Source organism: Cohnella boryungensis, assembly GCF_042651945.1.
GTDB lineage: Bacteria > Bacillota > Bacilli > Paenibacillales > Paenibacillaceae > Cohnella > Cohnella boryungensis.
The window spans coordinates 1-56,521 of sequence record NZ_JBHSED010000006.1 but is presented as its reverse complement, the minus strand read 5'-3'; the positions used below and the strand labels follow the sequence as shown (position 1 = coordinate 56,521).

At 53.7% G+C, this 56,521-nt stretch carries 58 protein-coding genes and 2 tRNA genes (1 of these 60 cut by a window edge); 9 read left to right on the top strand and 51 right to left on the bottom strand.

Annotated features, from left to right (window positions below):
* The 4 genes from ACFO1S_RS06030 to ACFO1S_RS06015 form a co-directional block, all read right to left on the bottom strand.
* Positions 1–291 carry the 5' portion of a DNA alkylation repair protein gene (locus tag ACFO1S_RS06030; protein ID WP_204606051.1) on the bottom strand. 846 nt of this gene lie to the left of the window's left edge, so only the first 291 of its 1,137 coding nucleotides appear in the window; it begins with the start codon at positions 289–291; the stop codon falls past the left edge of the window.
* 25 nt (positions 292–316) lie between these two features.
* The gene (locus tag ACFO1S_RS06025; protein WP_204606052.1) at positions 317–1,027 is read right to left on the bottom strand and encodes a hypothetical protein; all 711 of its coding nucleotides are present in this window, start codon (positions 1,025–1,027) and stop codon (positions 317–319) included.
* Positions 1,024–2,013 (bottom strand): 2-hydroxyacid dehydrogenase, encoded by a 990-nt coding sequence (locus tag ACFO1S_RS06020; protein ID WP_204606053.1) that lies wholly within the window; start codon positions 2,011–2,013, stop codon positions 1,024–1,026. The genes ACFO1S_RS06025 and ACFO1S_RS06020 overlap by 4 nt, the downstream gene beginning before the upstream one ends.
* A 155-nt stretch (positions 2,014–2,168) precedes the next feature.
* Positions 2,169–3,932, bottom strand: coding sequence for an ATP-binding protein (locus tag ACFO1S_RS06015; protein WP_378126415.1), 1,764 nt, complete (start codon positions 3,930–3,932; stop codon positions 2,169–2,171).
* Between the two features lie 107 nt (positions 3,933–4,039).
* Between ACFO1S_RS06015 and mscL the strand changes: the two genes are divergently transcribed.
* Together mscL and ACFO1S_RS06005 are read left to right on the top strand one after the other, a co-directional pair.
* The gene (mscL, locus tag ACFO1S_RS06010) at positions 4,040–4,549 is read left to right on the top strand and encodes a large conductance mechanosensitive channel protein MscL (protein WP_204606055.1); all 510 of its coding nucleotides are present in this window, start codon (positions 4,040–4,042) and stop codon (positions 4,547–4,549) included.
* Between the two features lie 6 nt (positions 4,550–4,555).
* Positions 4,556–5,200: an NUDIX hydrolase gene (locus tag ACFO1S_RS06005; protein WP_204606056.1), complete on the top strand. Its 645-nt coding sequence runs from the start codon at positions 4,556–4,558 to the stop codon at positions 5,198–5,200.
* Here the strand turns inward: ACFO1S_RS06005 and ACFO1S_RS06000 are convergent.
* The 22 genes from ACFO1S_RS06000 to ACFO1S_RS05895 all read right to left on the bottom strand — a co-directional run bounded on the left by ACFO1S_RS06000 (position 5,190) and on the right by ACFO1S_RS05895 (position 21,522).
* A complete protein-coding gene (locus ACFO1S_RS06000) occupies positions 5,190–6,017 on the bottom strand; it encodes a hypothetical protein (protein WP_204606057.1) in 828 nt (275 codons plus the stop codon). The genes ACFO1S_RS06005 and ACFO1S_RS06000 overlap by 11 nt on opposite strands.
* A gap of 186 nt (positions 6,018–6,203) precedes the next feature.
* On the bottom strand, positions 6,204–6,866 hold the full coding sequence (locus ACFO1S_RS05995) for a hypothetical protein (RefSeq protein WP_204606058.1): 663 nt from the start codon (positions 6,864–6,866) through the stop codon (positions 6,204–6,206).
* 258 nt (positions 6,867–7,124) lie between these two features.
* The gene (locus ACFO1S_RS05990; RefSeq protein ID WP_204606059.1) at positions 7,125–7,913 is read right to left on the bottom strand and encodes a glucosaminidase domain-containing protein; all 789 of its coding nucleotides are present in this window, start codon (positions 7,911–7,913) and stop codon (positions 7,125–7,127) included.
* On the bottom strand, positions 7,852–8,157 hold the full coding sequence (locus ACFO1S_RS05985; protein ID WP_204606060.1) for a hypothetical protein: 306 nt from the start codon (positions 8,155–8,157) through the stop codon (positions 7,852–7,854). Before ACFO1S_RS05985 ends, ACFO1S_RS05990 begins: the two co-directional genes overlap by 62 nt.
* Positions 8,158–8,164: 7 nt before the next feature.
* On the bottom strand, positions 8,165–8,425 hold the full coding sequence (locus ACFO1S_RS05980) for a hemolysin XhlA family protein (protein WP_204606061.1): 261 nt from the start codon (positions 8,423–8,425) through the stop codon (positions 8,165–8,167).
* Positions 8,426–8,590: 165 nt separating this feature from the next.
* Positions 8,591–8,698: a CD1375 family protein gene (locus tag ACFO1S_RS05975; RefSeq protein WP_378126411.1), complete on the bottom strand. Its 108-nt coding sequence runs from the start codon at positions 8,696–8,698 to the stop codon at positions 8,591–8,593.
* Positions 8,674–9,063 (bottom strand): hypothetical protein, encoded by a 390-nt coding sequence (locus tag ACFO1S_RS05970; protein ID WP_204606062.1) that lies wholly within the window; start codon positions 9,061–9,063, stop codon positions 8,674–8,676. The genes ACFO1S_RS05975 and ACFO1S_RS05970 overlap by 25 nt, the downstream gene beginning before the upstream one ends.
* Positions 9,064–9,077: 14 nt before the next feature.
* The gene (locus ACFO1S_RS05965; protein WP_204606063.1) at positions 9,078–11,699 is read right to left on the bottom strand and encodes a hypothetical protein; all 2,622 of its coding nucleotides are present in this window, start codon (positions 11,697–11,699) and stop codon (positions 9,078–9,080) included.
* Entirely contained in the window at positions 11,699–12,268 is a 570-nt protein-coding gene (locus ACFO1S_RS05960) for a YmfQ family protein (protein ID WP_378126410.1), read from the bottom strand. The genes ACFO1S_RS05965 and ACFO1S_RS05960 overlap by 1 nt, the downstream gene beginning before the upstream one ends.
* Entirely contained in the window at positions 12,261–13,373 is a 1,113-nt protein-coding gene (locus tag ACFO1S_RS05955) for a baseplate J/gp47 family protein (protein ID WP_204606064.1), read from the bottom strand. The genes ACFO1S_RS05960 and ACFO1S_RS05955 overlap by 8 nt, the downstream gene beginning before the upstream one ends.
* Positions 13,373–13,822 carry a DUF2634 domain-containing protein gene (locus ACFO1S_RS05950; protein ID WP_204606065.1) on the bottom strand — a complete coding sequence of 150 codons (450 nt, stop codon included), beginning with the start codon at positions 13,820–13,822 and terminating at the stop codon, positions 13,373–13,375. The genes ACFO1S_RS05955 and ACFO1S_RS05950 overlap by 1 nt, the downstream gene beginning before the upstream one ends.
* Positions 13,815–14,234 (bottom strand): hypothetical protein, encoded by a 420-nt coding sequence (locus ACFO1S_RS05945; RefSeq protein WP_204606066.1) that lies wholly within the window; start codon positions 14,232–14,234, stop codon positions 13,815–13,817. The genes ACFO1S_RS05950 and ACFO1S_RS05945 overlap by 8 nt, the downstream gene beginning before the upstream one ends.
* Entirely contained in the window at positions 14,227–15,192 is a 966-nt protein-coding gene (locus tag ACFO1S_RS05940) for an XkdQ/YqbQ family protein (RefSeq protein WP_204606067.1), read from the bottom strand. The genes ACFO1S_RS05945 and ACFO1S_RS05940 overlap by 8 nt, the downstream gene beginning before the upstream one ends.
* Positions 15,189–15,806, bottom strand: a complete 618-nt coding sequence (locus tag ACFO1S_RS05935) for a LysM peptidoglycan-binding domain-containing protein (RefSeq protein ID WP_204606068.1) — start codon at positions 15,804–15,806, stop codon at positions 15,189–15,191. The genes ACFO1S_RS05940 and ACFO1S_RS05935 overlap by 4 nt, the downstream gene beginning before the upstream one ends.
* 33 nt (positions 15,807–15,839) lie before the next feature.
* Positions 15,840–17,327 carry a hypothetical protein gene (locus tag ACFO1S_RS05930; RefSeq protein ID WP_204606069.1) on the bottom strand — a complete coding sequence of 496 codons (1,488 nt, stop codon included), beginning with the start codon at positions 17,325–17,327 and terminating at the stop codon, positions 15,840–15,842.
* 4 nt (positions 17,328–17,331) lie between these two features.
* Positions 17,332–17,475 (bottom strand): hypothetical protein, encoded by a 144-nt coding sequence (locus ACFO1S_RS05925; RefSeq protein WP_181917514.1) that lies wholly within the window; start codon positions 17,473–17,475, stop codon positions 17,332–17,334.
* Positions 17,476–17,498: 23 nt separating this feature from the next.
* Positions 17,499–17,903, bottom strand: a complete 405-nt coding sequence (locus ACFO1S_RS05920) for a phage tail assembly chaperone (protein ID WP_204606070.1) — start codon at positions 17,901–17,903, stop codon at positions 17,499–17,501.
* A 19-nt stretch (positions 17,904–17,922) separates the two neighbouring features.
* On the bottom strand, positions 17,923–18,330 hold the full coding sequence (locus ACFO1S_RS05915) for a phage tail tube protein (RefSeq protein WP_204606071.1): 408 nt from the start codon (positions 18,328–18,330) through the stop codon (positions 17,923–17,925).
* Between the two features lie 15 nt (positions 18,331–18,345).
* Positions 18,346–19,794, bottom strand: coding sequence for a phage tail sheath family protein (locus ACFO1S_RS05910; RefSeq protein ID WP_204606072.1), 1,449 nt, complete (start codon positions 19,792–19,794; stop codon positions 18,346–18,348).
* A 1-nt stretch (position 19,795) separates the two neighbouring features.
* Positions 19,796–19,981 (bottom strand): hypothetical protein, encoded by a 186-nt coding sequence (locus tag ACFO1S_RS05905; protein WP_204606073.1) that lies wholly within the window; start codon positions 19,979–19,981, stop codon positions 19,796–19,798.
* 16 nt (positions 19,982–19,997) lie between these two features.
* Positions 19,998–20,843 carry a hypothetical protein gene (locus tag ACFO1S_RS05900; RefSeq protein ID WP_204606074.1) on the bottom strand — a complete coding sequence of 282 codons (846 nt, stop codon included), beginning with the start codon at positions 20,841–20,843 and terminating at the stop codon, positions 19,998–20,000.
* Between the two features lie 112 nt (positions 20,844–20,955).
* Positions 20,956–21,522 (bottom strand): sigma factor-like helix-turn-helix DNA-binding protein, encoded by a 567-nt coding sequence (locus ACFO1S_RS05895; RefSeq protein WP_204606075.1) that lies wholly within the window; start codon positions 21,520–21,522, stop codon positions 20,956–20,958.
* Between the two features lie 266 nt (positions 21,523–21,788).
* Here ACFO1S_RS05895 and ACFO1S_RS05890 point away from each other — a divergent pair, with 266 nt between their 5' ends.
* Together ACFO1S_RS05890 and ACFO1S_RS05885 are read left to right on the top strand one after the other, a co-directional pair.
* Positions 21,789–22,196 (top strand): helix-turn-helix domain-containing protein, encoded by a 408-nt coding sequence (locus ACFO1S_RS05890; protein ID WP_204606076.1) that lies wholly within the window; start codon positions 21,789–21,791, stop codon positions 22,194–22,196.
* A 76-nt stretch (positions 22,197–22,272) separates the two neighbouring features.
* Positions 22,273–22,833 carry an ImmA/IrrE family metallo-endopeptidase gene (locus ACFO1S_RS05885; RefSeq protein WP_204606077.1) on the top strand — a complete coding sequence of 187 codons (561 nt, stop codon included), beginning with the start codon at positions 22,273–22,275 and terminating at the stop codon, positions 22,831–22,833.
* Between the two features lie 30 nt (positions 22,834–22,863).
* Here the strand turns inward: ACFO1S_RS05885 and ACFO1S_RS05880 are convergent, their stop codons facing one another.
* Together ACFO1S_RS05880 and ACFO1S_RS05875 are read right to left on the bottom strand one after the other, a co-directional pair.
* Positions 22,864–23,559, bottom strand: coding sequence for a PsbP-related protein (locus ACFO1S_RS05880; RefSeq protein WP_204606078.1), 696 nt, complete (start codon positions 23,557–23,559; stop codon positions 22,864–22,866).
* Positions 23,560–23,782: 223 nt separating this feature from the next.
* Positions 23,783–24,460: a hypothetical protein gene (locus ACFO1S_RS05875; protein ID WP_204606079.1), complete on the bottom strand. Its 678-nt coding sequence runs from the start codon at positions 24,458–24,460 to the stop codon at positions 23,783–23,785.
* Between the two features lie 229 nt (positions 24,461–24,689).
* Between ACFO1S_RS05875 and ACFO1S_RS05870 the strand changes: the two genes are divergently transcribed.
* Positions 24,690–24,863 (top strand): hypothetical protein, encoded by a 174-nt coding sequence (locus ACFO1S_RS05870; RefSeq protein WP_465251297.1) that lies wholly within the window; start codon positions 24,690–24,692, stop codon positions 24,861–24,863.
* A gap of 63 nt (positions 24,864–24,926) precedes the next feature.
* Here the strand turns inward: ACFO1S_RS05870 and ACFO1S_RS05865 are convergent.
* The 9 genes from ACFO1S_RS05865 to ACFO1S_RS05825 all read right to left on the bottom strand — a co-directional run bounded on the left by ACFO1S_RS05865 (position 24,927) and on the right by ACFO1S_RS05825 (position 34,855).
* A tRNA-Thr gene (locus ACFO1S_RS05865) sits at positions 24,927–25,002 on the bottom strand.
* A 168-nt stretch (positions 25,003–25,170) separates the two neighbouring features.
* On the bottom strand, positions 25,171–26,715 hold the full coding sequence (locus ACFO1S_RS05860; protein ID WP_204606081.1) for a choice-of-anchor Q domain-containing protein: 1,545 nt from the start codon (positions 26,713–26,715) through the stop codon (positions 25,171–25,173).
* A gap of 147 nt (positions 26,716–26,862) precedes the next feature.
* On the bottom strand, positions 26,863–27,798 hold the full coding sequence (locus tag ACFO1S_RS05855; protein WP_204606082.1) for a carbohydrate kinase family protein: 936 nt from the start codon (positions 27,796–27,798) through the stop codon (positions 26,863–26,865).
* Between the two features lie 15 nt (positions 27,799–27,813).
* Positions 27,814–29,019 carry an MFS transporter gene (locus ACFO1S_RS05850; protein WP_204606083.1) on the bottom strand — a complete coding sequence of 402 codons (1,206 nt, stop codon included), beginning with the start codon at positions 29,017–29,019 and terminating at the stop codon, positions 27,814–27,816.
* 42 nt (positions 29,020–29,061) lie between these two features.
* Positions 29,062–29,889 carry a carbohydrate ABC transporter permease gene (locus tag ACFO1S_RS05845; protein ID WP_204606084.1) on the bottom strand — a complete coding sequence of 276 codons (828 nt, stop codon included), beginning with the start codon at positions 29,887–29,889 and terminating at the stop codon, positions 29,062–29,064.
* Positions 29,890–29,899: 10 nt separating this feature from the next.
* Positions 29,900–30,784, bottom strand: a complete 885-nt coding sequence (locus ACFO1S_RS05840) for a carbohydrate ABC transporter permease (protein ID WP_204606085.1) — start codon at positions 30,782–30,784, stop codon at positions 29,900–29,902.
* Positions 30,785–30,848: 64 nt separating this feature from the next.
* The gene (locus ACFO1S_RS05835; protein ID WP_204606086.1) at positions 30,849–32,147 is read right to left on the bottom strand and encodes an ABC transporter substrate-binding protein; all 1,299 of its coding nucleotides are present in this window, start codon (positions 32,145–32,147) and stop codon (positions 30,849–30,851) included.
* A 59-nt stretch (positions 32,148–32,206) separates the two neighbouring features.
* Positions 32,207–33,511 carry an alpha-galactosidase gene (gene melA, locus ACFO1S_RS05830; RefSeq protein ID WP_204606087.1) on the bottom strand — a complete coding sequence of 435 codons (1,305 nt, stop codon included), beginning with the start codon at positions 33,509–33,511 and terminating at the stop codon, positions 32,207–32,209.
* Positions 33,512–33,814: 303 nt separating this feature from the next.
* Positions 33,815–34,855 (bottom strand): LacI family DNA-binding transcriptional regulator, encoded by a 1,041-nt coding sequence (locus tag ACFO1S_RS05825; RefSeq protein WP_204606088.1) that lies wholly within the window; start codon positions 34,853–34,855, stop codon positions 33,815–33,817.
* A gap of 610 nt (positions 34,856–35,465) precedes the next feature.
* Between ACFO1S_RS05825 and ACFO1S_RS05820 the strand changes: the two genes are divergently transcribed.
* Positions 35,466–35,966 (top strand): hypothetical protein, encoded by a 501-nt coding sequence (locus ACFO1S_RS05820; protein WP_204606089.1) that lies wholly within the window; start codon positions 35,466–35,468, stop codon positions 35,964–35,966.
* A 312-nt stretch (positions 35,967–36,278) separates the two neighbouring features.
* Here ACFO1S_RS05820 and ACFO1S_RS05815 read toward each other — a convergent pair.
* A tRNA-Thr gene (locus tag ACFO1S_RS05815) sits at positions 36,279–36,354 on the bottom strand.
* Between the two features lie 240 nt (positions 36,355–36,594).
* Between ACFO1S_RS05815 and ACFO1S_RS05810 the strand changes: the two genes are divergently transcribed.
* Positions 36,595–37,254, top strand: coding sequence for a response regulator (locus tag ACFO1S_RS05810; RefSeq protein WP_204606090.1), 660 nt, complete (start codon positions 36,595–36,597; stop codon positions 37,252–37,254).
* Positions 37,255–37,291: 37 nt separating this feature from the next.
* Here ACFO1S_RS05810 and ACFO1S_RS05805 read toward each other — a convergent pair whose 3' ends face one another.
* On the bottom strand, positions 37,292–38,695 hold the full coding sequence (locus ACFO1S_RS05805; RefSeq protein WP_204606091.1) for an ATP-binding protein: 1,404 nt from the start codon (positions 38,693–38,695) through the stop codon (positions 37,292–37,294).
* Between the two features lie 191 nt (positions 38,696–38,886).
* Here ACFO1S_RS05805 and ACFO1S_RS05800 point away from each other — a divergent pair, with 191 nt between their 5' ends.
* The gene (locus ACFO1S_RS05800) at positions 38,887–39,495 is read left to right on the top strand and encodes a DUF3298 and DUF4163 domain-containing protein (RefSeq protein ID WP_204606092.1); all 609 of its coding nucleotides are present in this window, start codon (positions 38,887–38,889) and stop codon (positions 39,493–39,495) included.
* A gap of 113 nt (positions 39,496–39,608) precedes the next feature.
* Here the strand turns inward: ACFO1S_RS05800 and ACFO1S_RS05795 are convergent, their stop codons facing one another.
* The 3 genes from ACFO1S_RS05795 to ACFO1S_RS05785 form a co-directional block, all read right to left on the bottom strand.
* Complete coding sequence (locus tag ACFO1S_RS05795) at positions 39,609–40,310, bottom strand: SDR family NAD(P)-dependent oxidoreductase (protein WP_204606093.1); 702 nt, start codon at positions 40,308–40,310, stop codon at positions 39,609–39,611.
* A 13-nt stretch (positions 40,311–40,323) separates the two neighbouring features.
* Positions 40,324–40,779 carry a VOC family protein gene (locus ACFO1S_RS05790; protein ID WP_378126403.1) on the bottom strand — a complete coding sequence of 152 codons (456 nt, stop codon included), beginning with the start codon at positions 40,777–40,779 and terminating at the stop codon, positions 40,324–40,326.
* Between the two features lie 168 nt (positions 40,780–40,947).
* Positions 40,948–42,114: a phosphodiester glycosidase family protein gene (locus ACFO1S_RS05785; protein ID WP_378126402.1), complete on the bottom strand. Its 1,167-nt coding sequence runs from the start codon at positions 42,112–42,114 to the stop codon at positions 40,948–40,950.
* A gap of 225 nt (positions 42,115–42,339) precedes the next feature.
* Here ACFO1S_RS05785 and ACFO1S_RS05780 point away from each other — a divergent pair, with 225 nt between their 5' ends.
* Positions 42,340–43,215, top strand: a complete 876-nt coding sequence (locus ACFO1S_RS05780; RefSeq protein WP_378126400.1) for an aldose epimerase family protein — start codon at positions 42,340–42,342, stop codon at positions 43,213–43,215.
* Positions 43,216–43,438: 223 nt separating this feature from the next.
* On the opposite strand, the gene ACFO1S_RS05775 is transcribed toward ACFO1S_RS05780, so the two are convergent.
* From ACFO1S_RS05775 to ACFO1S_RS05735, 9 genes are all read right to left on the bottom strand, one after another.
* Positions 43,439–43,948, bottom strand: a complete 510-nt coding sequence (locus ACFO1S_RS05775) for a DUF4878 domain-containing protein (protein ID WP_204606096.1) — start codon at positions 43,946–43,948, stop codon at positions 43,439–43,441.
* A 141-nt stretch (positions 43,949–44,089) separates the two neighbouring features.
* Positions 44,090–44,992 carry a TetR/AcrR family transcriptional regulator gene (locus ACFO1S_RS05770; RefSeq protein ID WP_204606097.1) on the bottom strand — a complete coding sequence of 301 codons (903 nt, stop codon included), beginning with the start codon at positions 44,990–44,992 and terminating at the stop codon, positions 44,090–44,092.
* A gap of 33 nt (positions 44,993–45,025) precedes the next feature.
* Positions 45,026–48,214, bottom strand: coding sequence for an efflux RND transporter permease subunit (locus ACFO1S_RS05765; RefSeq protein WP_204606098.1), 3,189 nt, complete (start codon positions 48,212–48,214; stop codon positions 45,026–45,028).
* A gap of 290 nt (positions 48,215–48,504) precedes the next feature.
* Positions 48,505–50,109 (bottom strand): response regulator, encoded by a 1,605-nt coding sequence (locus ACFO1S_RS05760; RefSeq protein ID WP_204606099.1) that lies wholly within the window; start codon positions 50,107–50,109, stop codon positions 48,505–48,507.
* The gene (locus ACFO1S_RS05755) at positions 50,106–51,995 is read right to left on the bottom strand and encodes a sensor histidine kinase (RefSeq protein WP_204606100.1); all 1,890 of its coding nucleotides are present in this window, start codon (positions 51,993–51,995) and stop codon (positions 50,106–50,108) included. The genes ACFO1S_RS05760 and ACFO1S_RS05755 overlap by 4 nt, the downstream gene beginning before the upstream one ends.
* Positions 51,996–52,118: 123 nt before the next feature.
* Positions 52,119–53,819, bottom strand: coding sequence for an extracellular solute-binding protein (locus tag ACFO1S_RS05750; protein ID WP_378126397.1), 1,701 nt, complete (start codon positions 53,817–53,819; stop codon positions 52,119–52,121).
* 67 nt (positions 53,820–53,886) lie between these two features.
* Positions 53,887–54,777 carry a carbohydrate ABC transporter permease gene (locus ACFO1S_RS05745; RefSeq protein ID WP_204606102.1) on the bottom strand — a complete coding sequence of 297 codons (891 nt, stop codon included), beginning with the start codon at positions 54,775–54,777 and terminating at the stop codon, positions 53,887–53,889.
* Between the two features lie 19 nt (positions 54,778–54,796).
* Positions 54,797–55,756 carry an ABC transporter permease gene (locus ACFO1S_RS05740; protein ID WP_204606103.1) on the bottom strand — a complete coding sequence of 320 codons (960 nt, stop codon included), beginning with the start codon at positions 55,754–55,756 and terminating at the stop codon, positions 54,797–54,799.
* 223 nt (positions 55,757–55,979) lie between these two features.
* Complete coding sequence (locus ACFO1S_RS05735; RefSeq protein WP_204606104.1) at positions 55,980–56,414, bottom strand: hypothetical protein; 435 nt, start codon at positions 56,412–56,414, stop codon at positions 55,980–55,982.
* Positions 56,415–56,521 lie beyond the last annotated feature (107 nt).

Genomic DNA, 56,521 nt, shown 5'->3' with positions numbered 1-56,521 from the left:
CAAGCCGTACTTTTCCACGAAGTCGGGAAAAAACAAGTAAGGAAAGCCTCGGCATTGTTCCGCAATGGACTCCAGCACGTCCAGCGCTTGCTCGTAATCCTCCGGAAGCGTAGCGCGCAGGCTTTCCGTAATTCTGCGCATTCTTTGCTTGAGCTCCAGCGTCTCCCAGCCCTCTCCCAAAGCAAGCCGAAGAAACGCCGCTTCGTCGAACGCTTCATATGCCTTCTTGACTTTATGTCCAAATGCTTGCAAAAAAGACTCGTTATACATCGCCTTGAGCGGTTCCGCCATTCTTGATTCCTCCTAAGCTAATCCATTATAGCACGTCAGGGCCCCGAGTGAATTCCGCCTTTCCCAAGCCCTGCGCCTGATGGATCAGCCCGCCGATCTTTCTTGTCCACACGCAGAGGAAAGCGGATAGAAACGAAGCCATGGCGATCGTCTCCAGCACCTCCTCGACCGATTGCAGCAGTCTCTCTGTGTCCTTATCCAGCTCACGAATATTGATAGTATCCATGGCAACTGCGCAGAAGGCCAGAAGCAGTGCAGCGGCAAAAAAGTAGCGCGCAGTACGGTTCCTCCCCAGCAGCCGCCAGATGCTCCAGACTGCGGCCAGTCCGCAGACGGCGTACAAAGGGATGATCCAGTCTCCCGCCTCCATCCACGGGAGCAATCTGAATCCGGTAGGCTTCAGGAACCGATCGCGAAGCCTCTCGTGCAAGGCGAATCTTTCGTCCAGCGACAGCCAGACGAAGGCGGCGGCCATAACCGCCCAGCTTAATCCCGCCTTGCGGGAGCCGCCGCTCGCATTTTCCGTAAAAGCCATCAATCCGGCGACGAAGGCCGTCAGCAGGAGCAACACGCTTTCCAGCCAAGCCAGCGGAGCCGTCTCGGACGCTACGTATCGCCAGTAGTCGGGCCATGAAGCGGCAATCATCAGTCCGATGAAGCCGGTTGTCGCGATCCATAGGACCAGCAGTATGTACCGTTCTCCTCGTCGAAGCCTCTCTCCGCCTTCTTTCCTCATAACTGTCCCTCCTCTTCGCCCATCTGCGCTAGATGAATCGGCTTCCCCTCGGCCATCGCGATCAGATTATCAATCCAGGTCTCGTATCCCCGCCGGATCACCTCCTGCGAATACCAAGCGGTGTGGCCGGTCTGCAGAATGCGGCCTTCCGAGATCTGCCGCTTTGCCCGTTCGTCCGACTCGCCAAGCGGGAAAAAATCATCGACCGCATAGCCGAGCAGCGAACCCGCTTCAATCGCGGCGACCACCGCCGAAGCGTCCACCAATGCGCATCGGGATACATTGATCAGCGTCGCGCCCGGTTTCATCGCCGCAAGCTGCCGCGACCCGAAGGCCGCCTCCCCCTGCCACCTGGCGGGAAAATGCAAGCTTACCACATCGCTGGAGGCCAGCAGCTCATCCATATCGATGTTGGGCACATCGCAGGCCGATTGCTTGGGATCGTGCCCCAGCACGCGCATTCCGAATGCCCGCGCTAAATCGGCCACGCGGCTGCCGATGCGCCCCAGCCCGACGATGCCGATCGTTTTCCCGCGAAGCTCCCAGCCTCTGACGGAGGTTCCTTGAGGCACGCGCCCCCTCACCCGATCCTGGCTGAGGTGAATGCGTCGCGACATCGTCAGCAGCAGGCCCAGCGTATGCTCGGCGACCGATTCCGTCGAATAGTCCGGCAGATGGCTCAACCAAATCCCTCTGCGCTTGAGCTCGTCCATATCGATGTAGTCTACGCCCGTCGCGAATACCGCTATGCCCTTCAATCGAGGAAGCAGCCTCAGCCAGCTTCCGTCTATTGCCGGGACCGAACGGGGAGTCAGGCCTGCATAATCCGCATCGGCAAGCCTGGCCGCCAGCTCCTCCGTCTCAAGCACATCAGGCGCCGAATCGAAGACGACATCCGCCACGGCTTCCAGCCGCGCGGCCTGGCCCTCCTCGAATGAGCTTCTGCCCTGCGCCGTTAGAACAACAATGCGTGGTTTTTTGTTCAACACGCATTCCCCTTTCCCTCTTAGTGTAGCCGTACAGGCAAGGAGAATAGACGGCTCACCCGGACGAATCGAAAGAAGCCCGTCCGCCCTCCCGGACGGCGGGCCTCCTATAGGAGATGAGCCTCTATGCGCCTTCATGCCGTAATCGGCAACGATCAGCTAGACTTCTTAATCTCGGTTTCCGGATAGCGGAACGGAAGCATGATCTCGAAGGAGGTGCCTTTGCCGATCTCGCTCTTCACATCGATTTTCCCTTGATGGTTGTCCACGATTTTGTAGCTGACCATCAGCCCGAGCCCGGTTCCCTTCTCCTTGGTCGTATAGAAGGGCTGCCCCATTTTCGCCAACTGGTCCTCCCCGATGCCCGGCCCCTCGTCGCGAATACGGACGAACACGCCGTCCTGCTCGCGAGTCAGCTTAATTCCGATTGCCCCCCCGTCGCTCATCGCTTCTATGGCGTTTTTGATCACATTAATGAACACCTGCTTAACCTGATTCTCCACGCCATAGATCCACAACGGCTCGCTTCCGTACTCCGCTTCAATCGCGATATTGTGCAGAATCGCCTGAGTCTCCAGCAGCGTCACCGTGTCTCTCATCATTACCCGCAAATCCTGATAAGCAAGCTCGTAGACCTGCGGCTTCGACAGCATGAGCAGCTCGCTGACAATGTCCTCGATTCTGTCCAGCTCGGCATTCATAATATCGTAATAGCTGTTGTTGTTCTTTTTGCCCGACACGATGAGCTGCAGGAAGCCCTTCAGCGACGTTAACGGATTGCGGATCTCGTGGGCGATCCCCGCCGCGAGCTGTCCTGCGACATACAGCTTCTCCGAGTTGATCAGCAATTCCTCGTTCTTCTTCCGCTCCGATATATCGCGGATAATGATCTGGATGGCAGGCTCGTTGTCAAGCGTCGTCATCGTTTCCACGATCTCGGTATGCAGCACCTTGCCGTTCAGCGTGAACCACTCCTGCTCCGTCGGTTTGCCGCTGCCCGCGAACACAAGATTGTGCAGCCGCTCCCGAATGGCGTTATGATCCTTAGCCGGAAGGAAGGAATAGATCGATTTCCCCAGCAGATCGCCCGCCGATTCCGCTTCGAACATGCGCAGGCCGGCGATGTTCACGAAGCCCCATTTGTCCCCTTTAAGAATGGCGATCGTATCGAGCGAGTTTTCCACCAATAGCTTGTAACGCTCATCCATCTGGTTCAACCGCTTGTCGATGTACCAGGTGATCAGAGTAGATACGAGGATAAGCAGCGCTCCTACGCCCAGAATCAGCGCCAGCAGATTGATATCCTGGATCAGCTTGTCCGAGGTCACGTAGATTCCGTCCGAATACTCGATCTGGATCGCTTGCATACCCAGCAGTTGGACCGCGACGACCAGCACGCCCAGCAGCAGGCTGGCCATAAACTTCTTGCGCTTGTATTCCGATTCCGAGAGCAGGAAAGAAAGATGCGTTCCGATGAACAGCATAGCCAAGGACAGGAACAGCTTGCCGGGGTGAACGTCCAGACGGTCGATCTTCGGTCCGAACACGCTGAAGTAGTTCATGATCGCGACGCCGAAGGCCAGAATCGAGCTCCCGAACAGCAGCCGCTGCTTGAAAACGCCCTGGAAAGTCAGCATAATAAACGACATTAGCGAGAAAAAAATGATAAAGATCAAGGCCACCGGCATGACCCACGAGAATAAAATAGGCTCATGGTTGCTCAGCAGCGCGACAAAATGCTTCGCCCACAGTCCGATGCCGAAGACGAAGGCTCCCCCGGCCAGCCAGAACTGGCGGAAGGTGCCGTTCGAACGTTTAAGATTGCTAATAAAGTTGAACATCGTATATGATGCGAGTATGCTAATTAACAGTGCCAGCAGCAGAAAAAAGGGAGGCCATGAGGCTACGGTACCGTTCATCTTTTTATCCCTCGCAGAAACAGACATCACTAGCTTTAGTTTTATAGCATTCGACGAATACCAGCAAATTCCTTTTCTGAAAAACTCTAAAGTTGGAGGTTATTTGAATGTTTAAGTCATTTTTTAACGAATTTAAATCCTTTGCGATGCGCGGCAATGTGGTGGATCTGGCTGTCGGGGTCATTATCGGGGCGGCCTTCGGCAAAATCGTCACCTCTCTCGTCAACGATATCGTCATGCCGCCTATCGGCAAATTGCTAGGGAATGTTAATTTCAAAGATTTATATTGGAATTTGGACCCGGACAAGACGGAGGCTGCCGGCAAGACGATCGAATCTCTGGATCAGGCAAGAGAAGCCGGCGTGGCGGTCATCGCTTACGGTCAGTTCATCAACATCCTTATCGACTTCCTGCTGGTCGCCCTGTGCGTGTTCGTGCTGGTGAAATTCATCAACAAGCTGAGCCGCAAGAAGGTCCAGGAGGAAGCCGCTCCGGCCGCTCCGACTACGCGCGAATGCCCGTACTGCCTGTCCGACATTCCGCTGGCCGCGACGAAATGCTCGCATTGCACGTCCGAAGTGAAGCCTGTGGGACAAGTCTCCCCGGCCAACGGCTAGTCGGCCATGGCCGAAATCTTCGACATATACGATGAACAGGGCAACTGGACGGGAACGGCGGATCGGCGCGAGGTGCATGCGAAAGGGTTGTGGCATCGCACCGTTCACTGCTGGCTGGTGCGCAGGGAGTACGGCAACGGCAGCTGCGCTGCGAAGGTCTTGATCCAACAGCGCTCGGACCGCAAGGATACGAATCCCGGCTGCTTCGACATAACGGCGGCCGGCCACCTGCAAGCCGGAGAATCGCCCGAAGCGGTCGTACGCGAGCTGGAAGAGGAATTGGGCGTTAAAGCTCGCTTCGAGCAATTGCGAGAATACGGAATCATCCGCGAACAGTGCAGCGGGGTCGTCGGCAATATCGCCTACATAGACAACGAGGTCAGTTACGTGTTCGGTCTTGAAACCCGAATGAAGCTGGAGGATTATCGGCTTCAGGAGGAAGAGGTGTCCGGCTTGTACGAAGCGGACGCCGACGAATTGCTGGCGCTCATGGAGAACCGGCTTGAGCGTGCGCTCGTCCGCGGCATAGTCTTAAAGGGCGGCAAGCCGCAAGCCGCAGACGCCCAAATCACCCGCTCCTCATTCGTGGAACGGGATGTCGCTTATTACATTAACGTAATTAAGTTTCTGCAAGAGATGATCAAGAGCTGAACGGCTGACCGCAATGCTGCAGCTGAACCGGCCGCCAGTCAAGCCTTCCTTGCCTCACCTTGCCTTCTATCCAGCCTCCCCGAACCGGGCATTCGAACAGCACTTCCAGCTTGCCGTCGCCGTCCGCGTCCCAGATGCGGAAGCGGCGGCCGTCATTCATCGGCCCGAAGCTCCGGCTGTCTCCGATCGCGGTCCATTCCACCCTCGTCTCCTTCAGCCTGTCTGCTTCTTTCGCACTTGCAATCAGCTTCCCCAGCCACCAATCGCCGAATAAGGAGCTGTACAGCAGAATTTCGTCTCCTCCGCCTTCGAATGCGCCATACCAATGTCCGCCTTCCTCCCGAAAGCGCCCAAGCCCTTCCCAATTGCGGTACCACCGATCGATCATGGAGTGAATATTGTAGAAAACCGTGTTGCGAGGAGCCCAGTCGAAATCGTTGATCTCCGGGTCCCCGAACACTCTCGCCGACTCCTGATGGATACAGGCGTGCAGGTTGGAGGACTCGATGAATCGTCCCAATTCATCCGCGCTCGCGAACGATTCGGGCTGGAAGAGAATACGGGCCTCCGCTGCGCGATTGTAGCAGGGGGCCTGGCGAATGACTTCGGGCACGGTGTTCCACGCTTCCACCAAGCGAGGGTCCAGCCCGTTGCGATGATACCAATCCAGCGCCCGACCGATAAAATCGCGATGAAACCGAAGAAATTCCAGCCCGTATCCGGGCGGCGGGTTGTTCACGTTGACGTTGTGGCGGGCATGGTGCCACTGCTTATGCTCTTCGAGCAGATCTGCGGGAAAATTAGGGATGCGCGACATGGAGACGTCCCCTCCAGATTTAGACTTGTCGCGCAGCGCTAAGTCAGAGCGCGGCGATTGCGCGATTGCCTATAGCCTATGCTGCGGAAGCGATAGATGCAACTTGTATCCGCCCTTCGGTCTTGAACAAAACAAAGGCCCGTTTCTTCCTTAGGAAGAGCGGGCCTTTGCGGCTAAGCGATGATGTTATTGCGCCGGTGCGGCTTCAGGCAGAACGGTCGTATCGAAAATCTCGCCCGTGCTTTCGTCAATCAAATTAAAAGTGACTTTGAGGTCAGTTTCCTCTACTCCCGAGTAGATCTGGTACATCATGCTTTGCATGGCAAGACCGAAGATAACCAGTCCATCCATGCTGTCTGCGGACGTGTAAGCGGCTTTGTCAACCGTGATGTCATACTCTTGGAATGTATCTTCATCGTAAGTCAGATCCTTGATGGAAGAAGCGTTTTCTTCCGAATGAACGCCTTCGATCATGGTCATCAATTCCGAATGGTATTTCTCCAGCAACTTATCGAGATTTTTTTGCGAGATAGTTGCGGTTACGCTGCCGTCGCCATTCGTAACAATGTTGGTAGCGCCAGCTTCCTTCACTTCTGCTGTCATGCCTTCAACTTCCCCATTTTGGTTCAAGGAAGCCGGAAAGACAATGTTTACTTCTTCCTCGCCTGGAGCAGCGCTTGCTTCAGGGCTTTTACTTGCCTCGGGGGAGCTGCTTGCTTCAGGACTTTGACTTGGCGTGCTGCTTGCCTCCACGCTGCTGCTTGCCTTGTTGTCCTTGTCCCCGCTGTTGCTTGAACATCCTGCTGTCAGTAAAGCGATTGCAATAGCTACGACCCAGACCTTTTTCATTTTTTCTCTCTCCTATTTCAATATGAGTACCACGAATCCTAGTTCATACTACCGAATAGCTGGGGGGATTTCAATAATTTGTCGAGTAAGATGTCGAATTTTGTATGCTTATTAGAAATGATCGAGAGAGAAGGGTAACTGAAAAAGGGGATCGTTCCGGTTTCTGGCTCTATTGCAGCGAACCGGAACGCGGGCACTCTTCATTAGCCGGAAAATGTCTAGCTGTAAGGGGGAGCATTTCTAGCTGGAGATTCGAGGTTACGCGGTCGTGAGGTCAACGGAATTGGCATCTTTGTTCCATGTAACTTTGGCTTTGGGCTGTATGGCGGCCAGCTCTCTTATCGGGACGTAGCCTTTGCCGTCGAACACCTGGGTTGGCAATGGCTTGTTGTTCGCAAGCACCGTCTTATCCTTCCAGCCGATCTTGAGCCCTAGCGCCTCTCCTACGACTCTTGCGGGAACCCAAGTCTGGCTATCGATCAGACGGCCTTCCGCAAGCGAGACGCCGTTCAAGCGAACCGGGATCGGAATCGGCGCATCCTTGGCCGGAGCGGCAGGCCCGGGATCAGGCGCGGCGGCTTGCGCGTCGTATTGGGTCAAGCGATAGGTCTGGATAAGAGCGGAAATTTTCGAGCCGTATTGAGGGTCCGTCGCGTATCCGCACAGACGCAAGGCCTCCGCTTGAGCGTAAGGCGTAGAGGCCTTTCTGACGCGATCATAACGGGGAAGCTGAAGCAGCAAATCCTGATCCTTGTAGAAATCGTAGACGCTGCCATAAGCGCGGAACAGTGCGGACGTGTCGGTTCTTACGCCGTTTTCGACCTCCCAGGTGCCCTTCCGCACCCACTGTCCGCGCCAATACGCATTCGGCTTGCCGCTCCCGACTTTAATGCCGCCGAGGTTGTTCCACGCATGAATCACTCCGCCGGTCTCCAGCAGATTTTGCGCCAGCCGAACCGACGGCAGCAGCGGAGAGCCTTCCTTCCTAGCGCGAATTGCCATCGGCGCCAACATTGCGATAAACTCCGGCTTGCTGAGCTTGGCCATCAGGCAGCTCCTCCCTCTTTTTGGTAAAATGATAGACCCCCGATGCCGTAAGTCCGACAATCGAGATCGTCGTCAGCGTCTGCTGGATAACATGCGGCACCAGCACGAACACGGCTGCAATCAGCAGACTGACGAGATGATAATAGCGGCTGGGAACGCGAAATTCCTTCGCAATGCCCACGTATGCAGCCACGATCGGCGCCAACAGCGCAACCTGATCGGTCATGGAAATCAGTTTGTCCATATTGTATTCATCCTCCTTGCAGATTGGTCACGGCCGCAATCACGGCCGCGATAATTGCCCCAACCAGCGTTCGCCAGAGCCAACGCTGGTTGTCGGCAATCTCGTCGATGCGCAGATGCGACGACCGCACGGACTGCAGCGCCTCAAGCGCCGCCGTCCTCGCAGCCTCCGCCGTCTCGCGAACATCCGAAATCGCATCGATCTTCGTCTCCAATCGAACTACGCGCTCCCGGATTTCCGAGAGCACGCGCGCTTCTTCGCTGGACATAGGGCACCTCCTAGGTATTAGATATTTCATGACTATACGGAATTTCAGAAAAAGAAAAAAAGACACCGGTCGGGTGCCACTGTTTGCCCACAAACCCATCATTACATGAGCTGAAAGGAAATTCCTTCAAGGGGATAGCCATGTACTCCCTGCCGTGTATTCGGTTTATTCGGATGTTGCCAGGATTGCTTCTACTTCCGCCCGCTTCCCTGCGGGTACGTCTTCGATTGATTTGAGTCCCTTGCGGATCAAGTTGGAGTAGACTTGTGCCATTTAGTTTTCACCTTCTTCGAAAGGAGGTTCCAGAGCGGAGACGCGAGCCGAAAGACTGTCGATTGTCGCTTGATGCGTGTGACACGCTGTTCCGTCGCGACAGGCTGCTGGAAAGCCCGGATCTCGTCAACTTCTTTCTCCGTCAAACCCTCGCCCCATTCGGAGTTCGTAAAATCCCATCGGGGCGTATACAGCCCTTCCGGGACTTTCTCGGCGATAATATATCCAGTTACGATATTTACCGGTTCCTCGCCAACTTCAGCCGGTGACATCTCCAGAATCTCTGATACGCCCGTTTGCGAGAATGGAACGATGACAGGCTCGATGTAAAAGCCGTCGAGGTCTACTTGTATGGCTTCTTTCATTTGCTTTTCCCTCCTTATTGTTCGGCTCTGAATGAAATTCCGTCCAATGGCACGAAACTTTTTGCAACAAAAGTTAAAGTCACGGAGCCGTTTAGATCAACACTTACTGCAAATGGGCTAGCATCTGAATTTGTCGAGTAAGTTATCGTACTTATCGGTGTAAGCTGGGACGGCCTATATCCTTTAGGCAAATAAAATAACACAGTCCCTTGCGCCACTGCTCCGTTCTGCAAAAATCCCTTTAGATGAACGATGCCAGAGTCATCTTTATAGTATCCGGCAGCTCCGTATCGGTTGGTCCACCCATTTAGCAAAGTCGCGCTAATCCATTGCGGCGGCTGCTTCTGTGCCTTCGTATTCCGTAATACGGACGTTTCCGTCCGCGCCTCTACCGCTTCGCGTACAAGCGATTCGACGGACTCCCGGATGTTCGGTGCGTATTCGGCGCTGATTGTCTGCGGGACGATGCCGAGTGTGTAGGTGTCGAGTGCTAGATATGTCGAACTATATGCACCAGTTTTGTCAAAATGAGCTTCTGGAATCTCTCCATAACCAAGACCTAGTATTGTGGAGTAAGGTTGATTGGCAAATTTCCAATCGTCTTTTTCTTGAAACTTATAGATTCGAACCATTTTGTTGACTCTATATTTCATTGGTGCAGCACTACTGCCATTAATAAAGTATTTCCCATTGACCGTTGTAGGATTTGCGACTTCCCTAACCACAACCCCCGTTCCGACCTCAACCTGGTTGTCACCTTCATGAAGCATTAAAGCACCCTCATAGGTGACGGGCTCATCTACGCTTTGGGCGAGTTGGTACATGAGGCGATAAGGGGTGAAGTTGAGCGACATTTCCGCAGGTACGCTGGTACGTACATCTGTAAGGGTGAGTCCTACTTCCGATCTACGGCACCACAGTTTAGTACCCGATGAGAATTTATCGGTACTAAGCCCCCCTTGCGGATACATCTTCCAGCCCCAAAAATAAGCCTTAATCTCATCTGCCGTAGGCGTATAGGAATCTCCCCACCCACTGTCGCTTTCTGCAATGGAGATACCGAATGTAACTCTATTAGATGAGTTAACGGCAACTTGGTCTGCACCTGTCGTGATACCTGAAGTAAAAAGTACTTTTCCGTCGTATTTTACACATCTAAGATTATTTGAGTTATTCAAACCAGTAGAAGCAACCGGCAGAGTATATTCAGCATATTTATAACCTGAATAATTTCCCGCCATTACCCACCCAAGCGTCCCATCCAATACCATCTCCCGAAATCTTCTCGTTGCTCTTGGTCTACCCTGTCCATCCGTATACAGTCGATCCGCTACACTGCCATCTAGATCGGAGCGTAGGTTGCAGTCGGGCAGATAGAGATAGGACGGTTTCTGAGGCTCGAACGGGAGGGCCTCTGAACCGATATTGAGCATGGGACTAGCAAATTTAAAAAATCCATTCCCTATTTTCCAAGTCGCAATTCTCAGTCTTCTTGTATTGGCTGAGGTGGTGAAGGTTGTAACATTCAAACCGTTTGTAGGCATTAAATTGCTAATTCCGCCAGTAGCGTTTCCATTCTTGTCAAATTCATCAATGTAGTAATACGGTTTGTTCGTTGTATTTATATATCCTTCAACAACAAGCGAAAAAGTATATGTTGTTCCCAAAGGAATATCTATCTCCCAAGTTGCTCCACCATAATCACTAGTATTAGAAACGTCGATTTTATACGAATCAGTTATTACACAGCCACTACTGATCGCTGCTTCCGAAAAAGGCGGAAGCAGATTCTTCCCCTTATTCTCGATATAGACCGCATTGACATGCTTCATATCGTCTACGTAGGGATATTTTGTGGCGACCTCGTCGCGAGTCATCGATGGAATTGCATCGTATTCGGCCTGAGAAACTTCATATAGACGAATACCATCAAAAAAGGCGAATTGTCCTGGACCTGAGACGTTTATGACGAGGAATAAATCCATAGACGTCATGCCTGCCAATTCATTAGGTCCAACTCTAGCATAGCTAAGGCTAAACATAGACGAGTCGGTGATATTCTGCGTATCGTAGTAAGTTAGGTTTCCGTTTTTAAGAAATCCAATTTTCGCCCATGTGGTGTTTCCGTTTTTCACGTCGCCCAGTACGAGGTAATATTTCGACGGATTGATTAGCGACGTAATGTTACGGGATAACGCTGTCCATGTTTGGGTAGATTTATTCCATGTCAATTTCAGGCTGTTATTTCCGTAAGCTTTATTGTTGGAGTCTAGAGCGGATACAGCATCGGGCGCGGCGATAACATTCCACTTACTTGCATCCTCGCAATTCCCATCTCGCCCCAGCAGATTGACGAGCGTCCGGCCCTTCATCGTTGGGTGAAGGATCGCCGGCAAGTCTCCTCCTTGAACCATCTGAACGCCGTTTTTCAACGTAACCTGCTGCGAAGGTTTGTTCTTCACATGTTCGTTCAATTCCGCAATTGCTCCGGCCGCGCTTTTTGCAGCCGTAGGAAGTTGGCTCATTGCTCCCATAGCCTGGTCGATTGCATCCATATTGCCATTCAGTTCACCAATATCTACAAACTCGCTCTCCAGCGGTTTCTTCAATCCAATATTCGGCGTTGTCTCAGACATTAGCTCCAACTCCTAGTCATCACTTCACCCCAGGTGAAGTTGTTGAGATTGTCCCACGTCGTTTGCTTTAATTCCCCCCACTGGGTGTAGGTGAAGGCATATTCGACGGCCAAATGGGCTGGCTTGATTTCTTCGATGACCGCTTTAAGGTCGTCCAGATTCGGAGGAATGCCCCGCGTATCGACGAATTTTATCGTAAAAGTGTAAGCTTCCGGCTGAAGCGTCACCTCGACCGCCCCGCCGTCGTAAGCCTCTGCAACCGATTTGATGAGGCTGACTGTTACCGTCCCGATCCCGCGCAGCTTGGACAGAATAACGCTTCGTCTCTGCGCGTCAGGCTTGGAAGCATCGATGGAGATGCCCAGCTCGCGTTCCCAATGCTCCAGCCCCCAAGTCGCCGTCGAGACAAAATATTGCTCCAGCGTCCCATCGAGCGCCTGCCATAGCGCATCCAGCTCCTGACCTTGAGCCTCCATACTGGCGCTCATAATTCGCGAAGTCGCATAATAATCCGGGAGGAAGGACATCATCTCCTTCCCCCGGGCGCTTGTCATCGCATAATTACTCACTTAAGCTCACCGTCCCGATTACTGCGACCTCGCCAAGCGATAAATCGATATTATCGACGCCGCCGCTCACCAGCATACCTTCATAATCGACGATTCGCGGAATGTCCAGCAAAATCGCCGAAATCCGATTATAACGAATGAGCGGATCGACAAAAGCAAGCTGCTCCAAATAATCGGCCAGCCCCGCTTCAAAATCTTCCCTAGCTTGCTCCAAAGTCGATCCGCTTGCCAGTGTCAGTTTAGCTTCTATATTAAGCGGCACTTCAACCGCTGCTTCTACCTTTACCGCAGCGCCGATCGGAGCTTTGCCTTCCCCTTGACCGGCAACTGGTGAAATATGCTGCTGCACAGCATCAACGATCGTCTGACTAGGGGCGCGCTTATCTTCACCCAGCACATAGAGTCTGACCGTTCCCGGACCGTCCCATAACGGTTCCACTTGAACCCGGCTGACTCCCGGCGTTTCCAAAGCCCATTGTTGATAGTCCGACCGATTGCCGCTTGTGCCAGGCTGACGCACCTTCAACAGATAGCGAGCGAGCAGAGCTTCATCGGACTCCTCGTCCGTTCCCCCAGTTATCGCTACTTGATTTGTAATTCCCGTTATGCCCGTAATCGGCTGAACGAGCAAGCTGACTGCGCCGATTGGCACGTTGCCGCGACTGCCCGGCTCGACCGCACGAATTGGAACGACCGCCTCACCCTGGCTGTCCAGAACGGCAGCCTCCGTCGTTTCATACTCAATAGACGAAGTTTCCGTCATCTCATCGGCCGGAGTCGCCACTCTGGATCCAAGAGGGACAACGGCGCCCGCGCTCCCCGTCAACACAACTAATCCAGTCGCTGCAACAGCCGACCGCAGAAGCACGCCGTGCTCCTCACTGCGCATTCTCAAATACGGGCCAAATGTCGTCATAGCAAAGCCCCGATCCAGCACCTCTCGCGCCCACTCGGACGCTCGGTACAACTGATAAGCCGTGGGAGCCAGCGAATCCCAAATGTATGAGCCCTCCGACTTATCGAGATCTGCGGGCACGCGTTCCAGCATTCTCGACAGCATCGCTTCTTCCGTCTGTTCCTGCAAAAATTCCGGCATCGTCGCCATTACACACTCACCGCCATTCCTTGAATTTCTGCCGTTTCGTCATGGACGTTGGAGACAACGCAGCTGAAATGACAGCTGTCTCCCGACCATTCATACACAAAATCGTCAACGCCCGCGGTCCGGGGATCGCTCATCAGCGTCTCGGTCGCAATTCTTTGAATCTCCATTTCGATCGCGGAACGAGGCAGTCCGGAACGAAGCAGCTCTTCGAACTCTTGACCGTAATCCCGTGAATACACAAGATGCCGGTAACGCTCGGTCAGCAATGCCTTCTTGCACCATTCAACCCAAGCATCCTTGCCCTCACTGATAGCAACCTTCCCGCTCGGCGTCGTGACGAACTCACCCGCTTCGAAATCAAAACGCCAGCTCCGCCCGAAAAACACCCCGGGCTCCACCACTTCCTCCGGCTCCTCCACCGGTAATTCCTTGGGAAATAAATTAGCCACCTGAGTTCACCACCTTGCAAACGATTACGGCATCCTTACCGCCGTTCACCGGAACGGCCAGCACGCGATCACCAGGTTTGATCCCGGCAGACCAATTCAGCCGCACTTCGCCTATTTTTGTCTCGTCAAAATCAAATCGCGTCCGTTGTGAGGGCGCGCCGCCCCCTGTAGGGTTGCCTGCCGCGTCCACCGGAGCGATCATTGTGCCAATCAGGGAAAAAGCGGGCAGTTCCAGCTCCGCCATCCACTCGGCAACGTAATAATCCGGAATTTCATATTTAAAGGAATCCAGCTTAACTCCTGATCCCGTAATCGTTCCAAGCTCCGAAGGCACACCAGATAACGACTTGGCCGCAATGCCGGAAAACCGGCTTTCAAGCGTGGAAACCAAGCTCTTGAACGGATCAGACACCGAAATCCCTCCTGACTTTGCCTTCCGCGGCAAGCTCAAGCTCCATGCGTCCCGGATCGCCGAGCTGATGACGCACCTTCGTGACGATCAGTACCCATTCGTCTAAGCGTACGCGATCTCCCGCGCGAATCGTATTGATATCCAGCGCCGTGAGCGATACGGTTTCCTGAAGGCCCAGCAACGTCTTCGCAGCAACCTTTTTCGCTTGCTCCACCGTCTCGACTTTGTTGTCCATGATCAGCTTTTGCAGTGTTCCGTACTTCTCAGTATCCTTTTTCTCTATAACAAGCGTCTTGGCCACCCAATTCTCGCTTTCCTGCGGGCCAATGACTTTAACCTGTGTAATTGCGCCTTCAAGCGTCCGGTTCTGGGTCATCTCTTCGATCGCGGTCAGCTCCCAAATGATCGGATTGCTGCCGATTTCGCCCAATTCCAGCCCCCGCTCGGTCATCCTCAGCCGATACAACGCGCCGCCCTTGTCCGCCGTTTCCTTCAAATCCTCCGTAATCATCGAAAAAATCGTCTGTGTACGCTTGATGTTTTTGGCGAGTTTAATGCGGGTATCGGCAATGTTGCCTACAGGGATTCCCCAATCCTTGGCATACTGCTTAATTCGCTGGGTTGCGGTCTGCCCCGCCGGCATAAGGCGTTCATCGTCAGACTTGGCGAGATAGATTGTTTTCTCGTATGCCGTAACGCTGAGATGCTTTCGGCCCAAGTTCGAGCTGTGACACTCCCATATGACGCCCGGGTTTAGCAAAACTTCCTTCTTCGTGCTTCCAAACGGAATACCGGAAACGCGAATTTCCTGACCCGGAGAAATGACCGGCATGTCGGGAGTGACCACCAGCTTCATATTGGCGCAATAGGCGATCTCCTCAAGCGATTCCTCTAAGGAAAGCTCCTCAATCAACTGAGTCAAATCATACTGATTGGCGTATACAACCTCGAAGCTCATGGCATCACCAGCTTTTGCCCGGGTCTGATCAGGTTGGGATCGCGTCCGATTACTTTCGTATTGGCGTTATAAAGTTCGCGCCACTTCGAACTGTTTCCCAACTCCAGCTTGGCGATCGCCTTCAGCGTGTCGCCCGGCTTGACCGTGTACACTTTGGGAATCGGTTTTGTATCCGGCCTATCAACCGCCTTATGCGCTTTCCCAACCTTAATTCCCCGATAAGTACGAAAGGTGATATCAAAATAAATGTCGTCTCTTTCTCCGCCTTTGATTGTCGAATCGTGAGCAGAAACGTAAGCAAGGGTATTAATGATGGTCCCCGTAATCATCAGCCGAATCGGCTGTCTCTTCATTAGAAAGGCGGTCAATTGATTCATCGCCTTTTGGGGTTCGGGAATATTCGCCAAACGGCAATACCTCGGATCGTACACTTTAGGAAAAAAAGAGGAGAAGGCGATCTCCTTGACCCTCTCCCCTTGAATGAGATCGATCTCGCCAAGCGACAAAATCGTTGCAGTCTCATACTGCTTCTCCCGCCGGATCAACACTTCTTCGGGATTAACCGGGAAGTGAAAAATTTTCTTCGTGGCGGGGTCCCTAATGATAAAGTCCAACCGGGATCACCTTCTCTCGTTTCATTATGCTTATCAGTCTCTGTTCTCCATCGCGCGCCTTATGGCGTCCGCAACTTTGCTGCCGATGATCGCAGACAGCTCTTCATAGTTCAAATCCATGCCTTGAACCGTAAGCTGAACGGCTCCAACCGGCAAGTTCACGTTAAGAGGACCGGATGGAGCGGAAAACGGCGCGGAAAACGGCGCGGCCGGGGAAGGCATCAGTTGCGGTCCGCTTGGCGTTTCCGGCTCCGGCAATGCCACCGGTTCCTCTTCTTTCTTCTTCTTTTTGCCCCATGAAAATAAGCCGCCGATTTTTTTGCCGAAGTCTCCTATCGACTTGCCAATATTTCCGATGTTCTCGGCGATTTTGCTGCCGCCAAGTCCTCCGATTGCTCCGCCGACAAAGCCTCCGATTGCAGTGCCGATCCCGGGGATAATGGAGCCGATGGCCGCGCCCGTTGCAGCTCCGGCCGCAGCGCCCGCCCAGCCTCCTGCTGCGCTTCGGATCGCTTTATTTCGCTCTTCTCCCGGCTTGGCTCCTATGATGTCAACCGCATCGGTAAGGAATCCAAGCGGCTTAATCGCTTTGCCTGCAAATTTAGCTGCCTTGCCTAGGCCAGATGCCGCTTTTCCTCCAAAAAAGCCTTTCGCTCCATCGGCCAGTTTGCCGAATATCCCTTTTGGCTTCGGCGGACTGACCGCTGCGGCAGGAGGCTTGATTCCGCCGGGTTTGCTTGTCTTCGCACCACCTTTAGGCTGTTCACGATCCGGAAGCGGCATTTTTTTACGTGTATCTTTGGCTGGACGCTGACGACGTCCCCCTTTTTCAGGGGGGCAAGGAAAGCTGAACTTTCCTCCTTTTGCCCCTTTTCCTCCGCGACCGCCTCCTGATGAACGCGATTTGTCCTTCCCCGGTGAACACTTACCCTTCCCGAGTCCTCCTGCAGGCCCTTTGCCTTTCCCAGGAGGACAGCTGCTTTTCCCCAGGTTCGGCGGACACGGTTTTCCCTTTCCGGGAGGACTGCCGCCTTTCCCTTTTCCCGAACCTTTGCACGGAGGGCACTTTCCTTTGAGAATGCCTTTAATGAACACCGTAAGCGAGGCCTTCACCCGTAAAACGGCCGTGAGCTTTAGCTTCAGTGCAGCAGTAAGCTTGGCCTTCAGCGTTGCAGCAGCTTTTAGCGCCGCATTGATATCCGCATTGATCTTGACCTTCAAAACCGGCTTGAAGGTAGCCTCCAACTTGGCGGATAGCTTTGCCGCCGCCTCCAGTTTAAGCACGGGCACGATCGTAACCCTTCGAATTTGTCCGGTCAACCGGTTAAGCAGCCGATTGATTTTCTCAATCTGGGGAGTGACTCTGTCATTCAAACGGGCCATCGGATGTACCCGCATACGGCCAAGTTTGTCCACCCGCCTGTGAATTCTCTCCAAATACTTATCTACGGACTTGAATACTTGCTCCGTTCTGGCGACACCGTTGGCATTGATAATAATTTCAATTTGCTCGCCTGCCATTCCATCATCCTCCTTCCTTTGCCGACATCGCTCTTTCCGCTTCCCACTCCAGCTCCATGCTGGCCATCAGGAACAGCTGCTCGCCGCGAGGCAGGTTCCAGAACTGTCCGGGGCGCAGGTGGTGGCGAACCCACAACGCATGAATCATGCCGGCGAGCGCCCCGGATCGGATCAGTTTTTTACATCTTCCAGCTCCGTATTGAAGCCGGACAGATCAAGCACGACATCGCCAAGCGCGGACATTTCGCCCGCAAGCAAAATGCGTTTGATTACTTCCTCAGCACTACTGGCCGAGAACTTGGTCAGCAGCTGAGGATTACCCCAGTTCGGGGAAATGGTCGAAGCGGCGATCAACGATACGTTGAACAACTCCTCGTCCAAACGCTCGATCGTCTGGCCCCGCTTCTCCTTGCGCTCCGTGCAGCGCTCGCGAATGCTGAACACTTGTTTGCCGGTCAGGCCGCGCAGCTTAACCGGAATGTCCAGTCGCTCCAAGCGAACCGCACGTTCAGGAAGCGTATCTGCACCCAGAAGGCGCTGTAAAATCTGTTCTTCCGTCAATTGTTCAAAAGACATGTTTTCGTTCCTCCCCTTCTTAATTAGCAACGATCGGATCAAGCAGACGATACCCTTCGAAGGTGAACGCCGTCTCTTCCGTCACTTCCTCGCCTGCCGTCCAGTTGGCCAATTGAATTTTGTCGGGAACACAGTTGATCAGCTCGATGCGCTCGAAGCCGTAGGACTCCGGATCGGACAGTTTGTTAATAATGTTAAACTTCGCGAAGCCGCGGCTGATCATATCGCTGGTCAGCTTATAGCCGCTCATCGTGCCCGTGCCTTTCTTCGTGCCGAGCTTGTGGACGGTCCATTCCATGCCCGCCAGCTTCAGCTCGCGCTTCTCCACCTCGACAGAGGCTTCCAGCTTATTGATGTTCGTCTGCCACACCCCGTCGATAAACACTTGCCCGTACGTTCCCAAAATCGCTCTTGTCGGATCCATCATGTTTCTCGTTCCCCCTTATCGCACGATAAACGTGCTGAAAATTTGTTCCATAACGTCCGTCAGACGAGCTTCCCACTTCAGGAAAACTTGATCCGGCTCCGGAGTAAACTCTGGATCGACGTATACGTCGTAGCCTTCGGCTTCAATGACGCCCGCTTGAGCAAGCGACTGCATGTACTGCTTGCAAGCGCTGATCAACGCCAGCCGGCCTTCTTCGGTGTTGTTCACCTTGCCGATATAGGAATCCTCGGCCGTCCGCTGCAAATCGGAGTTGATGCTGTCCATGACGCGGATCGTGCGGATCTTTTTCCACGGATGGTTCTGGCCTTCGCGCAGCGTAACGAGACTGTTGATTCCCCGAAGCGCTTTAACAAGACGACCGTCATGAACAAGCAGGAAAACGCCGCCGCGAACCGCTTGCTCCTGTTCCGCCCGCGTCCAGCGACGCGTGACGTCCTCGAACGGAGACGGCGCGTAAGTGGTAGATTGGCTCAAGCCCTGGCCTGCAATCAAGCCCGCAACGTATGCGGCAACTTGTGCGGAGCTGTAAACCGCATCGCCCAGCTTGGCTCCCGTTCCGACATTCACGATGCCTTCGTGGTTCAGCGAAGCGCTGCGGGCGATCGCCTTCGCAACTGCATCCGCGGCCGTATCGTCCGCCGCAGTGCCGCCGAGAACCGCAACGATGCCTTTGCCTTCATTGCGCAACCGGCTTACCCAAGCCGCAACGCTGGCGTGAATAGATGCATCGGATACGCCATCCAGCGCGATCACGTTAAACTCCCGAGTCTCGAAAGCAGCCAGCGCGTCCAGATAGTCCGCGTTCGCTAGACCGGAGATGCCGGAAGCGCCGCCGCTCAGAGAAGTGCCGGATACGTTGGCGAGCGTACCGCTGCCTTCGGCCAGTTTCTCGGCTACGACCCACAGGTTGCCGGAATCGCCATTGATGGCGTCCGCCGCCGCTTGGATCGAATCGCCGGCAAATGTAAAGGTACGCAGAAGCGTCGTTCCCTCAAACAGCTTCAGATCCTTTTTCGCGGCGTCGACCGCATTCGCTTGAACGGTTACCTTGAAGTCGTTGCCCCGAGCGCCCGAATACTTCGCCGTCAGCTTCAGCACATTCGCAGGCGTACCGGCCGTATCGGCCAAAGTCAGTGCGGACGCAGCCGCACTGCTTGCCGCCAGACGATAGGCGATGACCTTCTTCGCTCCGCCGAGCAGAGCCAATCGAATGGTACGATACGCGGTTGCGCCGTCCGCCTCCGATCGCGTGAATGCCTTCGCGGCATCGGCTTCGCTGGAAATCTCCACAAATTCATTCGCCGGGCCCCAATGCGCCCTCACCGGAACGATGGCCGTTCCCCTTGCTCCCGGTTGAATCGCAGCTGCCGCAGCAGCTTGAAAAGTCATATAAAATCCCGGCAATACCGGTTTGTCTGTCGCGCTCCAAGTTCCTCCCGCCATGTTACAGCACCTTCCCTTTCAGAAATTGTCCGACCAAGCGTCTCGCTTCGTCGACGGTAAATTCGTTTTTGCCTGTGGAGTGCAGCGCCCCGATTACGGCCTCAGGCTTGGCCTGAAACAGCTCGATCGCATGATGAATCAGTTCGTCCCGGGGATAGACCGCCTCGGGATTTTTCTTGTTAGCCATCTGTGTGCCACCTCGTTTATGAATTTGGATTCGGTTGAATCTTGACTTCCCGCATCAGCGGGCCTTGTTCGGCATAGCGTTCGACTTTGCGCGAGAAGGTGGCGTAAATCTGTCCTTCCGTCACCGCATCCCTTGTCAGATCGACGTTCGGGGCGCTCACGGTCAAGTACCGACGCTCAAGCGGGTTAAGCGGAATTTTCACGGCTTCGCTCAAGCTTTGCGTCAGTGCGGTGACCGTCATCGTCTGCTCGTTCACCGATCGGCCAAGCACGTGCCCGATCGCTCTCTTGCGCACTTCAATCGTAGAAACTCTTGAACCGGCAATCGTCTCGATGCTGTCCCATCTCCAGAGGACGGAAGGGCGAGTATAGTTCGCCGGCCACTTGCCGCCGTACGCCTGCCAGTCAGGATCTCCTAACGTACTTTGCGTCCAGTCGCACAGAGCGTCCAACCAATCGTCCTGCACGGTCTCCTCGACGGCTCGAGCTCCGATTACCAAGAAACGAAGCCCCCGGGTGATCACATCCCGATCGGCATCGGCCTTGTCTGCCCCCACAGTGCCTTCATACCGGCATGTGAATTCGACCTGCGATACAGGATCGACGAGAGCCTGTCCATCCAATGCTTCTACAATTAGCTCCGCCAACTCGTCTACTTCAGCAAAATCAGACTGCTGCGATACGCTGGGCCAGCATTCGAACAAAGCGCTGTACCCCATCCAATCGGTATCTGCCGTATCGGCTCCTTGGATGAGCAGGACGTAAGGTTTGTCCAAGGTCGCAGCCGATTCGTGAGCTTCGAACACGCGGCCGGAGATGGCCGGAATTTGTTGAATCAGCCGCTCGCGAATACCTGCCCTCATCGGAGGACCCCACGGTTAATCAGAAATAAGTGCTTTACCATGCTTCAACCTCCTGGATTCAAAATGTCCTCTCATAACTAAGTGGCAATCGTACGACAAGCGATGCGACCCATCAGCCGACGAGGATATGGATGCAGATATTGTCCTCGACTTTGCGCTGGGCACGAACCATGTAGGTGCCGACGCTGGACTTGCTGATGTTCAGCATGGCGGCGATCTCGGCGAAGGAGAAGCTTTCTCCGTGAGCGAGCGTATAACAGCTCCTTTCCCGTTCCGTCAGTCCGCGCAGGGCCCCTTCGAGGCGAAATCGCGCCGCCTCGTTCATCCCTCCCGCAGACGACGGCTCTGCTCCCCTGTCGGAGACGGCCGGCAACCGGCTCGGGTCCATCGGAATTTCCCGTTGATAGCCGGCCCGCCGTTCAATGCCTCTGCGATTGCCCGGCCTTCTCCCGGTCTCCAGCCATTCGATCACATAAGAGCAGCTTGCGATCATATCCATGACTAGCTTGCGGTCGTGATCCAGAGCGAGCAATTGCTCCATCTCCTCCATCGTGCGAACCGGCTCCATCTTGGCGATACGAACGCACAAGACGTCCGCCTGACGAAGCAGCATTCTTCTTGTTTCCAGGTAGCTTTGCAGAGAGGCGTCTCCCAACTCCGTTATGTGTAAGCTTTTCATAGGCCCACTCCTTCTTTTATTTTTGCCATTTTGGCAAACTATCAAAACATGTAATCTTTTAAATGCGTTTTTCCGATGTCGAATCAACTCATCGTTTCTCGGCAAATCACTTTATATTTTTGCCATTTCGGTAACATAAACTCATTTTATATTGCCATACAGGCAAAGTCAATCCCATTTTTTCCATTTCGGCAAAGGTTTTTGTTTTACCAATACGGAAAATGTGGTATACTATAGTTATCCTTATATAGTGAAGGAAGATTAAAATGTCTTTAGGGAATCGCCTCCGGGAAAGACGTGAGAAATTCGCCAAAACCCAGCTGGAAGCGGCCAGAGGACTGGGCATCAGCAACGTTCAGCTCTCCCGCTACGAATCGGATGACCGCAAGCCCGATCCCGAGATGCTGGGCCGATTCGCGGAATACTACCGCACGACAACCGATTACCTGCTCGGACGGACGGACAATGCCTCCGCCGACCTGGGCGCGCCTTCGGGCAACCGCGAGGAACGGGAGCATCCCGCCTTCGAGGAATTCATTAACAATCCGGAGCATGGCGTGTTTTTCAAGGATTACTTGAACGCTCCCGAGGAGCGCAAAGAGGAAATGCGAAGGTTCTGGGAATTCATTATGGAGAAGGAAAAGGGTCGCAAACCCGGAGAACGGCAAAAGTAAATGAAGCGCAGGGCCCTCGCGGGCTTTTCTTTTCACCCAAAAAGCGAACATACATTCTTATTCCGAGGACGAAACTATGTACAGCTACTATCGAACGACCCCGCTGGAACAGTGGATCGAACATCTGTGGATGAAATCGGGCATTCTCACGCCTGCGCAACTGAATGTTGAAGAGGTCGCCGCCAAGCTGGACGTATGGGTTCACTTCATGCGGGACACAAGCCGTGCACTGGAGTATATGGGGCTAAGATCCATCTTGGTCGACCAGCGGCTGGGGCGCGAGGCGCAATGGGAGGATTTCCTGCACGAGCTGTGCCACGTGCTCCGGCATGCAGGCAACCAGACGATTATGCCGAAGCTCTTCTGCGAGAGCCAGGAGGCGGAGGCTAACCGCTTCGTGCTGTACGCTGCCATGCCTTTCTATATGATGCGCCACCTGAAGCTTCCGCAGCGAATCGACGAGGCTGTAGAAGTCATCGCCGTCCATTTCGGCGTCACCTTCGAGCTCGCCCGCAAGAGGCTGGAGCAGATTCAACGTCGAACGCTGGCTGCGATCTTGTGGGAGGAAGCGCTCAAGCACGAGGCCATGGCCTTCCCGCAGAAATTCGAGCGCAAGATCAAAAACGCGGCCCTTTGAGGGCCGCGTCGTTGTTCCGTATAGCCGGTGCTAGAGGACAGTCCAGGAATCGATAATTTGTCCGGCAATGTCGTAGAACTTGTCGAATTTGTCTTCTTCCGCCGTGTAGGTAGCAACAATCGCTTTTCCGTCGATGATCGTCAGCACCTGCTGCCATTTAAATTTGAAATCCCCTTGAGAGCCCGTATAGGCAAGCAGATATGCCTTTTCGCCGCTGTCCAGCGTCTGGGATTCCTCTTCGACTACTTTGAAGTCGCTAATGACGCCTTGCAGTTGTTGCTTAGTGGCCTCTAAAAATTGATCGACAGTGGCCTCTTCGCCGCCCATATCCTGCATCGCCACCGAGACGTTATCCTGGAACTTGTCCGAATCGTCCTCCGGCGGGGATTTGAACATCGCAATCGAACCAAAGGCGTTAGGCTCAACCGTCCAATCCTCTGGATACAAGATGGATGTACCCGATGTCGGGTCTTCATATCGTTTAAACCCGGCCGGCACTTCCGATTCATTAGCAGCAGACGCCGAAGGCGCAGCGGATGCGGATGGAGAAGCCGACGGCGTTTCCGATGCGGGTGCAGATGGTGAAGCGGATGCCGTAGCCGAAGGAGTCGCTGACGGCGAAGCGCTGCTTTTCTCCTCTTTATTCCCTCCGCATGCGCTTAGCGCCAAAGCCAACAATCCCAGTGCGATAGACATTTGTAACAGCTTCATAGATGATTTCTTCATTCCTACATCTCCCTAGTGAACGCATAAATTTGTTATAAAATCCCATGGGCTGAGCGTCCTTTGGCAAGAATACAGGATTTCCCTAATTTAGTAAAGCCATTTCTACTAAAAATAAGACTTTTTCCTTATCTTCGGAAACGGACTCGGACGCAGTAGCAATCGTCCTTTCCCTATGCAAAAAGCGCGTCCCCGAGGGACGCGCTTCTCGCATGTACACCGCTTCTTATTTTAGATAAACGGTCCAAGAGCCGATGATTTCTTGAGCTGTCTCTTGGAACTTATCGAAGCTGCCCACTTCCGCCACATAGGTTGCAACGATTGCATTGCCGTTGACGATCGAAATGATTTGCTGCCACTTCAATTCGAACTCGCCTTGCTTGCCTGTGTAGATCAGGTTATGAGCTTCCACGCCCGAATCCAGCGTTACGGCTTCGTCCGTATCGACCTTCATATCGGTGATCACGGCTTGAAGCTGCTGTCTGGAAAGGTCCATATATTGTTCAAGAGTAACTTCTTGGCCGCCAAGATCCTGCATGATGAAAGTCACGTTATCCTGGAACTTGTCGCTGTCGCTTTCCTTCGGAGAAACGATAGCCGCAAGCGCTCCGCCCACATTGGCTTGCGCAGTCCAATCTTCCGGATAAATAATCGTCGTTCCGTTTGCGGCATCCTCAAACAGCTTGTAGCCGGCTGGAACCCCTGCAGCCGACGAAGCCGATGGCGGTGCAGATGCGGACGGCGACTCCGAAGCCGGAGCGGATGCGGACGGCGATGCAGACGGCGACGCCGATGGCGATGCGCTGCTCTTCTCGTCTTTGTTTCCTCCGCAAGCGCTCAATACCATAGCAAGCAGGCCAAGAGCAATTGACATTTTCAACAAGTTTTTAGATGGTTTCTTCATTCTCCATATCCCCCTGTGAGCACATTATTTGTTATTATATTCCATTCGAAGCGTGCCCTTCGATAAGAATACAAGATTTCCCTGCTGGAGTAAAGCTGCTCTTTAGAATTGAGACTTTGTTCTTACGCAAATCCCGAATTAGCGAAATTAGTCCTATTGGTTTATTTTTCCGCCCCTAGGGTAATACGGCTTAACGGCATTTTACTACTCCATACGGGCGGTGATTCAATTGAGGGATATGAGGGACAGCATTCATGCAATGGATGATGAATTCCTGATTAACCGGTTCCATGTCGCTTCCGAGCAGTCGGCAGATGACGAGTGGATTCAGCTGCTTCTAGGAGAAATCCTGGAGCGCGAGCTGACGATTGAAGAGGTATGGCTTGGACTCCGATTGCACTAGCTTGCTGCACGCGCAAAAATCCCCTTCCCGTCAGGACGGAAAGGGGATTCATTATTTGGGAAATGGTGCCGACTAGAGGACTTGAACCCCCAACCTACTGATTACAAGTCAGTTGCTCTACCAATTGAGCTAAGTCGGCATTTTGTTGCTCACAAGAAAATATTCTACCATCCTTCTTCTTCGTTTGCAAGATATAATTTACGAGGCTTAACTTGCCATCTTCATCACATTTTTCAACTTCAATAAGGATTGTCCCTGAGCTCAGTTAGCTCCAGGGACAATCCTATATCGCAAACGATTAGGCGATTTACGAACGCTCGTCCGCGCCGATATCTACGCCAGTCCCCTGCACTCTCGCATCTCCGTCAATATCATAGGTTCCGATAATGGACAGATCGGTAATTCCCGCGTTGATGGCTAGGGAGGACGCCGTCAGATGCAAATCTCCCGCTGCGGCATTCACCAAGAGCGGGTCCGTAAACAAGGAGTTGGCGTCGTTGCCGCTCGCCGTCTTGTAGGCGGAGAACCCGGTGTAGGTCACGCCCTTCCAGCGCCACTTGGCCCCAGTGGAGCCGCCCGGAGCATCATACAGATTGTAGTCGATGACGTTTCCGCTGTTGAGCGTATAGTCGTTATAGAACAGAATATTGCTGGAGCTGGCCACCATAATATTGTTTTTCACAATATTGTTTTTCGTATCGTATTGAATAAGCAGCTGACCGCCATTCAAGCCCTTCGTATCGTTCTTGTACAGCGTATTGCCTACGATCACGCAATTGGCGGTCGAGCCGCGGGCGGTGTCATAGCCGCCCATCGCGATCCCCGTATAGTTGTTATTGTAGACGAAATTGTTGCGAATCGTAATTCCACTGGTTGATTTGCCGGCATGCTCGCTGGCGATTTCGATGCCGATATCGTTGTTGTAGCTATAGTTCATTTCAATGATACTATCCTTGCCCCCATCCACGTAAATACCGTCCGCGCCATACGACCCGTTGGGAAGCGTGCGGCCATAAGAAGGATTGTTGACAGAGGTGATGTTGTAGACGGTGTTCCCTTTGACAACGCCGTTGCGGGCCTGATCGTAAGCCGTAGAAGGCGCCGTGCCCTCGAAGCCGATCAGATCGATGCCAATGTTGTCGTTGTCGTGGACCAGATTGTTCGTAATATAGAAAGTATCGACGTTGCCGTTGACGACCAGCGATTCGCTGGAGCCGAGCACGAGGTTGTAAAGCTCGTTGCCGTCTATGGTCAGATTGTTCAGGGAAGCAGGAGCCTTCGTGCCGTATACGGCAATTCCGTGCGCATCCCGGCCTGCCAGATTAGAGCTCAGCGTTGCCGTATTTTTAATATCGTGAATTTTATTATTTCGAATTTCGATGTTGCTCCCCGCTCCATGGATAAAGATACCCATCGGCACTCTGTTTTTCGTGCTCGTCTGAAGATTGCGGATTTCAAAGCCTTTGACGACGATATAGCTGGCATCCTCGATCTCGATCAGGCTGTCTTCCGAAGCCACGCTCAGCCCCGTCCCGTCCAGAACTGCCGTCTGCGAAGCGTAATTCTGGAAGGTAATCGGACCTGCCGCAGCCGAACCGGATCGCGTAATTTTCAGCTTCTGATTATATACGCCGCCCATGACGTGCACCGTGCTGCCTGCGGGAACCGTGTTGGCGGCATACTGCAGCGTTTTCCAGGCGGTTGTCGTACTCGTCCCGGCATTGCTGTCGCTTCCGGTCGTCGATACGTAATAATCCGTGCCGGCCGCATAGGTGCGACCTTCCGACGTTACAGCCGAAGAGATTCCCAATACCACCATCATTGCCGCAAGCAGGACCATCCACTTCTTCATCCTCATTCATCTCCCGTTCGCTGATTTTTAAAGCTGGCTTACCGTTTGCATGAAGTCACTCAAGCTGCGATCGAACCAACCTTCCCAGGTCGGCCTCACCTCCTTTCCATGTCGGCGCAAAGCGCCCCGCTTTCGCAGAGGCGTCGATCAGCGCTGCCCCGCTATAAACTGCCGCACTTCGTCCGCCGTAGGCGCTCCCTTGACGCCTCCGATCCGAAGGGTCGCCATTGCGCCGCAGGCCGACGCGAAGCGGAGACGTTCCTCGGCCGACGCTCCGTGCAGGGTTGCATACAGAAATCCGGCGTTGAAGGAATCTCCCGCTCCTGTCGTATCGATCGGCGATACGCGGAACGGTTCGGCATGAATCCATGTCCCCGAAGGCTCCAGCAAAGACGCCCCTTCGCTCCCGCGCTTCAAAGCCACGAGCCCCCGCTTCTCGGGAAGGGCGTTCATCAGCCCGGCAGAGTCCGAGGACCCGAAAATATGCTCGGCCTCTGTCTCGCTCGGCACGAAATAATCCGTATGAGCCAGCAGCGAAGCAATGGTCTCGCGATCCCAGCGCTCATGCGGATCATATCCGGTATCGAAGCTGGTCGTCACGCCCTTCTCCCGAACTTGACGGAACAGCTCCTGCCAGTGCGGCTTCATCCCCTCCTGCAGGAAAAACGAGCCGAAATGAAGATGGTCCGCCTCGCGCGCAATCTCGCCTAGAGGAATAAGGCTCGGCTCCACTAACGGAATCGTGCCCATGTAGGTCAACAACGAACGGTCCGTCGGATTGGACAGCGAGAAGGTAACGCCCGTCTTCTCCCGTTCCGTAATCGCCACGTTATCCGTGTTGACGCCATATTGGTTAAGCTGCTCGATGCAGAAGCGACCGTACTCGTCATTGCCTGCGATGGAGACAAACCTTACCTCCACGCCCAACCGGGCAAGCACACACGCGGTAATGGCCGATGAGGAGCCGAGCGTCAGCTCGAAATGCTCGATCAGCTTTTCCTTGTTCGGCTCCGGCTTCACGTCCGGCCCGGACAGTATCGCATCGGGATTCAGTTCCCCGACAATGTAGACGATTTTGCTCATGTTAGTTCCCTCTCTCTAATTCGTGAAATGCTTCGTCCTTCGAAAAGTCAGCCACACCGCGGCGCCTTGCAGAGTTCCCGCGCAAGCGAACGCGATCCAGAGCGCCTCCGCCCGCAGCGAATCGGCGAATGGAAGCAGAACGACCAAGGGGACGACCCGGCCGAAGTTCAGCAGCGATTCGTACAGGACGACGGATTCGATCCGAAAGGCCCCCTTCAGCGGAAGCTTGTCCGTCTCGGCAAAAAAACGGGAAATAAACGTATTGTGATAGACCGGATTCAGACAGGCGACAACGACCAGAAACACAAGCGCCTGCACCGTTCCCGTCCCTCCGGACAGGAGCAGCGCGCCCAGCGCGATGCCGAAGGAGCACACCCCCATATAGACGGGAGCGCGTTCCATCGTCCCCCTGCGGGACATGTAAAAGCTCGACGCCACCGAGACGAGCGATGTCGCCGCCAGCGCAACGCTGACGACATTCTCGCGTTCGAACACCTCATAGAGCAGCAGCGCCGGAATGAAGAGCGTTAGTCCTTCCAGAAATCCGGTGCAGAACCACAGGCCCAGCAGCTTCGTCCATTGCGGATTCCGCCGGGCCATCGCCCCTGTCAAGCCAAGCAGATAACGCCTCCGTCTTGGGGGCTGCTTGCCGATAAGGAGGGAGATCGCGAACACTGCCGCGAACACCGCCAAGGTCAAGCCAAAGGCATACAGATAGCCGGTCAGGCTCACGCTTCCGCCGATCAGCCATCCGCCCGCGAGGGGACCGATCAAGCCAGCCCCCGTAAGCGTCACCGTGCTGATCCCCACATATCGGACCCGATTCATCTTGGCCGACACATCATATAGCAGCACCAGAATGCCGGCCCAGTAGAATCCGACGGCAAGCCCTTGGCAAAGCGCGATCGCACCGTAAACCTCGATGATTCCGTCACCCAGCATCAGGATGAGCGCGAAAAACATCATGTGCAGAATCAGGCTGATTCTAAGGGTATGCAGCCGGTCATACCGTTTCGCGAACCAGCCCCCGATCCAGAATCCGAGCGGCGTCAATACATAGAAGAGCGCGTTGTAAATGAGATTAAGCGCAAACGATTCGCTCAGCCGCAGAAAATAAATGTTGAAGAACGTCAGAGATACCGAGCTTCCGAAAATAAACAGCCCGTGCATCGCCAAGGTCAAGGTCGCTTCCCGTGTCATGCGATCCTTCCGAATAACCATGCGTCAAGCTCCCCTGGAACAGGGACGAACGATCAACCGAATTCACTTGAATCCGGTCATCGTCAGTCCTTTGATGAATTGCTTCTGGAAGATCAGGAAGATGATGACCACAGGAATCATGATCAGCACCGCCGCCGACATGACCACGTTATAGTTCACGACATTTTGCCCGTTGAAGAATACGAGCGCCAGCGGAACGGTCATTTTCGACTCTTCGTTCAAAATAATCAGCGGCCACAAATAGTTGTTCCACGCGGCCATGAACGAGAAGATCGCGAGCGCCGACAACGCCGGCTTGATCTGCGGAAGAACAAGCGACCAGAACGTGCGGAATTCGGACGCTCCGTCCATGCGCGCGGCTTCGATCAATTCGTTCGGAATCGCCTCGATGAACTGCTTTGCCAGGAAAACGCCAAATGCGCTCACAAGATAAGGAATGACGATCGCCGACAGATCGTTAACCAGGTTAAGCTTGGAGATGATGATATAGGTCGGCACCATCACGATTTGAAAAGGAACCATCATCGTGGCCAGAATAACGACGAAGAGCAAGCGCTTGCCCCGGAAACGGAATTTGGCGAAGATGTAGCCGGCCAACGCGCTGGTGAACATCGCGCCGATCGTAACGATAGCCGAGGTCGACAAGCTGTTCAGGAACCAGCGAAAAAAAGGCACCTCTCCAAGCACCTTCCTGTAGCCCGACAGCGTCGGCTCCTGAGGCAGCAGATGATTGGAGGCGGTCAATATTTCCGAATTGCTCTTGAAAGAGGTCAATACCATCCACAGATAGGGCACGAACATAAGCAAAGACCCGATTAACAAAGCCGTAAATAGCAGCATATACGACCATTTCCATTTTTTCGTCCGCATGTCGTCCTCCTTAATGCTCCCATTGGGATCGGCCGATCCGCATCTGGATCAGGGTTAGTATGAGGATAATAATCAGCATGACGAAGGCCATGGCAGACGCATAGCTCATGTTCATGAACGAGAAGGCCTGGTCATAGATGTTCAACGCCAGCACATAGGTTTCATACAATGGGCCGCCCTTGGTCATAATCTGGAACTGCGGGAACATCTGGAAGTAGGAGATGCTGGTCATGATGAAGACAAAGAGCATCGTGCGGCTGAGCATAGGCAGCGTAATACTCCAGAACACATGCCAAGGGGAGGCGCCGTCCAGCTCAGCCGCTTCATAAAGCGAATCCGGAATGGAATCGAGCCCTGCCATGAACAGCACGATATTGTAGCCGACATCCGCCCATAGCGTCATGATGATGACGGACAGAAGCGCCGTGGAAGGATCGGTCAGCCAATCGACCGAAGGCAAGCCCAGCATCTTGAACGCCATGTTCACAACCCCGCTGTCCGCATTAAACATCGTCGTCCAGATGACCGCCGAGCCGGCCAACGGCGCGATCGCGGGAAGGAAGAACATCGTGCGGAAGCTGTTTTTCCAGAAGCGGCCGCGAATCTTGTTAATGCCCATTGCAATCAACAGCGTTACGGCGATATTCGCCGGAATGGCTATCCCCACGAAGGTGAACGTAACTCGCAGCGATTTGTAGAACATATCGTCGGCGAACAGTTCCCGGATATGCTTCAAGCCCGCGAACGGAGTCGAAGAGGATAAGGGAGAATAATCAAAAAACATCAGCACGGTGCCGATTCCGATGGGAATGACCGAGAACACCAAAAATAGAAGAACAATTGGCGTCAGCGATAAGGCGATGAACCTCCGCTCGGATACTTGCTGTTTCGACATCTGTGGACCGCCTCCAAATCTAAGCATCGGGAGGCCTCGAACGCCTCCCGAGCTTCATCATCGATTACTGCTTAGCCTTCAGCATCTTGTTGATGTCGTCCTCCGCCTTCTTCAAACCGTCCTTCACGCTCGTTTTGTCATAGACGATCTGGGCGTACGTATCGTTGATCGCCTTGAAGAAATAATCCCGGTCGGCCAAAGGTCCAATCCAGCGTCCGTTTGGCAGTGCCTCCACAGCCGCCTTCACGGTAGGCGCGCTCTCCAGATACTTCGGATCCTCGGCAACATGCTTATTGGCCGGAATCGAAGAGGTACGGAGATTCCATGCCGACGCATTTTCGTTCTTCATCATGAATTGTACGAATTCCCATGCCGCTTGGGTGTTCGCGCTTTGCTTCGACACAACCTCTCCCCAGCCCGATTCCGCGCTGAACACCGCAGGCTTGTCGCTGTAGGAAGGAATCGGCATATAATCGAAGTCCTGAATATTGAACGTATTGTGTCCTTCCGCGATCGTCCAAGGTCCCGCAGTCGTCATCGCCGATTGGCCTTTGAAGAACACCATATAAGGCTCCTCCGGCGTTCCCAGCTTGGACAGGTCGGTTACCTTGTGCACCTTGACCAAGTCCACCAGCTCTTGCATCGCTTTCTCGGCCTCCGGGCTGGAGAAGTTGACCTGAGTCTGGTCCTGGTTCCAGAAATCGACGCCCTGCTGCTGAATGAGCGCGAGGAAGTAGAACACGACGCTATCGTTGGAGGTAATATCCAGACCCCGAACGGTAATCTTGTCGCCATTGCGCTTGGTCAGCTTTTTCGCGGTATCGATCAGCTCCGCCCATGTTGCCGGATCCTTGTCGATGCCCGCTTCCTTGAACATTTTGGGATAGCGCAGCGCCGCTGCGTTCTCGATATTGAATTCGTGGGGAACGCCATAGACTTTGCCTTCGTACTGGAAGCCGCCGATAGCTGCGGGATAGACCTCGGCTTCGAGCGCCGCTCCGTCCGCCGCTGGCTCCAGCAAGCCGTTCTTCGCATATTCCCGCACCCAAGTTCCGAACATTTGCACAATATCCGGGGCTGTTTTCGTATTCATCGATACTCTGATCTTCTGAATAAACGCATCGTACGGGAAGACTTGAAGATCGATCGTCACATTGGGCTTCACTTTCTTGTAGTCTTCAATCAGCTTTTTGTTGGCTTCGACGAACGAAGGATTCTCATGCACCCACCAGACGAGCTTGATCGGCTTATCCCCGCCCGCTCCGCTCGAATCGCCGGCATTATTGCCGTTGCTGGAACAACCTGCAAGTACAATGCTTACCATCAACATAAGAGCCACGATCATTGCCAACGTTTTTTTCATGAAACGTTCCCCCTGATTGAATAGATTATGGACCCTTGCCAAGCCTTGCTGCTTGCCGATCAGCGCAGATCCGCAATATACGGCTTCTCCGCCTCGTACAATTCATTGAACATCGATTGGATTTCATCGAGAGAGCAGACTGCGGACGTAAGCGGATCGATCATCAGCGCATGCATCGCGGCTTCCTTGTCGTTGTTCAGAACCGCGGATACCGCAAGCTCGAAGAAGGCCATATTGCTGCGGCACAAGGCTGCCAGATGCTCGGGTAGCTTTCCGAAGTGAGTCGGATGGATGCCGTTGCGATCGATCAGGCATGCGACCTCGACGACTCCGTCATTCGAAAGATTGTCAATCAACCCGGTGTTGGCGACGTTTCCGTAGATGACCTTAGGCGTATGATTAATCATCGCATCCATGATCACCGCCGCATATTCATTGGAGGATTCGAAGCCGATCTCTTCCTGGCCGGAGATGCGGCGCAAGATCTGCTCGTCGTTCTCTTGTCTCCAGATCGGCCAATTGTTGGCGTAGAATCCGGTACCGCCGTTATAGCCCACTCCGCAATGCCGCTCAAGCAAGTCCTCGCGCTTCCGGTAGTAGGGAATATATTCTGAGAAATGACCGCTCGATTCGGATACGAACGCGCCCAGGTACTTCATGGCGTCCAATCTTACCGGATCCTTCCTCAGCAGCTCGGGATTTTTCATCCTCTCTTTAAGCTCGGGATACAAATCCCGTCCGTTCCGCGACAACTCCGTGAACCAGGACATGTGGTTAATGCCGCCCGCTTTCCACTTTAGCTCCTCGTAAGGAACGTCCAAATACTTCGCGAGCTGCGAGGACGTATTCTGAATCGAGTGGCATAAGCCGACGACGGGAATTTGCGTTGTTTTGACCGTGGCCAGCGTCACCGCCGACATCGGATTCGTGTAGTTCAGGATGACGCACTCCGGACAGTAAGCTTCGATATCGCGAATGATTTCCAGCCAGGCCGGAAGCGTTCTCAAAGTTTTGAACAGCCCCCCGGGACCGAGCGTATCGCCGATGCATTGCTTCACTCCGTACTTCAAAGGAATCTCATACTCGTACTTGACGGTTTGAAGCCCGTGAACCTCGATTTGATTAATGACGAAGTTCGAGCCGGGAAGCACTTCCTTGCGATCTGTGGAAGCCGTTACGCTCCATTTCCTGCCTGCAAGGGAAACAACTTTCTCCACCAGCTGTCTGGCCAGATCCAGCCGACCCGGATCAAGATCGATCAGACCAATGGTCAAGTCGTCGCCCAAATTTGGAATATTCGTCATATCCACGACGATGTCTTTGGTGAAACTGCTGCCTGCGCCTATAATCGTCACTTTGTTCATCGATATTCCCCTTTGCAAATCTGATTTTTTGGGCCCAACATTTTAGGTCAATTCCGCAAATTTTGGCCCAAAGTTTTCTAAGACGATCTTATATCTTTTGGGGCAAAAATGTCAATGAAAAAGTTGGCGCTCCTTGCCGGTTTTATAGCTTTTCACAAATTCACCCTCATGGAACAACGGAAAAATAGGCAAAAGTAAATGCATTTCCGCCACGCTCCCCGCATAGCAAAGAGGCTGTCCCCCCTCATCGGGAGGACAGCCTCTTGATCGTCGCCCTGCTCGGACAAGCCGCCGCCGTCTATTCTAGGCCTTGGTCGAAGAGCGCCTGATTTTCAGGTCATAAGGAAGCAGCGCTTTGATCGGAAAGTTCAGCCTTCCCTCCAGGCAATCGGACAACAGATAAGCCGCCGTTTGGCCGATCTCGTATTTAGGAACATGTATCGTCGACAACGGCGGGGAAGTGTATTGGGAAATATCGATATTGTCGACTCCGAAGAAGGCGATGTCATCCGGGACGCGCAGGCCGACTTCCGTAACCGCGCGCATAGCCGCAATCGCCATAACATCGCTTGCCACGAAGAAGGCGGTCGGCAGCTCCGCTCGAGGCTCCTCCTTCACCAACCGGCTCATCAATTCAAAGCTGGTCTCAATCTGCCACTCGGCGTTCAGAATCCACTTGCGCTCCGGTTCGATGCCGGCTTCGAGCAGCGCGTAGCGATAGCCCCGAAATCGCTTCTCGCGAAAGATGTCTCCCGACAACCCCAGGCCGCCGATAAAGCCGATTTTCCGATGTCCTTGCTCGATCAAATGCCGAACCGCCGCTTGAGATGCGGACACCCTGTCGTAAGAAACCGTAGGAATCGTCGGATCGTTCACATCGACGCCGACAATGGTCGGTATGTGCTTCTTGAGCGCCTCGTAGATCGGCGAGTCGATTCCTTCGATAATAATTGCGCCGTCTACGTGGCTGTCCTGAATGATCTGCTGCTGTACCGAAGGATCGCGAAGCTCGTCCCTCGTATGAATGAAAGCCAGACCGTAGCCTCTGTCGGCCAAGCCTTTCTCTATTCCCTTCAACACAAGCGAGAAGTAAGGATACGAATAATTTTCCTGGGGAAGCGAAATAATGCACCCGGCCCGCTTCGTGACCGCAGGCTTTGCGCCCCCGTCCCCCGTCGACCGCCTTGACCACCCGCTGGTTCGGTAACCGAGCTCCTTGGCGGTGATCAAAATCTTTTCCTTCGTAACGGCGTTGACGATTTTGCTGTCATCGTTGTTCAACACCCGAGATACGGTCGATATCGAGACGCCCACCTTCTCGGCAATATCTTTTAAAGTAGCCACTGTTTCACCACCTTGAATTTTTGGGCCCAAATCGAACCTCTTCATCATAGCGAATACAGGACACACCTGTCAAACTGTAATTCCGCACGTCTTAAGCCTCTCTTGTTGCCCACAGCAAAAGGCGTCCCCCGGTATTTCCCGGAAGACGCCCTCCCGCCAGCGATCTTTACTTCCCGCTCGCCCGGCGCGGCATTAAGATTTTCCGTAATCCATCAGCCTGAGCGACACAGCAAGCGATCTCCAGAAATCCGCCGTGCCGGTCGGGTCGCTCATTCGCGCGGTCACCTCTCCGCCGAATTCGGTTAAGAACCATTTCGGAGCGGGAATCTTCTCGCTCGCCCGCTTCGCTTGAGCCGCAAGTATGTTCTGCGACCAAGTTAATAAGACATTATCGCAACATGATCATGAGGTTGTTAGTCTGTAAGTCAATCCCCCGATAATTCAGGATTTTCTTTTTGTATAATTGATCAGCCCAGAGCCGAAGCCCTCGGGCGTGATGGTTTTGGTCATTGCTTCCACATATCGCCATCTTGCGACTTTTATAGTAGAATGATGGCGATCATGCGAGAGTAAAAATACCCCAGAAGATGGGAATAGCGAAGGTGAAACCGTGGAAGAATTGACCACAAATGCACACAATAAACAGATATCTCTAGTTCAAAAAAAATCAAAACTCCCTATTATTCTTTCGTCTATCGCTTTAGTATTATCATTGCTGTCATTTTTCATTACTAAAGCTACGTGGGAAACACTGGCAAAAAGAGTTACGATAATAGATATTGCGCAAAAACTCGAAAACGGTACTGTAACAGATGATTTTTTTCTTAATAGGGCTTCATTCAATGTTACAGGTGATAACAAGGAAGCAAAATTTGATCTCTTAATGCAACCTTCAATGGCTAAAAAATATATGAATCGTGGTCAATTTGATTTACCAGATCAAGAAGTAAAAAATAAAATGATATCATTAATTGACATAGTTAAAGACTATTATGTTGCCTCTAACGGAAATAAAATTGTTCAATGGGATACAATCTCTATTATTGTAACAGTACATAATCATGAAATTGGTACATATAAAAATGGATCCGTAACGCTAAAAGGAGAATAAGTCCCCAAAGGCTTTTTCATGATCAATATCTGAGAGTAGCAGCCCCGGGCGTGATGGTTATTCTCAGTCTAAACTATCTGGATTCAAAGGGAGAATTGAGCGCCGTAACCTTTGAAGACGTATTTACGATCGTGATTAAAAACTTTGGAGACGGAATAACAAAAAAATCCCTATCCCAAGTCTCCCATGAAGATGTTCAACTTTAAAAGACCCCGCCGGCCAAACTTAGAAATTTGTTAGAACAACGCTCGTTAGAACAAAAAAGGCGCGCTCCCGATAACCTCGGAAGGCGCGCCATTACGGTATTCTTTATGGTGCTGATGAAGGGATTCGAACCCCCGACCTACGCATTACGAATGCGTTGCTCTACCAGCTGAGCTACATCAGCAAATCCTTTATTATATTAGTCATTTCCAGAGCAAATGTCAAGTCTTTTGCTTGCCGCATTTTTTATCACACCGATCTGCCTCGGAACCCACGACTCGGAAGCCGCTCATCCTGCGTGGAATGGCGCTTTTCGCCGATTCTCTTGCAATTCGGAACAAGTGATTAAGTCGCAAGCCGCGCTAAGCTCAGGCTGTTCAAATGCGCAGGTTGATCTATAATGGAAAAGAAAGGGGGAAATGGAATGCTGAGAATATTGATTGCAGACGATCAAGCTCTGATGAGGGATGGCTTGCAAACCATTCTCCAATTGGAGGAGGACATCGAGGTGATCGCTGTCGCCGAGAACGGAGAGGAAGCCTGCAGACTGGTCGCTCTCCATAACCCGGATCTGGTGCTGATGGACATCCGCATGCCTGTCATGAACGGAATCGAGGCGGTCAAGAAGCTGCGCATCGAGTCTCCCGACACCCGAGTGCTCGTATTGACGACCTTCGATGAGGATGAATATATTATCGATGCGTTGGCAAGCGGAGCGGTCGGCTTTCTGCTGAAGGACATTCCGACCGAGAAGCTGCTGCAGGCGATTCGAGACGCCGCGCGCGGCGAATTGATGCTGCCCTCCTCGGTTGCCGTCAAGCTCGCCTCGCGGCTCAGCGCTCCGGCTCCGGGACGCGCAGTCGCTGCACGCACCCGCCCCCGCACCGCCGAGTTGAAGTTCACCAACCGGGAACTGAGTATTATCGCGCATATGGTGGAAGGACGCAACAATCGGGAGATCGCTCAGCTTCTCTTCATGAGCGAAGGCACCGTCAAAAATTACATCAGCGGCATCTATGACAAAATCGGAACGAACGATAGAACCCAGGCCGTGATCTGGTTGAAAGACATGGCCATTCTATAACCCGCGCCCGTATATGGCAGGCATTGCATGAGACGGTCTAGCTTCCGGCGACGCGCGGGACCACCGGAAGCCGAAGCTCGAAGCAGCTTCCCCAGCCCTTCTCGCTTTCCAGCTCCAACCGGCCCCCCAGCATTTCGGTCAGCTGTTTACTGATCGCAAGCCCCAGCCCCGAACCTCCGTACCGGCGACTGATCGATCCGTCCGCCTGTTTGAACACCTCAAAGATCGCCTCCTGCTTATCTGCTTCGATCCCGGCTCCCGTGTCCCACACCTGAAAGACGACCTCCTCCTCATCGTGATTTGTTCGGGTCGTCACCCGCAACCCAACCTCTCCCTTTGCCGTGAACTTGAAGGCATTGCCCAGCAGATTGCGCAATATCTGATTCAAGCGCATTGGGTCCGTCGTAATCCAATCGACTGACGCTGCGTGGATTTCCGTCGTGTAGGCAAGGCCTTTGCTTTCCGCAACAGGCCGGAACTGCTCATCCATGAGCTGCAGGATATCCTTAAGAGCAATCGGCTGCAGGACTACATCCAACTTGCCCGCTTCCACCTTCGACAGATCGAGAATGTCGTTTACCAGGCTCAGAAGCTCCCCGCCCGATTGATGAATCAGCCGGGCATAGCGGATGCGGTCCTCCTCCTGCAATTGTTGTTCGATTTGCATTTCCGACAACAGCATGATGCTGTTCAGCGGCGTCTTAAGCTCGTGGGACATATTGGCCAGAAACTCCGATTTGTAGCGGGAAGCCGCCTCCAGCTGAACGGCTTTGTTTTCCAGCTCCACCTTCGCCGCATTCAAATCCTGGGTTCGGGTCCGCAACAGCCGATTCGCTCGGCTTAACTCGTCCATTCGGGATTGATTGTGCTGGAAGTCGCGAATCATCACCAGGAAAAAGAGGCTTAATACGATACTGGTCGGAAGTGTAATAGGCATGATTTTTGTCGCATATTCGCCTAGCGGGATCACGCCGAAGAAGGCGATATTAATCGTATTTGCCGCGTTGATCGCCAGCACGGAGAGGAAAGCCCGCGTCCAATAGGACCATTCCTTGCGTCTATTAAACCAGATGCACAGCAGCGCGGCCAGCACCCCCTGCATCGCCAGGTTGTAACATCCGACCCACGCCGCCGTGTCCAGCCCGAACGTCAATCTCAGTGCGCCTATACTGAGGCCGATAATCATAAGCGTCGCCGGATGGGAGAATACCATCAGACCGAAAATAAGCGGAACGCTTCGCAGATCAAACTTCGCATCGTTACCCACGTCGAAGCTGAAGAACATAGCCAGCCATCCCGCCAATATAAAGATCAGCACCGAAAGTCCGTACTTCGTTGTTTTCGACAGCCTGTCGAGCATAAACTTTCCAAACAGATTAATGAGATAGGCGAATGTAGTCAAGATGCTGATATTGAGCAAGTAGACCTTGAAAATTTGCATCTCGCTTCCCCCTTCATCGTCGCGGCTTGGCGCTGGACGATCTGTTCAATTGTAGCATAATCGGCAGCATAGGGATCGGGTCTGCGGTCGGGAAGCGGGAGAGGCCCGATACGCGGGTCTCTGGCACGAACGGAATAGGTCTTTAGTGCATAGACTGGGAGGACACTAGCCCATCGGCAGGGGGAATAACAATGAACGGGCAGACCTTAATGCTCCCGATTCGGGTTCGAACGTTTACGGCCAAAAATGTTAAGGTGAACGTACCCTACGTGAGCGGTGGAACGACGGTCGCGGCTCGGGAGAAGATGAATGAAGCGATCGCGGCGGAGACGCACGCGCTAATGAAGGAACAAGGCTTCCCAAGCGAGGATATTCAGGAGATGGACGGAACGTTCGAGGTCAAGACCAATGAACGCGGCGTGCTTAGCCTCTCCCTGCTCAATTACGTATTTACGGGAGGAGCGCACGGGAACACGCTGCAGCGCTCGCTTACCTTCGACGCCGACACCGGACGCAGCTACCAGCTGAGCGAGCTGTTCAAGCCCGGCAGCAATTATGAGGAGCGTCTGAACGCGATCATCGAGGCCCAGATCAAGGCGAGGAAGCTCCCTCTGCTCGTCAAGTATCCGGGAATATCTGCGGATCAAGACTTTTATCTAGCGGATAAATCGTTGGTGATTTATTTTCAGCTGTACGATATTGTGCCCTATGCCTGGGGTTTTCCTTACTTCCCAATCTCGGTATTCGAGATCGAGGATATCATAGACGAAGAAGGACCGCTTGGTGTTCTCATCTACTAAGAACTGAACGTACGACGCCTGTTCGCGTTTCTATTAAAAACAGAGGCGCAGGGAATCTCCCGCACCTCTGTTTTTTGATCTGCTCAGCGTAGCCCTTAGGCTTGCATGGCAGATCAGATGGCCAATTCACGCCCCGTGTAGTCCACAAAGAACACATTCTCCCCGACAGCCGTCCGCCCTTCCAGCAAATCCAGCATCCCGCCCGCGCTTTCCGATGCGTTCAGCGGCGCTTGCTCGCCGCCCATGTCGGTGCGCATCCATCCCGGATGCACCGCCAATACGCGGATGCCTCGACCGCGCAGCTCGCTCCCCAATTGCTTGGAGAAATAATTAAGCGCCGCCTTAGAGATGGCGTAAGGATAATCTCCGCCGTAGGCCCTGGAGAAGCTCCCGGACTCGGAGGAAACATTCATGACGACGGCTCCGGATTGCTCCGAGATTAGCGGAACCATATGCTTAGCGACGTTAATCGCGCCAACCACGTTCACATCGAACGATTCCTTCATCATCTGCAAAGCCAGCGATTCGATCTTCAGCTCCCGCCCCTGCAAGATCGCAGCATTGTTCACGATGCCGTCCAGCTTCAAGGACTCCGAGCGCAGCTTGTCCGCTAACGCCGCAGCATCCGCTTCGCTCGTAACCTCCAAGCGCTCGATGCGAATCAGCCCCGGGAATTGCGAGCTTGCAGCGGCCAGGCTCTCCGAAATCTCCGTCGTTTCCCGCACGCATGCGATAACGCTATGTCCACGCTCCGCCGCTAGCTTAACCAGCTCGACGCCGAGCCCTCTTCCTGCCCCGGTTATCAGTATATTCATCCGCTCGTCTCCCTTATCTGTCCTTCTCCAGAAGCTCAATCAACAATTTAAGGTCCTTGAACGTATCCATATAAGCATAACGCCCGCCTGTATACTCGCCTTTCTGCAGCAGCGGCATTCCGCCTGCTTCCAGCAAGGAAATCTTCTCCTTCATTCCCTCGATGACAAATGCGATATGATGGAAGCCCTCTCCGTTGCTGTCGAGAGATTCCCGCCATGTGCTGGGATTGCGGTCGGGTTCAATCAGTTCAAGCTGCAAGGAGCCCATATTGAAGAAGGCCAGCTTCGCCCGCGCCTCCGTCGGCTTCCCGCGATGCTCCGTCTTCGCCTTCTCCGCCTCGTCCGTCCAGAACCACTGCGGCTTGTCGACGCCGAAGAAATCGGCGTAAGCCCGCGAAGTTTTCTCGATGTCGTGAACCAACAGTCCAATTTGCGTAATGACGTTGTTGCCGAGCGCATAATTGACCAAAATGGATCGTCCCCTCTTCGATTGGAATGAGCGACAGTCTTCGACAGACCTGATGATGCTCGCTGTCCACTTCATTATAGCCGGGGATTCCGGGATATGGCTTTCTTTTGCCCAATATTCTTCAAAATCGTCCCTATTCCCCCCCGCGCGAAGCCGCCTTGAGATCGCTCACCATTTTCCCGCATCGATCTCCGACGGCTTTAATCCCGCCCAGATATTAGGGACCTCGATGGCTTCCGGGTTCTCAAATACGAGAAATCCCGTCGGCAAATAACGCTCGCCGGAGGAAGAGGAGGGCTTATTGACGATCTCGCCCTTGTCATTCACCAGCACCGTGGAAGAACCGCCGTCCAGATTCGCCGCAATGACTGCGCCGTGGGACAGCAACACCTCTTGGGCGTCATATAGAGTCGCTCCAATGCTGTATCCCGGCTGACGACCGTCGATCATCAGGAACAGAATCGCGCCGTCCTCCCGTTGGCCCATAACCGTGCGTGGAGCGACGCCCCAGCCTTGGGAGCGGTTGGCAATCAAACCCTTGCCGTTAACGATAATTCTCGGAGAGAAGCTGACCGCTTCCGAAATTCCCAGTTCTATCAGCTCATTCAGCGAATACTTGCCGGCCAGCATCTTGCCCTGCTTGTCGATTCCGACGATCTGAACGCTTTTCTTGCTGCCCAGCCCGTTGTAGTATACTTTGCCCCCGCTGATCACCAGCCCGATCGGTTTAAATCCGTTGCCTCTCCAATTGGGGTCGGAGAAGCCTCCCGCATTCACGCCGGCAATCGCTCCCGTCCTCTTCACCATGCTGGATACCTTTTCCCCGCGGCCTTTCTTGGCCGGCACGACAAGCCGAATCTTCTTCGGATCGCGCACCGTCAACAAGAAGCCGTGGAAGCCCTCCCCGTCGATTTCCTCGACAGAGGTAAGCGCTTCGGACTGCTCTTGCGTTCCCTCATCCGGCTCTGCCTCGGCCGGTATCGTATGCGTGTCGCGCTCCTCGCCCATTTCCTCGAACTGCTGCACATATTGCGCAACCCGCTCTCGAAGAGCCTTCTCTCCGATAATATACTTTGCCCATTCGCGATGCTGGGTCGTGATGAGCGTATCCGCCAACATATAGCGATAGGTATTTCCCGAGGGAGTCAAATAAAACCAGATCGCGAACAGGGCGACCAGGGTGCAGCCCGCTATGAAAAACAGCTTATATAATCGCCACAGTAGCGATCTCTTCCTGCGTGCAGGCGGCTTCCTTCGGTTGGGCGAGGCTACCGCCGCACTCCCGGTTAAAGAAGCAGACGCCGCTTTCGTTGATCTTGGCGGTAAGGGTGCCATAGCGTTCATGCTCCTTTGCATGTTTGTCGGTACCTCCTATATACGACTCATCCGGCCAAGTTGTTGCGCAGGTGTATGAGCAGGAGTCACTCGACAGCATTTCCCAGGAAATGACGGAATCCGTCTGCGCCAAGGCGATCTTGATGTTTGATGCGGCAGCGTACAGATTATATTGATATAATAAGACAAGCAATTCATTCGAACTACGATAGAGGAGGCAGCCCCTTGAGCACCAACGAAATCTACCACATCCGCAGCTTTACCGACGGTTACCTTATGTACGAATTGACGGAGTCGAGCACGAACTCCTCATTTACGATATGCCCGGAGCGGGGCGGCATCGTCACGAGCTGCCGACTGCGGGGCCAAGAAATCTTCTATCTGGATCGGGATACGTTCCTGAACCCGAAGACGAATATACGCGGCGGGAACCCTGTGTTATTCCCGATTGCCGGACAGCTGGTGAACGGCGAATACGAATGGCAGGGCCGCTCCTATGCGATGAAAAATCACGGCGTAGCCCGCACCTCTGTCTGGGAAGTATTGGCTACAGGCACAGAGGATTCCGTCTTCATCACGCTGGCCTTGCGCAGCAACGAAGAGACCTTAGCCGAGTATCCCTTCGAGTTCGAGCTGCGGTTCACCTATCGGTTGAAGGACGGAACCCTGACGATCGAGCAGCAATACCTGAATCTGTCGGGTCAGGAGATGCCTATGGTAGCCGGCTTCCACCCTTATTTCGCCACGGAAAGCAAAAATCTGAGCTACGAGACGGACGCTACCCGGATACTCGACTATAACGACAATACCGAGAAGGCTTTTGACGGGTATTTGCAGCTGGAAGGCATGGTGGAGTCGGCCGCTCTGCTTGATGCGGGCAAGCGAGAAATCGCCTTCCCGCTCGCCCAAGGCCGCAGAGTAAGACTCGCTTACAGCGAGCAGTTCCGCTATGTCGTTCTGTGGTCCGTAGCAGGAAAGTCCTTCGTATGCGTGGAGCCGTGGACGGCTTTGAACGAAGCGCTCAACGACCGCAAGGGCTTGCTCATGATCGCGCCTGAGCAAACCCTGCATTTGACTCTTAGCTTCGCGCTTGAAGGGTAACCGACGGGAGCGAATAAGCTTCCTCTTGTTCGCCTGATCGCACAACGGCGCCGGCAATCCTGCGCAGCGCCAACTTATTCACGCAAGCAAAAACGCCTTCGGCGTCCTCCGACAGCCGGAGAAGCTTTGCGGAGACGATTCAGAGAAGGATAAGCGTGAAACTTATAAAACCTGTATCGTCGAAGAAGCCTTCGAATCTTGTCGATTCGAAGGCTTCTTAAGGCTATCCCAACACGATAAACCACTTGTCCCCGATCTTCTTGAGCTTATGATTGGACTCCTGCTCATACTTCTCTTCCATGTAAGCAAAGTGTTGACGATATCTCACGTTCGCGGAATTCGTCTGCTCCTCCACTTCCAGAATTTCGTACTCCCCAAGGACAAGTTCCTCTTCCATGAACGCCTTTTTCCATTCTGCTGCAATATCCTTCAAGCTCTGGTCTTCACGCAAGTCGGCAGGGTTAACAGACACATAAGTCAGCATCTTTTCCGGGTCCTTCGCCTGCGCCGCTTGCAAAAATCCCTCCACGGCTTTTTGCGGCGTCGACTGCGCGCCTTCCTGTTGGCCAACATACCTCAGCGCCAAAAAGATGATTGCTCCTATTGCAAGCAGCAACAATATGATCGCCTTCGCGCGCTGCGACAGTACAAATGTCCTGACCGGGGGAAAAGCAGCAAACGGGTCCTCCTCCTGATGATTGCCTTGCCGAGACAAAGGCGACCGCTCGTCCATCTCCCAATGGCCCCCTTCAAGCTTAATACTCTCACTATAGCATACGACAGCGGACCCTAGACAGAATTCGTTCCCCCGATAAAGAGAAGTCCGCGATCGTCAAAGAGCGACAGGATGCGCAAAAGGCCCTGCTTTCTCCCGTTATTTCTGCCTGTCGACAAGCCGTTGCTCCAGTGCCTCCAGGGTCGTCTGCAAGTCATCGGGAATATGCCGCCTAAGCAAGGCCAGCATGGCTCTCACCAGCATTCGATGCTTTAAGGCAGGCTTCTCGATCTCTTCCTTCAGCATGGTCAGCGCGGCCAGCAGATCGCTCTGCACCTGCTCTTCGCGAGCGAAAGCGGACGATACGATCTCATCGGCGACTAGGCGCAGAAGCTGGAGCTCTGCGGCCGTATCATCCGGCATCAGACCCGCGCGACTGCGCAGCTCGGCCAGCTGAAGAGGCGGCAGCATAGGGTCCTCCTCGGCGTTCATCATTCCTGTCATCAGATTATCGAACCGCCTGATCAGAAACCGACTGAGTCGCCGCTCGTCCAGCTGCTTTTCTTCGAAGAGGAGCGCTTCGAAATAAGGAAGGGCGATGCCCGAGAACAACGCCGCCGCGTCTCCGGAATAAGCGATAGCTTCCTCTCCGTAAATATCCAGCACATGGGAGAGCGAGTACAGCTGGGATCTCGCGCGGAATCTCTCCATCATCTCTTGGACTTGCGGCTTTAAGCCCGTCAAGGGCTCCTTCAGCAGCATTCTCATGAAATCCAAATGCTCGCGAATGAATTTGAATTGCCGTTCGATCTGCAGAGCGGCCTTCTCGCGGGGAGGAAGCCCAGCCTCATCAGGCTGGCCCCCCATCGAATCGAACAGGATCTCTCCATAATAGTCCATGATCGAGATAAGAAGATCATCCTTGGATTTGAAATAAAAATAGATGGAGCCCTTGGCCATGCCCAGCTCGTCGACGATCTCCTGAATGGAAGTCGCATTAAAGCCTTTGCGGGCAAAGCAATGAATCGCCGCGTCAATGATTTGCTTCTTTTTATCTTGCACGACTACCTATCCTTCCCCAGTCTATTACTCCAGCTACGCAGCGGTCTTGCCTGGCTTGCGTCTCAATTTCATCAGAAGCTCATATACGATCGGAACGATGATCAGCGTCAGCAGCGTAGAACTGATCAGCCCTCCGATGACCGTCACGCCGAGGCCCTTGGCGATAATGCCGGAGCTCTCGAAGCCGAAGGCCAGCGGCAGAAGTGCGCCGATCGTTGCCAGAGCGGTCATCAGGATCGGACGCAGACGCGTAGCTCCCGCTTCGAGCAACGCCTCGCGGGTAGACATCCCAGCTTGCTCATTATGAAGCACCCGATCGATTAATACAATCGCGTTCGTAACGACAATGCCGATGAGCATCAGCGCCCCCATCAAAGCGGATACGCTAAGCGTCTCTCCGGCGATGAGCAGCGCCACCAGACCGCCGATAATGGCGAACGGCAGGGAGAACATGATCGCGAACGGAGCGAGGCCGCCTCCGAATGTCAGCACCAGAACCAGATAAACGATGGCGATTGCCGCCACCATAGCCAGTCCAAGCTGTGTGAATGTTTCCTGGATCTGCTCCGTTACGCCGCCGAAGGTCACCTCTACGGCAGGCGGCTTCTCCAACTGATCAACCTTCTTCTGCAGATCGGAAGAAGCCTTCGCCACGTCCGACTTCGTAATTTCCGCCGTCACGTTCACGACCATTTTACCGTTCAATCTGGTAATCGTGTTCGGAGAGGTGCCTTCCTCGACCTTCGCCACCTCGCGAATCGGCACCTCCACGCCCATAGGAGATTGCAGCTTCGTATCGAGAATGTCTTCCACGTTGCGGTACGTCACAGTTTCCGCGGCAACATAGACGTTATAAGCTGTTCCCTGCTCCTGAATCTGGGTAAGCACCGGGCGATCGCGCTGCGGGCTAAGCGCCATGGCAATCTGGCCTGCCGTCAATCCGTACTGGCTCAGCTTCTGCTGATCGGCCACGAAGGTATATTGCTCATAGGTCTTGGACAGGCTGGTCTCCACCTTCTCGAAGGCGTCGTCCGCTTTCATGAGATCGGCGATCTGATTCACGACCGGAGCAATCTCGTCCAACGTTTCGCCGAAGACGCTGAGGCTGAATTGGCCGCCTCCCATTCCTCCGCTCATATCCATCTCGGCCCACTGCCCTGTCGGAACCGCCTTGCGCAAGCCTTCGAGATGGGCTTTCTTCTTGTCGGCGAAATCCTTGGTCTCGCTGTCGTACAGCATGAAGAACAAGCCCGATTTCGACGGCCCCGGCTGAAGCGGGTTTTTGCCGCCGATCGAATACTGCAAGCTGGTAATATCCGCTTGCTCCAGAAGATATTTCTCCGCGACCAACGCGCGAGCTTCAACATCCTCTATGCGCTCTCCCGGATCGGGGGTGTAAGTTACCATCGCGTATTTGTCTTCCTGATCCGGCAGGAAGCTCGCACCGATCAGAGGCACCAGAAATAGACTGCCGACGAGCAGAGCCACCGCGACAACAAGCGTCACGATTTTATGGTTCAGCGTGGAGGAGAGCACACGACGATAGCTTTGTGCTAATTTCCCCGGCTTTTCTTCATGGCCCTTGCTCTCTTTAACGCCTTTCTTGAACATTTGATGAGCAAGCATCGGCACGACTGTAATGGCCACGATCAGCGAAGCCAGCAGCGAGAAGACGATAGTCAGCGCAAACGGAAGGAAAATCTGGCCGACGACTCCGCTCACGAGACCGAGCGGGAGGAAGACCGCAATGGTCACGATTGTGGACGACATGATCGGCAGGAACATTTCCCTCGTGGCTTCTAGCATAAGCTCTTTGCCCTTAAGCTTCTCGCCTTTCAACGCCATGCGTCGGTAAATATTCTCAATGACGACAATCGAGTCGTCTACTACCCGCCCGATAGCGACCGTCATTGCTCCTAAGGTCATAATGTTCAGCGTAATATCGAATTGCTTCAGAAGCAGCACCGCAATGATGAGCGATAATGGAATCGAGACGACGGAGATAAGCGTCGTACGAATGTTTCTCAGGAAGAGCAAAATGACGACAACCGCGAACAGGGCGCCGAACAGCGCCTTGCTGAACATCGTTTCGACCGATTTCTCGATCGGCTTGCCTTGGTCAAGCAGTACGTCCAGCTTCAGCTCGCCATACTTTTCCTTCAGCTTGTCCGCTTCCGCTTTTACACCGTTTACAACGTCAACCGTGTTGGCGTCGTTCGCCTTAACGACCTGGATGCCGATGGATTCCTCGCCGTTCGTACGGGAGATGGATTCCGCCTGGCCGGTAAATGCGATATCCGCAATCTCGCCAAGCGTTACCGTCGGCAAGCCTGCGCCTTGTGCCGGCGCTTGCGCGTTCGGAAGCTCTTCTGCCGTCGCCGGCTGTTGCCCCCCGCTCGGCGCGGCTTCCCCCTCGTTAGGCGCGGCCCCCGGGTTGCCCTGAGCAGCGCCCGGACCGCCTTGTGCCGGCGCTCCGGCCGAAGGAATGACCGGAATGGCGATGTTCTTCAGATCGTCAATGGTCGTAATCCTGCCGTCGACCACAAGCGTTTTCTGAGCCTGATCCAGCTGGTACAAGCCGAGCGGCACCTTCAAGGCCGACCCCTGCACGATCCCTTTGACCATTTGCTCCGTCAACCCAAGCTCGGCCAATTTGTCCGCCTTGAAGCTCAACGTTACTTCCTTTACATATTGACCTGCGACCTGTACCGAAGCGACGCCCGGCACGCCTTCCATCGCTGGCTGAATCTCGGTCTCCACGATTCTCGTCAGCTCTTCCAGATTGCCGTATCCGGATGCGCTAATCGAGATAACCGGAAAGGAGTTAATCGAGAATTTGGATATTTCGGGTGCATGCACCCCTTGAGGAAGCATCACGTCCGCCGCGGATTCGCGCAGCTGCGCGATCGCTTGGTCCATATCCTGACCGAACTTGTATTCCACGAATATCGAGGATACGTTCTCCATGGAGGTAGACGTCAGGTTTGTAACGCCCTCCGCATTTTTCAGCCTTTTCTCCAACGGCTCCGTAATTTCCTTGACAATGGCGTCAGGCGCCATGCCCGGAGACACCGTCGTTACGCTCAGGAATGGAAGGCTCAAATCCGGCATGCTTTCCTTCTTCATGTTCATCCCGGAATACAAGCCGGCCGCAATCACAATAATCGTAATCATCCACAACGCGAATTTGTTTTTTAACGAAAACCCGATGACGCTTCTCATCTCTCCTACTCCTCCTCTTATCTGTATGCACATGAGCTTATCGAACGAACGTTCAAAAGTCAAATGAAAGGATATCTAAAATCAACAAATATCAAAAGAACTCAGTCGACCGACCGTTCGAATCAATCTCGATCCTACCCGCGGACAGGTTTGCACTCACCGTGCTTCAGCCACCTTCCCTTGTCGTCGAAGCCTCCTGGACGATACTTGATTTAAGTGAAGTTTGCGCTGAGGCAGACAAAAAAAACCGGACACCCTTAACGGATTGTCCGGTACGGCAAACCTTCTTCTCATTCTTCCTTGCTTCCCCCCGTTTGGACCGTCTGCCGCTTCGCGCCCCCCCGGCGGGCGGCCGCGTTCTGCCGATACTCCAGCGGGGCTACGCCGACGCTCTCGCGGAAAACGCGGTTGAAATGCTTCGTGTTCTCGAAGCCCGCCCTCTCCCCGATATCCATTACCTTTAGCTCTGTCGTTTCCAGCAATTCCTTGGCCTTCTCGATACGCAGCTTTTTCAAATACTGGACGAAGCTCATCCCTGCATATTCCTTAAACGCCTGACTGAAGTAAGAGTAGTTCAAAGACACATAATTGGACACCATCGTCATGCTTAGCTCATTCGCATAGTTCGCCTTGATGTACTCCAGCGCCCGCACCATATCTTTCTGATCCACATGCACCGAACGAAGATGCCGAATATAGTCGTTTAATCCAAACAATAAACCTTCCACGCAATGAATATAGTCTTGAATGTGCGTAAAATGGTACAGACTGCCGGCCATCTTGTACATCCTGATAATGTCGACCGAGGCTTCCCCATATGTTCGGAACACTTGATCGAAGATTTGCTCGTTCAAAAGTCGGCCGACCTCCTCGAAATACCCGATATCCGCTTCCGCGAGCGCCTCCTCCCCGAAGAGCTCAAGCAGCAGCGCCTTCATTTCCTTCACGCGATCGGTGCCCATCATACGGGCAAGACGGGCAATTGCCTCTCCGGGAACGGGATAATAGCGGTTTCTTCGCTTAAGCTCGTCATAACGGATCAAGGTTGTGTCCGCCCTCCCGAGCAGCAGCCGATATTTCAGAGCATGTCCCGCCTCCTCATACTTGGCCTTCAGTTGTCCTAGCCCCTCTCCCCTGCCGCTGATCGCCGCAGAGAACGTTCCCGTACCGCCGTCGGAAGCTTCGGCAAGAGCCTGCGCCATCCCCGTAAGCAGCTCCTCGCGCGAAGCCAGAACGACAAGTCGGCCCTCCTTATCCTCCAGTGCGACGTAAATTCCCTTTCCGGCGTAGGCCGACAAATATTCGTTGCCCTTAATGATGTTCCGCTGATGCTCGGAGAAGTCCAACACCCCTACGTAGAAGGAGGGCTCGAAATCCTGCAGTCCCGCTTCATCGGCCAGCGAAGAGATCGTATCCGCATCGATGTGAGGACTGAACCAGATATGCCTGAGCGCATTAGCCCGCATCCCATCCCGGTATTTATCCGTCTCTTCCAGCCGACCGAGCAGCGAATCGCGTTCCGCAAGCTCCGCTTCGGCCTTGCTCAACGCGGCGAACAAATCCTCCCGCACAATCGGCTTCAGCAAATATTCCTTTACCCTATGCCTAATCGCTTCCTTCGCATATTGAAAATCGTCATACCCGCTCAGAATGAGCAGGGCCGGACAATTCGGGAGCGCCGCCAGACGCTTGATCAGCTCAATCCCGTCCATGTTCGGCATCCGAATGTCCGTCAGCACGATATCTGCGCCTTGGCGGTCGAATTGCTCGATGGCCTGGTTGCCGTCAGCAGCCAGACAGATGTCATAAACGTCGGGAAACTCTCGTTCAATCATCGCCTTGAGCCCCAGCCGGATGTTGCGTTCATCGTCGGCGATCAACAGCGTTCTCCTCATTTGGCCAGCCTCCCGTCCAGAATAAGATGAGGAATGCGGAGCGTTACACGCGTATAGCTGCCCGGCTCGCTCTCCACCTGCAGGCCGTAATCCTTGCCAAAATGCATCTGAATTCGGCTGTGTACGTTCGGAAGACCGATTCCGTTGCCCCTGCCGGGCGCATCGCCGGCATCCCGTTCCACCCCTGCCGCCGCGCCGACGCTTCGCTGGATTCGTCCGTTTAGCGCCTGAACCCGGTCCGGGCGAATCCCCGTTCCGTCGTCCGTCACCGAAATCAGCATCGCATCCCGAGCGATTTCGGCGCGAATGACGATGACCAGCCCTTTGTCGCTAAGTCCGTGCTGAACGGCATTCTCGATGACAGGCTGCAACGACATTTTCAACAGCTCCTGACTGAGGAAGCGCTCAGGAATGTCCGTAACCAGCTTAATCCGATCCTCGAAGCGAATGTTGGCAATGCGGATATAATTTTCGATATGATTCAATTCATCGCGCAGGCGCACGTATTCGCTCGTCCAGCGCATGTTGTATCTCATCATGCTGCCCAGAGAGGTCAGAGCATTGGAAATCTCCCGCTGATCGTTGATTTCGGCCATCATCTTGATGTTTTCCAGCGTATTGTACAGGAAGTGCGAATCGATCTGATTTTTGAGCGTGGCCAGCTCGGCCTCCTTGGCCGCCGCCTGCTTATTGACCGCATCGGCAATCAACTCGTTGATCTTCCTCAGCATTTTGCGGAAATGATGAGCCAGGTCGCCTACCTCGCCTCCGCCGCGAATAGGAATATCGAATCCAAAATCCCCCTGCCGCACTTTTTTCATGGAATCGGTCAGCACGTGCAGCTTCTTGAGAATAAACGAGTTCAGGAAAGAGGTCGCCAGCGTCAGGATGACGAGCAGGATGACATTCGCCATAATAATGCGATTACGCGTTTCGTTAATGCCGTCATACACCGGCTTCAATGAGGCCACCTTGATCATGTAGGCGTTCAGCGGCTCAACGAACGAATAGACGCCAAGAAACGGAACTCCGGATACGTTGAATTTAAAACTGCCTTTGCCGCTGTTGTCCGTCTTGACCTGTGAAAATTGCTTTTGCAATATCTCGTCCTCGACCCCGTAGCGATCCAGGAAGCCGTTCGCGGGACTGCGAATCAGATTGCCGTATTCGTCCAGAACGACCATCTGGGATTGAACGTCCTGCAGCGGGCCGAACGTATTGGGCATGAAATTCGTGAGCAGCATATCGATCTCCAGTATGCCGACATGCGTGCCCTGCGGGCGCTGAAGCTCCTTGTAGAGCACGATCTTCGGCTTGGAAATCTCCTCGTCGCTCAGCCTTGGCTGCGTGACGTCCCGGTTGAGTCGGCTCAGCCTCCATACGTCTCGCTCGTCCGAGGCCATAACCGTCTCGTACCAGGGCTCATTCTGAATTCTGCTTTCGTGAACAAGCACGGGCCACATCTCGTTGGTCGCGGGATTGCTCATGAAAATGCGAATCATCTCGATTCCCGGATTGTTGTATTGGAGCCGGAGTATCGCTTTCAGATTGAGCTGGTCGAGATCTATCAGCTCGGCGACGCTAAAGCTGTTCGGCTGGGCGATATAATCCAGCACCTTGGGATCGGAGGTCGTGACCTGGGCCGCTCGCGTCATCGTCTCCATATTGTTCTTGATATTGATCTGCTCGATCTCCAGCGCATTTTCGTTATTCTTCTGCAGCTCCTGTACCGTATTCCCCGTCAATCCCCGGAAGATATAGAGCGAGATGAGGATACTCGGCACAAGCATGATCATAATGTAGGCGATGACGAGCCTCTTCTGCAACGACAGCTGCTCCAGGCGGAACGTCAGCTTCTCCTTCTTCTGCTTCCAATAGCGTTGCATGGCTCGTCACCTCGCATTCTGCATCATTCGTGCACCTATTCTATCCTGCCGCCGCATCCGATAACTCGGCAGAAATCCGAAAAACCCAGAGATTCTGGGTTCTTCGGAAGCCTTATAATTCCCCTATTTGATGAATTCGGCCAGCTTCTTGACGTTCTCCTCGTATTTGCCCTGACGGTAAGCCATCAGCTCGGCAAACCCGGTCTTGTCGCGCTTCTCGATGAAATCGCCGAAGATTTGATCGAAATCCGCGTCTGACTTGGAGAGCAGCAGCTTCGGCAATACTTTGCCCCACTCGTTGGCGATTTTCGTGGCGTTGATGCCCTCCTTGGAGGTGGCTGGCGGATTGATAAGGTCGTACTGGGAGTAGCTCATCGTCTTGCCCTTCGTCCAATCCTCCAGCTGCTTGAACGGCTCTACCGAAGGCGGCTGCCATTGCAGCTGCATGTTCGTATCCATCAGCATCCAGAAGGTATGGGACGAACCGTATTGCTTGTCGAAGGCGGAGCGGTCCTTGTTCAACAATTCCAGAACCTCCGGCTTGAACTGTTCCTTGCCGTCGATCGTGTCGTAGGAAACGCCCTTCTCTCCCAGATACATATCCTTCTGGCCTTCCTCGCTGATCAGATAGCTCAGGAACTGGATTGCCCGTTCCTTGTCCTTGACGTTCTTGGAGATCAGCGTAACCGTCCAGCCGGAGATTGCCGGTCCCGCCAGCGTAGGCGGCTCAAGCTTCTCGTTGGCAGGGCCGTCTATGGCGATGTAGACGGAATTCGGGTCCTTGGCGAACAACACGTTCTGCTGGGCGGCGAAGTCCGTCCGCTGATACAGCATGGCGAAATAGCGGCCTTGCGAGATTTTCTCCTCCATCTGCGCCCGTTTGTCGACGAACACGTCCTTGGAGATTAGACCGTCCTGGTTCGCTTTGCGGAACACCTTCAGCCACTTGATGAACTCAGGGTCCGTCAGACGGTCGTACAGCTTGCCTTCCTTCTCGCGCGGAAGAGCCAGGAAGCTCGCGAGATAAGAGGAATCCTGCTGATAATCAATGAACGAATAGTTGCCGACTTCTCCGAATTCATGGAAGCCGATCGGGATCAGCGGCTGTCCGTTCACTTCCGGGAACTTCTCCTTCGCCAGCTTCAGCGCATTCAGGAAGCCTTCCGGCGTTCTCATATCCGGCTTGCCAATCGCCTCGTATATGTCCTTGCGCACAACGAACGTCTGGTTGGACGTAAATTGCGTACCGAATTTATCGAAGTCCATCGGCGAGGAAGAGGCGTTCGGATAGACATAGGTTTGGCCATCCGGCTGCGCGTACCAGCTCAGCTTGGCTGCATCCGCAACCTTGAAGAAATAGGGATCGTATTGATCGGCCAGAGCGGTGAGAGATTCCACAAGGCCGCCCTCCACCATCTTCTTGACGCCTTCCTCCCACCAGCCCAGCGTAACGAAGTCGGGCAGCTGATTGGCCGCGATCATTGCGTTAAGCTTCTCGTTCTCATTGCCGGCCGGCACAATCAGATTCAGATTAACGCCGGTTTTTTTCGTAATATACTGAGAGGTCGGGTCGACTCCCCACTTGTTCGGAAACCAGGCGAAGTTCAAGTACCAGTCGAATGTAATCGGCGAAGTATCCGCCTTCCATCCCGGCTCATCCGCAGCCGGCTGAGATTCGCTGGCGGTGGGACTGGCGCTGGATTCGGACGGCGGCGCCGATGCGCTCGGACTCACGCTCGCCTCCGGTTCGTTCTTGCCGCCGGCACAGGCGACAAGGGCCAACATAAGCGCGGCAATCATCGATAAGCTTAGCCACTTTTTCATGCTCATACCCCTTTATCTGGTTAATATATAAGATTCCCCTTGCGGGAAGTAAAACCTCTATTGCCAATCAGCCTTTTAACGAGCCGATCATCAGCCCTTTTACGAAATAGCGCTGGAGGAACGGATAGGCTACCACGATAGGAACCGTTGTTATAATCATGGTCGCCAGCTTGATCGACTGCGAGGTCACGGTCCGATTGATGGCGCCGCCGGTCGCTCCCATGATCTGATTCGAGCTCGACTGAGCAATGACCCGGTACAGGAAGGTCTGTATCGGCTGAAGGTAGTCGCTGTTCGTATAAAGCAATCCGGTAAAGTAGTCGTTCCACTGCCACACGCCATGGAACAGCGCGATCGTGGCGACGACAGGGAGCGATACGGGCAGAACGATGCGCAGGAATATGGAGAAATCGTTCGCGCCGTCGATCTTGGCCGCCTCCTCCAGCCCGTCGGGAATTTCCCGGAAGAACGCCAGGAAAATAATGAGATCGAAGAAGCTGAACATCGCAGGATAGATATATACGCCGAATGTATCCAGCAGCCCCAGATCGCGCAGCCACAAATAGTTCGGGATGAGCGGAGCGCTGAAAAACAAGGTCACCGTCCCCATCACCATATAGACGTTGCGGAAGATCAACTCCCGGCGAGACAAGGCGTAAGCGACCATCGCGGTAAAAAAAACGTGAATGACCGTGCCGAGCAGCGTCTTGGCTACCGTAATTCCCATTGCGGTCATGATGCCGGCATTGTTGAACACGGTCGCGTAGTTTTCCAGACTGAATTTGCGCGGGATCCAGTAAATATGGCCTCCGGTCATGGCGTCCGTCCCGTCGTTGAACGAATTGACGAGGACGTACCAGATCGGATACAAGGTAGCAAAACAGATAACAAGCATCACCGTGACGTTCAGGTTGTCGAACAGCACATCTCCACGGGTTCTGCGATCTCGCGTCCACATAGGTTGACACCGCCTTTTGCTAGAATAGGGACGATTGATTCATCCGTTTGGAGAAGGAGTTGGCCAGCAGCAGCAGGAACAGGGCGATGACGCCTTTCACCAGACCTACCGCAGCCGAATAGGAAAACCGTCCTTGCTTGATGCCGATCTCGTAGACATAAATATCGATTACGCTGCTGGCGCTTTCGTTCAACTGGTTTTTCAGCACCAGAATCTGATCGAAATTGGAGTTGAGAATGTTGCCTACGGCCAGAATGAACAAAATCGAGATCGTGCCCTTAATGCTCGGCAGCGTAACATAGCGCATTCTCTGAAACCGCCCCGCCCCGTCAATCGTCGCGGCCTCATACAGCTCTGGCGATATGCTCGCGATAGCGGCAATATAAATGATCGCCGACCAGCCGAATTCCTTCCAGATGTCGGAGGAGATGACGATGGTCCAGAAATAGCCGGGCTCGCTTAAGTAAAAGATCGGCTCCTTCACCAGGCCCAGCGCCATCAGCACATCGTTGACAATCCCTATGTCGGCCAGCCAAGTCGTCAGAATCCCTCCGAGAATGACCCATGACAAGAAGTGCGGAAGATACGTAATCGTCTGTACGATCCGATTAAACCTCAACGAGCGAAGCTCGTTCAGAAATAAGGCGAACAGAATCGGGATGGGAAACCCGATGACCAGCTTCAGCAGGCTGATTCCCAGCGTATTCTTAATGACCTGAAGCATTTGGTCGTCCTCGAAGATCGCTTGGAAGTGCGTCCATCCGGCCCAAGGCGCTTTCGTGTAATCGCCGATGCCGATGTATTCCTTAAACGCGATCGTGATTCCGTACATCGGGAAGTAATTGAACAGGAGCATCCACGCGACGCCGAGCAGCGCCATGACCTGTAAATAACGCTGACCGTACAGTTTGCGAAACAGGTTTGTCCTTCTGTTCGCAGGCTTTTGCATCCGGACTTGAACCTCTGCGTTCGCTTCCATGAAGGCACATCTCCTCGCTGCTTGTAAGCATTTTCATTACGAGTATAAGCTTTGTTTTAGGGGAAAATAAGGCTTCAAATTTCGCTTGAGGTTGCATTTTTTTAGGTGTCGGAGCGGGAGAGAACTGGGCTTTTCCAGGCCCGATTCCGCGAAAACGGAGAGACGAAGGACATGACAAATGAGCCGCCGAAAAATTCCGGCGGCTCGCGTACATCGGTTGCGGTTAGCCCTCTAGCGTCCTCTTGCTTGTGGGGCCGTTCGAGATGGCCGCATACCGAAACACCCCATAACCGGCCGCTGCGTAGATAGCGGCCTGCACGAAATGCGCCAGACGCAAGTACTCGAACGGAAACAACGCAAGAAACGCATAGAACCACAAGCCGTAAGCCAAGTATTTTACATTCGGCGAGATTAAAGTCAGCCACAAGCCGACGAAAAATCCGTAATACGCGACCAAGTGCAGCGGGATATCGAAGAATAGCGTATTCAGCGTGTCATACCCGGAATAAGAGACGCTCCGATACAACAGCTCCTCCAGGAACAGCACCCCCAAACTCCCGAACAAAATATGTTGATGATACGGCAGCAACGTCCTGAGCAGCTTAATAGAGAGAAGCAGCTTCCGAACCTCCCGAACCACAACGGCGAATTGTTGCATTACAATCCCTCCTCGTATAGTATCTTTTGAAAGCATCTTTAAGTCAGTTTCCAGTCCCCGAGGGGCTGGAAAGGAACTTTTGAAATTTCCAGCGAATCGCTCCTTGA

Bases quoted from the DNA above. Each gene is read 5' to 3' on its own strand.
- melA (WP_204606087.1), bottom strand. From the start codon at position 33,511: ATGAACAAAGTGACGATTATAGGCGCAGGCAGCAGTTTCACCAAAGAC.
- ACFO1S_RS05740 (WP_204606103.1), bottom strand. From the start codon at position 55,756: ATGGAAGCGAACGCAGAGGTTCAAGTCCGGATGCAAAAGCCTGCGAAC.
- ACFO1S_RS05800 (WP_204606092.1), top strand. From the start codon at position 38,887: ATGAACGGGCAGACCTTAATGCTCCCGATTCGGGTTCGAACGTTTACG.
- ACFO1S_RS05970 (WP_204606062.1), bottom strand. From the start codon at position 9,063: ATGAAAGAAGCCATACAAGTAGACCTCGACGGCTTTTACATCGAGCCT.
- ACFO1S_RS05850 (WP_204606083.1), bottom strand. From the start codon at position 29,019: ATGGTTATTCGGAAGGATCGCATGACACGGGAAGCGACCTTGACCTTG.
- ACFO1S_RS05955 (WP_204606064.1), bottom strand. From the start codon at position 13,373: ATGGCGACGATGCCGGAATTTTTGCAGGAACAGACGGAAGAAGCGATG.
- ACFO1S_RS05845 (WP_204606084.1), bottom strand. From the start codon at position 29,889: ATGCGGACGAAAAAATGGAAATGGTCGTATATGCTGCTATTTACGGCT.
- ACFO1S_RS06015 (WP_378126415.1), bottom strand. From the start codon at position 3,932: ATGAACGGTACCGTAGCCTCATGGCCTCCCTTTTTTCTGCTGCTGGCA.
- ACFO1S_RS05855 (WP_204606082.1), bottom strand. From the start codon at position 27,798: ATGAGCAAAATCGTCTACATTGTCGGGGAACTGAATCCCGATGCGATA.
- ACFO1S_RS05905 (WP_204606073.1), bottom strand. From the start codon at position 19,981: ATGGCTAACAAGAAAAATCCCGAGGCGGTCTATCCCCGGGACGAACTG.
- ACFO1S_RS05965 (WP_204606063.1), bottom strand. From the start codon at position 11,699: ATGTCTGAGACAACGCCGAATATTGGATTGAAGAAACCGCTGGAGAGC.
- ACFO1S_RS05995 (WP_204606058.1), bottom strand. From the start codon at position 6,866: ATGAAAAAGGTCTGGGTCGTAGCTATTGCAATCGCTTTACTGACAGCA.
- ACFO1S_RS05765 (WP_204606098.1), bottom strand. From the start codon at position 48,214: ATGAGAAGCGTCATCGGGTTTTCGTTAAAAAACAAATTCGCGTTGTGG.
- ACFO1S_RS05975 (WP_378126411.1), bottom strand. From the start codon at position 8,698: ATGGCACAAGTCTACTCCAACTTGATCCGCAAGGGACTCAAATCAATC.
- ACFO1S_RS05885 (WP_204606077.1), top strand. From the start codon at position 22,273: ATGTACAGCTACTATCGAACGACCCCGCTGGAACAGTGGATCGAACAT.
- ACFO1S_RS05880 (WP_204606078.1), bottom strand. From the start codon at position 23,559: ATGAAGAAATCATCTATGAAGCTGTTACAAATGTCTATCGCACTGGGA.
- ACFO1S_RS05785 (WP_378126402.1), bottom strand. From the start codon at position 42,114: ATGGCACCCTTACCGCCAAGATCAACGAAAGCGGCGTCTGCTTCTTTA.
- ACFO1S_RS06025 (WP_204606052.1), bottom strand. From the start codon at position 1,027: ATGAGGAAAGAAGGCGGAGAGAGGCTTCGACGAGGAGAACGGTACATA.
- ACFO1S_RS05840 (WP_204606085.1), bottom strand. From the start codon at position 30,784: ATGTCGAAACAGCAAGTATCCGAGCGGAGGTTCATCGCCTTATCGCTG.
- ACFO1S_RS05940 (WP_204606067.1), bottom strand. From the start codon at position 15,192: ATGAGCTTCGAGGTTGTATACGCCAATCAGTATGATTTGACTCAGTTG.
- ACFO1S_RS05750 (WP_378126397.1), bottom strand. From the start codon at position 53,819: ATGAAAAAGTGGCTAAGCTTATCGATGATTGCCGCGCTTATGTTGGCC.
- ACFO1S_RS05745 (WP_204606102.1), bottom strand. From the start codon at position 54,777: ATGTGGACGCGAGATCGCAGAACCCGTGGAGATGTGCTGTTCGACAAC.
- ACFO1S_RS05795 (WP_204606093.1), bottom strand. From the start codon at position 40,310: ATGAATATACTGATAACCGGGGCAGGAAGAGGGCTCGGCGTCGAGCTG.
- ACFO1S_RS05980 (WP_204606061.1), bottom strand. From the start codon at position 8,425: ATGTCCAGCGAAGAAGCGCGCGTGCTCTCGGAAATCCGGGAGCGCGTA.
- ACFO1S_RS05920 (WP_204606070.1), bottom strand. From the start codon at position 17,903: ATGTCTTTTGAACAATTGACGGAAGAACAGATTTTACAGCGCCTTCTG.
- ACFO1S_RS05925 (WP_181917514.1), bottom strand. From the start codon at position 17,475: ATGATTCATGCGTTGTGGGTTCGCCACCACCTGCGCCCCGGACAGTTC.
- ACFO1S_RS05735 (WP_204606104.1), bottom strand. From the start codon at position 56,414: ATGCAACAATTCGCCGTTGTGGTTCGGGAGGTTCGGAAGCTGCTTCTC.
- ACFO1S_RS05860 (WP_204606081.1), bottom strand. From the start codon at position 26,715: ATGAAGAAGTGGATGGTCCTGCTTGCGGCAATGATGGTGGTATTGGGA.
- ACFO1S_RS05805 (WP_204606091.1), bottom strand. From the start codon at position 38,695: ATGCAAATTTTCAAGGTCTACTTGCTCAATATCAGCATCTTGACTACA.
- ACFO1S_RS05985 (WP_204606060.1), bottom strand. From the start codon at position 8,157: ATGGACAAACTGATTTCCATGACCGATCAGGTTGCGCTGTTGGCGCCG.
- ACFO1S_RS05755 (WP_204606100.1), bottom strand. From the start codon at position 51,995: ATGCAACGCTATTGGAAGCAGAAGAAGGAGAAGCTGACGTTCCGCCTG.
- ACFO1S_RS05915 (WP_204606071.1), bottom strand. From the start codon at position 18,330: ATGATGGATCCGACAAGAGCGATTTTGGGAACGTACGGGCAAGTGTTT.
- ACFO1S_RS05810 (WP_204606090.1), top strand. From the start codon at position 36,595: ATGCTGAGAATATTGATTGCAGACGATCAAGCTCTGATGAGGGATGGC.
- ACFO1S_RS05930 (WP_204606069.1), bottom strand. From the start codon at position 17,327: ATGGCAGGCGAGCAAATTGAAATTATTATCAATGCCAACGGTGTCGCC.
- ACFO1S_RS05895 (WP_204606075.1), bottom strand. From the start codon at position 21,522: ATGAAAAGCTTACACATAACGGAGTTGGGAGACGCCTCTCTGCAAAGC.
- ACFO1S_RS05990 (WP_204606059.1), bottom strand. From the start codon at position 7,913: ATGGCCAAGCTCAGCAAGCCGGAGTTTATCGCAATGTTGGCGCCGATG.
- ACFO1S_RS05900 (WP_204606074.1), bottom strand. From the start codon at position 20,843: ATGAGGGCAGGTATTCGCGAGCGGCTGATTCAACAAATTCCGGCCATC.
- ACFO1S_RS05760 (WP_204606099.1), bottom strand. From the start codon at position 50,109: ATGAGGAGAACGCTGTTGATCGCCGACGATGAACGCAACATCCGGCTG.
- ACFO1S_RS05875 (WP_204606079.1), bottom strand. From the start codon at position 24,460: ATGAAGAAACCATCTAAAAACTTGTTGAAAATGTCAATTGCTCTTGGC.
- ACFO1S_RS06005 (WP_204606056.1), top strand. From the start codon at position 4,556: ATGGCCGAAATCTTCGACATATACGATGAACAGGGCAACTGGACGGGA.
- ACFO1S_RS05775 (WP_204606096.1), bottom strand. From the start codon at position 43,948: ATGGACGAGCGGTCGCCTTTGTCTCGGCAAGGCAATCATCAGGAGGAG.
- mscL (WP_204606055.1), top strand. From the start codon at position 4,040: ATGTTTAAGTCATTTTTTAACGAATTTAAATCCTTTGCGATGCGCGGC.
- ACFO1S_RS05835 (WP_204606086.1), bottom strand. From the start codon at position 32,147: ATGAAAAAAACGTTGGCAATGATCGTGGCTCTTATGTTGATGGTAAGC.
- ACFO1S_RS05890 (WP_204606076.1), top strand. From the start codon at position 21,789: ATGTCTTTAGGGAATCGCCTCCGGGAAAGACGTGAGAAATTCGCCAAA.
- ACFO1S_RS05910 (WP_204606072.1), bottom strand. From the start codon at position 19,794: ATGGCGGGAGGAACTTGGAGCGCGACAGACAAACCGGTATTGCCGGGA.
- ACFO1S_RS06000 (WP_204606057.1), bottom strand. From the start codon at position 6,017: ATGTCGCGCATCCCTAATTTTCCCGCAGATCTGCTCGAAGAGCATAAG.